The 46529-nt window shown below is 58.5% G+C and carries 49 protein-coding genes and 1 tRNA gene (2 of these 50 cut by a window edge); 22 read left to right on the plus strand and 28 right to left on the minus strand.

Translation table 11 applies throughout. The annotated features are described in order from the left end of the window. The 5 genes in view from purL to purC are tightly spaced (each overlapping or abutting the next) and all read right to left on the minus strand, a layout consistent with a single transcriptional unit that may run on beyond the window. Nucleotides 1-608: the start of a phosphoribosylformylglycinamidine synthase subunit PurL gene (gene purL, locus ACO079_RS01035; protein ID WP_421791144.1), read on the minus strand. It extends 1603 nt beyond the left edge of the window; 608 of the gene's 2211 nt are visible here — the first part of the coding sequence; the start codon lies at nucleotides 606-608; its stop codon lies beyond the left edge, outside the window. Further along, nucleotides 605-1273, minus strand: coding sequence for a phosphoribosylformylglycinamidine synthase subunit PurQ (purQ, locus tag ACO079_RS01040; protein WP_421791146.1), 669 nt, complete (start codon nucleotides 1271-1273; stop codon nucleotides 605-607). Before purQ ends, purL begins: the two co-directional genes overlap by 4 nt. Then, the gene (locus ACO079_RS01045; RefSeq protein WP_421791148.1) at nucleotides 1270-1875 is read right to left on the minus strand and encodes a 2-hydroxychromene-2-carboxylate isomerase; all 606 of its coding nucleotides are present in this window, start codon (nucleotides 1873-1875) and stop codon (nucleotides 1270-1272) included. Before ACO079_RS01045 ends, purQ begins: the two co-directional genes overlap by 4 nt. Continuing rightward, complete coding sequence (gene purS / locus ACO079_RS01050) at nucleotides 1875-2114, minus strand: phosphoribosylformylglycinamidine synthase subunit PurS (protein WP_421791150.1); 240 nt, start codon at nucleotides 2112-2114, stop codon at nucleotides 1875-1877. Before purS ends, ACO079_RS01045 begins: the two co-directional genes overlap by 1 nt. Next, the gene (gene purC / locus ACO079_RS01055; RefSeq protein WP_421791151.1) at nucleotides 2111-2872 is read right to left on the minus strand and encodes a phosphoribosylaminoimidazolesuccinocarboxamide synthase; all 762 of its coding nucleotides are present in this window, start codon (nucleotides 2870-2872) and stop codon (nucleotides 2111-2113) included. Before purC ends, purS begins: the two co-directional genes overlap by 4 nt. Nucleotides 2873-3069: 197 nt before the next feature. On the opposite strand from purC, the gene ACO079_RS01060 reads away from it, so the two are divergent. The 4 genes from ACO079_RS01060 to ACO079_RS01075 all read left to right on the plus strand — a co-directional run bounded on the left by ACO079_RS01060 (nucleotide 3070) and on the right by ACO079_RS01075 (nucleotide 5708). Continuing rightward, nucleotides 3070-4416: a class I SAM-dependent methyltransferase gene (locus tag ACO079_RS01060; protein WP_421791153.1), complete on the plus strand. Its 1347-nt coding sequence runs from the start codon at nucleotides 3070-3072 to the stop codon at nucleotides 4414-4416. A 101-nt stretch (nucleotides 4417-4517) separates the two neighbouring features. After that, nucleotides 4518-4841 (plus strand): DUF1476 domain-containing protein, encoded by a 324-nt coding sequence (locus ACO079_RS01065; RefSeq protein WP_421791155.1) that lies wholly within the window; start codon nucleotides 4518-4520, stop codon nucleotides 4839-4841. Between the two features lie 12 nt (nucleotides 4842-4853). After that, entirely contained in the window at nucleotides 4854-5279 is a 426-nt protein-coding gene (locus tag ACO079_RS01070; RefSeq protein WP_421791156.1) for a YeeE/YedE family protein, read from the plus strand. A 3-nt stretch (nucleotides 5280-5282) separates the two neighbouring features. Next, on the plus strand, nucleotides 5283-5708 hold the full coding sequence (locus ACO079_RS01075; RefSeq protein WP_421791158.1) for a DUF6691 family protein: 426 nt from the start codon (nucleotides 5283-5285) through the stop codon (nucleotides 5706-5708). On the opposite strand, the gene ACO079_RS01080 is transcribed toward ACO079_RS01075, so the two are convergent. The 10 genes from ACO079_RS01080 to ACO079_RS01125 all read right to left on the minus strand — a co-directional run bounded on the left by ACO079_RS01080 (nucleotide 5705) and on the right by ACO079_RS01125 (nucleotide 14632). Then, on the minus strand, nucleotides 5705-6148 hold the full coding sequence (locus ACO079_RS01080) for a hypothetical protein (protein ID WP_421791159.1): 444 nt from the start codon (nucleotides 6146-6148) through the stop codon (nucleotides 5705-5707). The genes ACO079_RS01075 and ACO079_RS01080 overlap by 4 nt on opposite strands. Further along, nucleotides 6145-6693 carry a pyridoxamine 5'-phosphate oxidase family protein gene (locus tag ACO079_RS01085; protein ID WP_421791161.1) on the minus strand — a complete coding sequence of 183 codons (549 nt, stop codon included), beginning with the start codon at nucleotides 6691-6693 and terminating at the stop codon, nucleotides 6145-6147. Before ACO079_RS01085 ends, ACO079_RS01080 begins: the two co-directional genes overlap by 4 nt. Nucleotides 6694-6710: 17 nt before the next feature. Further along, entirely contained in the window at nucleotides 6711-8012 is a 1302-nt protein-coding gene (purB, locus tag ACO079_RS01090) for an adenylosuccinate lyase (RefSeq protein ID WP_421791163.1), read from the minus strand. A gap of 189 nt (nucleotides 8013-8201) precedes the next feature. Further along, on the minus strand, nucleotides 8202-8969 hold the full coding sequence (locus ACO079_RS01095; RefSeq protein WP_421791165.1) for an isocitrate lyase/PEP mutase family protein: 768 nt from the start codon (nucleotides 8967-8969) through the stop codon (nucleotides 8202-8204). Nucleotides 8970-8972: 3 nt separating this feature from the next. Next, nucleotides 8973-9287 carry a DUF1330 domain-containing protein gene (locus ACO079_RS01100; RefSeq protein WP_421791167.1) on the minus strand — a complete coding sequence of 105 codons (315 nt, stop codon included), beginning with the start codon at nucleotides 9285-9287 and terminating at the stop codon, nucleotides 8973-8975. Beyond that, nucleotides 9284-10504: a threonine synthase gene (locus ACO079_RS01105; protein WP_421791168.1), complete on the minus strand. Its 1221-nt coding sequence runs from the start codon at nucleotides 10502-10504 to the stop codon at nucleotides 9284-9286. The genes ACO079_RS01100 and ACO079_RS01105 overlap by 4 nt, the downstream gene beginning before the upstream one ends. Nucleotides 10505-10783: 279 nt before the next feature. Next, entirely contained in the window at nucleotides 10784-11473 is a 690-nt protein-coding gene (radC, locus tag ACO079_RS01110) for a RadC family protein (protein ID WP_421791170.1), read from the minus strand. Between the two features lie 4 nt (nucleotides 11474-11477). After that, nucleotides 11478-12314 (minus strand): type I methionyl aminopeptidase, encoded by an 837-nt coding sequence (gene map / locus ACO079_RS01115; protein ID WP_421791172.1) that lies wholly within the window; start codon nucleotides 12312-12314, stop codon nucleotides 11478-11480. 93 nt (nucleotides 12315-12407) lie between these two features. Then, nucleotides 12408-14081, minus strand: a complete 1674-nt coding sequence (locus tag ACO079_RS01120) for a M28 family peptidase (RefSeq protein WP_421791174.1) — start codon at nucleotides 14079-14081, stop codon at nucleotides 12408-12410. 53 nt (nucleotides 14082-14134) lie between these two features. Next, nucleotides 14135-14632 (minus strand): acyl-CoA thioesterase, encoded by a 498-nt coding sequence (locus tag ACO079_RS01125; RefSeq protein WP_421791176.1) that lies wholly within the window; start codon nucleotides 14630-14632, stop codon nucleotides 14135-14137. Between the two features lie 46 nt (nucleotides 14633-14678). Here ACO079_RS01125 and ACO079_RS01130 point away from each other — a divergent pair, with 46 nt between their 5' ends. From ACO079_RS01130 to ACO079_RS01155, 6 genes are all read left to right on the plus strand, one after another. After that, on the plus strand, nucleotides 14679-15467 hold the full coding sequence (locus ACO079_RS01130; RefSeq protein WP_421791177.1) for a competence/damage-inducible protein A: 789 nt from the start codon (nucleotides 14679-14681) through the stop codon (nucleotides 15465-15467). Between the two features lie 93 nt (nucleotides 15468-15560). Continuing rightward, entirely contained in the window at nucleotides 15561-17399 is a 1839-nt protein-coding gene (locus tag ACO079_RS01135; RefSeq protein WP_421791179.1) for a vWA domain-containing protein, read from the plus strand. A 92-nt stretch (nucleotides 17400-17491) separates the two neighbouring features. After that, nucleotides 17492-17578, plus strand: a tRNA-Leu gene (locus ACO079_RS01140). Nucleotides 17579-17876: 298 nt separating this feature from the next. Further along, nucleotides 17877-18479, plus strand: a complete 603-nt coding sequence (locus ACO079_RS01145; protein ID WP_421791181.1) for a DNA-3-methyladenine glycosylase family protein — start codon at nucleotides 17877-17879, stop codon at nucleotides 18477-18479. Between the two features lie 107 nt (nucleotides 18480-18586). Beyond that, the gene (locus ACO079_RS01150) at nucleotides 18587-19540 is read left to right on the plus strand and encodes an NAD(P)H-dependent flavin oxidoreductase (RefSeq protein WP_421791183.1); all 954 of its coding nucleotides are present in this window, start codon (nucleotides 18587-18589) and stop codon (nucleotides 19538-19540) included. A gap of 1382 nt (nucleotides 19541-20922) precedes the next feature. Next, on the plus strand, nucleotides 20923-22347 hold the full coding sequence (locus ACO079_RS01155; protein WP_421791185.1) for an MFS transporter: 1425 nt from the start codon (nucleotides 20923-20925) through the stop codon (nucleotides 22345-22347). On the opposite strand, the gene ACO079_RS01160 is transcribed toward ACO079_RS01155, so the two are convergent. Then, the gene (locus ACO079_RS01160; RefSeq protein ID WP_421791187.1) at nucleotides 22344-24158 is read right to left on the minus strand and encodes an alpha/beta hydrolase family protein; all 1815 of its coding nucleotides are present in this window, start codon (nucleotides 24156-24158) and stop codon (nucleotides 22344-22346) included. The genes ACO079_RS01155 and ACO079_RS01160 overlap by 4 nt on opposite strands. A gap of 251 nt (nucleotides 24159-24409) precedes the next feature. Then, nucleotides 24410-25528 (minus strand): alanine dehydrogenase, encoded by a 1119-nt coding sequence (gene ald, locus ACO079_RS01165; RefSeq protein WP_421791189.1) that lies wholly within the window; start codon nucleotides 25526-25528, stop codon nucleotides 24410-24412. Nucleotides 25529-25663: 135 nt separating this feature from the next. Between ald and queF the strand changes: the two genes are divergently transcribed. Then, nucleotides 25664-26125, plus strand: a complete 462-nt coding sequence (gene queF / locus ACO079_RS01170) for a preQ(1) synthase (protein WP_421791190.1) — start codon at nucleotides 25664-25666, stop codon at nucleotides 26123-26125. Here the strand turns inward: queF and ACO079_RS01175 are convergent. Then, a complete protein-coding gene (locus ACO079_RS01175) occupies nucleotides 26122-26628 on the minus strand; it encodes a nitroreductase family protein (protein WP_421791192.1) in 507 nt (168 codons plus the stop codon). The genes queF and ACO079_RS01175 overlap by 4 nt on opposite strands. Nucleotides 26629-26861: 233 nt before the next feature. Between ACO079_RS01175 and ACO079_RS01180 the strand changes: the two genes are divergently transcribed. From ACO079_RS01180 to ACO079_RS01215, 8 genes are all read left to right on the plus strand, one after another. Further along, nucleotides 26862-27497, plus strand: a complete 636-nt coding sequence (locus ACO079_RS01180; protein ID WP_421791193.1) for a TetR/AcrR family transcriptional regulator — start codon at nucleotides 26862-26864, stop codon at nucleotides 27495-27497. A 96-nt stretch (nucleotides 27498-27593) separates the two neighbouring features. Beyond that, a complete protein-coding gene (locus ACO079_RS01185; RefSeq protein ID WP_421791194.1) occupies nucleotides 27594-28721 on the plus strand; it encodes an efflux RND transporter periplasmic adaptor subunit in 1128 nt (375 codons plus the stop codon). Between the two features lie 3 nt (nucleotides 28722-28724). Then, entirely contained in the window at nucleotides 28725-31862 is a 3138-nt protein-coding gene (locus ACO079_RS01190; RefSeq protein WP_421791195.1) for an efflux RND transporter permease subunit, read from the plus strand. A gap of 31 nt (nucleotides 31863-31893) precedes the next feature. Continuing rightward, on the plus strand, nucleotides 31894-32487 hold the full coding sequence (locus ACO079_RS01195) for an NUDIX domain-containing protein (RefSeq protein ID WP_421791197.1): 594 nt from the start codon (nucleotides 31894-31896) through the stop codon (nucleotides 32485-32487). Between the two features lie 2 nt (nucleotides 32488-32489). Continuing rightward, nucleotides 32490-33302: a serine O-acetyltransferase gene (gene cysE / locus ACO079_RS01200; protein WP_421791199.1), complete on the plus strand. Its 813-nt coding sequence runs from the start codon at nucleotides 32490-32492 to the stop codon at nucleotides 33300-33302. An 86-nt stretch (nucleotides 33303-33388) separates the two neighbouring features. Continuing rightward, the gene (locus tag ACO079_RS01205; protein WP_421791201.1) at nucleotides 33389-33613 is read left to right on the plus strand and encodes a DUF3126 family protein; all 225 of its coding nucleotides are present in this window, start codon (nucleotides 33389-33391) and stop codon (nucleotides 33611-33613) included. Then, a complete protein-coding gene (locus ACO079_RS01210) occupies nucleotides 33610-34395 on the plus strand; it encodes an ATP-binding cassette domain-containing protein (protein ID WP_421791202.1) in 786 nt (261 codons plus the stop codon). Before ACO079_RS01205 ends, ACO079_RS01210 begins: the two co-directional genes overlap by 4 nt. Beyond that, nucleotides 34392-35933 (plus strand): ABC transporter permease/substrate-binding protein, encoded by a 1542-nt coding sequence (locus ACO079_RS01215; protein ID WP_421791203.1) that lies wholly within the window; start codon nucleotides 34392-34394, stop codon nucleotides 35931-35933. Before ACO079_RS01210 ends, ACO079_RS01215 begins: the two co-directional genes overlap by 4 nt. Nucleotides 35934-35937: 4 nt before the next feature. On the opposite strand, the gene ACO079_RS01220 is transcribed toward ACO079_RS01215, so the two are convergent. Together ACO079_RS01220 and ACO079_RS01225 are read right to left on the minus strand one after the other, a co-directional pair. Then, entirely contained in the window at nucleotides 35938-37482 is a 1545-nt protein-coding gene (locus tag ACO079_RS01220) for a helix-turn-helix domain-containing protein (RefSeq protein WP_421791205.1), read from the minus strand. Nucleotides 37483-37603: 121 nt separating this feature from the next. After that, entirely contained in the window at nucleotides 37604-38368 is a 765-nt protein-coding gene (locus tag ACO079_RS01225) for a PhoH family protein (protein WP_421791206.1), read from the minus strand. 288 nt (nucleotides 38369-38656) lie between these two features. On the opposite strand from ACO079_RS01225, the gene ACO079_RS01230 reads away from it, so the two are divergent. Beyond that, a complete protein-coding gene (locus ACO079_RS01230) occupies nucleotides 38657-39190 on the plus strand; it encodes a gamma carbonic anhydrase family protein (RefSeq protein ID WP_421791208.1) in 534 nt (177 codons plus the stop codon). Here the strand turns inward: ACO079_RS01230 and ACO079_RS01235 are convergent. From ACO079_RS01235 to ACO079_RS01245, 3 genes are all read right to left on the minus strand, one after another. Continuing rightward, a complete protein-coding gene (locus ACO079_RS01235; protein ID WP_421791210.1) occupies nucleotides 39187-39732 on the minus strand; it encodes a DUF4339 domain-containing protein in 546 nt (181 codons plus the stop codon). The two genes, ACO079_RS01230 and ACO079_RS01235, sit on opposite strands and share 4 nt — an antisense overlap. A 73-nt stretch (nucleotides 39733-39805) precedes the next feature. After that, entirely contained in the window at nucleotides 39806-40423 is a 618-nt protein-coding gene (locus ACO079_RS01240) for a PilZ domain-containing protein (protein ID WP_421791212.1), read from the minus strand. 43 nt (nucleotides 40424-40466) lie between these two features. After that, a complete protein-coding gene (locus ACO079_RS01245; RefSeq protein ID WP_421791213.1) occupies nucleotides 40467-41018 on the minus strand; it encodes a PAS domain-containing protein in 552 nt (183 codons plus the stop codon). A 162-nt stretch (nucleotides 41019-41180) separates the two neighbouring features. On the opposite strand from ACO079_RS01245, the gene ACO079_RS01250 reads away from it, so the two are divergent. Continuing rightward, nucleotides 41181-42167, plus strand: a complete 987-nt coding sequence (locus ACO079_RS01250; RefSeq protein WP_421791214.1) for a hypothetical protein — start codon at nucleotides 41181-41183, stop codon at nucleotides 42165-42167. A gap of 40 nt (nucleotides 42168-42207) precedes the next feature. On the opposite strand, the gene hfaD is transcribed toward ACO079_RS01250, so the two are convergent. From hfaD to hfaA, 3 genes are read right to left on the minus strand one after another with little or no spacing between them, the layout of a single operon-like run. Beyond that, nucleotides 42208-43443, minus strand: coding sequence for a holdfast anchor protein HfaD (gene hfaD, locus ACO079_RS01255; protein ID WP_421791216.1), 1236 nt, complete (start codon nucleotides 43441-43443; stop codon nucleotides 42208-42210). Then, the gene (gene hfaB / locus ACO079_RS01260) at nucleotides 43358-44356 is read right to left on the minus strand and encodes a holdfast anchoring protein HfaB (RefSeq protein WP_421791218.1); all 999 of its coding nucleotides are present in this window, start codon (nucleotides 44354-44356) and stop codon (nucleotides 43358-43360) included. Before hfaB ends, hfaD begins: the two co-directional genes overlap by 86 nt. Then, nucleotides 44346-44789 carry a holdfast anchoring protein HfaA gene (gene hfaA, locus ACO079_RS01265; RefSeq protein WP_421791219.1) on the minus strand — a complete coding sequence of 148 codons (444 nt, stop codon included), beginning with the start codon at nucleotides 44787-44789 and terminating at the stop codon, nucleotides 44346-44348. The genes hfaB and hfaA overlap by 11 nt, the downstream gene beginning before the upstream one ends. A 152-nt stretch (nucleotides 44790-44941) precedes the next feature. Here hfaA and ACO079_RS01270 point away from each other — a divergent pair, with 152 nt between their 5' ends. Then, on the plus strand, nucleotides 44942-45571 hold the full coding sequence (locus ACO079_RS01270) for a rhomboid family intramembrane serine protease (protein WP_421791221.1): 630 nt from the start codon (nucleotides 44942-44944) through the stop codon (nucleotides 45569-45571). On the opposite strand, the gene ACO079_RS01275 is transcribed toward ACO079_RS01270, so the two are convergent. Next, nucleotides 45568-46104, minus strand: coding sequence for a GDYXXLXY domain-containing protein (locus tag ACO079_RS01275; RefSeq protein WP_421791222.1), 537 nt, complete (start codon nucleotides 46102-46104; stop codon nucleotides 45568-45570). The two genes, ACO079_RS01270 and ACO079_RS01275, sit on opposite strands and share 4 nt — an antisense overlap. Next, nucleotides 46101-46529, minus strand: the 3' portion of a protein-coding gene (locus ACO079_RS01280; RefSeq protein ID WP_421791223.1) for a DUF2157 domain-containing protein. Its footprint extends 933 nt past the window's final position; only the last 429 of its 1362 coding nucleotides appear in the window; its start codon lies off the right edge, out of view; the stop codon is at nucleotides 46101-46103. Before ACO079_RS01280 ends, ACO079_RS01275 begins: the two co-directional genes overlap by 4 nt.

A 46529-nucleotide genomic window follows, 5' to 3' on the forward strand; every position in this document is an offset into this window, starting at 1 on the left:
TGGCCCGGCTCGGCCCCACGCGCATAGAAAATCTTGTCCGTATCCGCCAGGCCCACGGCCATCGCATTGACAAGGATGTTGCCGTTGTAACCGGCATGGAAATTGGTTTCCCCGCCCACGGTCGGCACGCCCACGCAATTTCCATAACCGCCAATCCCGGCGACGACGCCGGAGACCAGCTGGCGCGTCTTGGGATGATCCGGCGCGCCAAAGCGCAGCGCATTCATCAGCGCCACCGGTCGCGCACCCATGGTGAAGACGTCGCGCAAGATGCCGCCCACGCCCGTCGCTGCGCCCTGATAGGGCTCGATGTAAGACGGGTGGTTGTGGCTCTCCATTTTGAAGATGCACGCCTGCCCATCGCCAATATCGACGACACCGGCATTCTCACCGGGACCCTGAATGACTTTTTCGCCGGAGGTCGGGAATTTCTTCAAATGCACGCGGCTGGATTTATAGGAACAATGCTCGGACCACATGACCGAGAAAATGCCGAGTTCGACCAGGTTCGGCGCCCGGCCCAGAATCTCCACGGCTTTGGCGTATTCATCCTCGGGCAGGTGCTCTGCTGCAATCTCCGGGGTGATGCCGTCAGCGTATTGGGTCATGACGAAGCCCTCCCCAGAAGGCTCTCGAAAAGGGCCAAGCCGTCTGTGCCGCCATGCATCGCATCAATCGCGCGTTCGGGGTGGGGCATCATGCCCATCACATTGCCGCGCTCGTTCGAGATACCGGCAATATCGCGCACAGAGCCATTGGGGTTACTGGCATAGCGGAACAGCACACGTCCATCGCCTTCCAGCGCATCCAGCGTCTCATCATCGGCAAAATAATTGCCATCATGGTGGGCGACCGGAATGGTGATGTCGCGATTGGTGGCATAGCCGCTGGTAAATTGCGTATTGGCGTTTTCCACCCGCAGGGGAGCCTTCTCACAGACAAAATGCAGGCTGGCATTGCGCATCAGCGCACCGGGCAGCAACCCGGTCTCGATCAGGATCTGAAAGCCATTGCATACGCCCAGCACCGGCTTGCCGGCTTTGGCATGGGCCTTCACCGCTGGAATGATGTGAGAGACGCCCGCCATAGCGCCACAGCGCAGATAATCACCATAGGAAAACCCGCCCGGCAGCATCACGAATTCGGTGCCTTCGGGCAGCTCAGTGTCCTGGTGCCAGACCATGGCCGGCGCAGTGCCGGTGACTGTCTCGATTGCCATTGCGGCATCGCGATCACAATTCGATCCGGGAAAAACAATAACGGCAGATTTCATGGCTCGGCGTGCTCCACGGCCCACTCAATGGCATCGTTGAGGCGATCACCGCCCCAGAAAATTTCCGTTCCGACTCTGTAAGTCGGAGCACCGAATATCCCGGCGGACATGGCCTCGTCCACCTGCGCCTTCAGAGCGTTTTTCGTTTCGCGGCTGCGGCTTTCAGAGATCACCCGGTCGGCCTCCGCGACACCTTCCAATGCCGCACGCAATGTTGCTTCCTTGGAAATGTCGAGATTGTCCGCAAATTCAAGCCGGTAGAGGTTTTCCGTAAACGCCCTTATCCAGCCTTCTTTCGCTCCAATCAGGCCAATACGCGCCGCCGCGACGGAAAATTGCGGCCAGTCGCCATCCGTCGAGAGCTGAAACGGCAATCCGGCCTTGGCGCAGATCCGCTCCATATCGCGGATCATATATTGGCCTTTGACGGGATAGAGATTGAAGGGCGAGGTCTTCCAGCCCTGGCTGGCAAAAATCGGCCCGAGCAGAAAGGGTTTCCAGACCAGTTCCACGCCGGCCTCTTCACAAGCATCAGCGACGGCATAGGCCGCAGGATAGGAATAGCTGGACGCGTACTCGAACCAGAATTCGAGCTTCGGCATTACGCCATCTCGATCGAGAAATTCTCGATCACCGGGTTGGCGAGCAGCTTGTTGCACATCTCTTCCACGCGCGCCTTGGCCGCGTCGGCATCCTCACCGGTAAGATCCAGCTCGATCAGCTTGCCCTGACGCGCATTTTCAACCTCATCAAAGCCCAGATTTTTCAGGGCTCCGGCGACAGCCGCGCCCTGTGGATCCAGAACACCGGGCTTCAGATAGACATGGATACGCGCTTTCATGAGCTTCCCTCATCATTGGCGGCCTGCTGACCATTGGGGCGGATAACACCCAGGCGGCGGGCGACTTCGGTGTAGGCTTCGGTGACATTGCCGAGATCGCGGCGGAAGCGGTCCTTGTCCATCTTCTCCTGAGTCTCGATATCCCACAGCCGGCAGCTGTCCGGGCTGATTTCGTCAGCCAGCACAATGCGCATCATATCGCCTTCGAAAAGCCGGCCGAATTCCAGCTTGAAATCGACCAGCTGGATACCGACCGCTGCGAACATTCCGGTGAGATAATCATTGATCCGCACCGTCAGGGTGACAATGTCATCCAGATCCTGCGGAGCTGCCCAGTTGAACGCGGTGATGTGATCTTCCGTCACCAGCGGATCGCCCAGCTCGTCATTCTTATAGCAGAATTCGATGATCGAACGGGGCAGGGCGGTGCCTTCCTCCAGCCCCAGACGCTGGCACATCGAACCGGCCGCGACATTGCGTGCGATGACTTCCAGCGGAATGATCTCGACTTGCCGCACCAGCTGTTCGCGCATATTCAGGCGCCGGATGAAATGCGTGGGAATGCCGGCCCGCATCAGGCCAACCATAATGAACTCGCTGATCCGGTTGTTCAGAACGCCCTTGCCTTCCAGCGTGGCTTTTTTCTGATTGTTGAAGGCGGTCGCATCATCCTTGAAATACTGAACGATGGTGCCCGGCTCAGGTCCTTCGTAAAGGATTTTCGCCTTGCCTTCGTAGATCATCTTGCGGCGTGCCATGGGCCAGCTCCGTTGCCACTTCCCGAGTGGCGGAAAATAGAAACGGCCCCGAATCGGGTGACGGGGCCGTCGGAAGAGCGGCGGAACTTACTTCCAAGCGGGTGAGGCTGCAATGCAATGATGCGGGCCAGGCCGGATCGCAGCCAACGCGCCTGCTTTTGGTTGTCAGGACGGCGTCATATGGCTACGACACCGGCATGAAAAGCCCCGTCTGCCCGGCCTGCGGAGCATCGGAAATTTCCGATGCAGCTCAGAAGTTTACGTTCAATCTGGATGGCGTATCGGTCCATGATTGCCTGGCCTGCAACAGTGCGGTCATGCTGCCGCCGCCTGATAAGGATTACTCCCAGCACACCACCCAGATGACGGGTATCCGCAATTATGTGGAGATGAATTGTTCAATAGACGGACTGGTTGGATATCTTGGACCAGCCTTCGAAATCTGGAAACCCGGCACCTTTATGGATATCGGTTGCGGGTTCGGCTTTTCCCTCGATATTGCCCGCCGTCTGACCGGCGCAGAGGTGCTGGGCATTGAACCCGCTCATTATGGCCGGGTGGGATCAGAAATGCTCGGCGTGCCGATTTTGCCGAAAATCCTGACAGGCACACCGCAAACACAGGACGATCCGCGCCTGCAAAACCCGGTCGACATGATCTTTTCTTCGGAGGTTATCGAACACGTTTCCGATCCCGCCGCGTTGCTTCAGACGATCCGCAGTTATTTGAAACCCGGCGGTGTTGCTGTGATCACGACGCCGCGCGCAGAATCGCTCGCAGAAGAGCGATCGAATAGCGAAAAGCGCGCTGTCATATCGCCCTGGGCTCATGTCTTTCTCTATTCGCATTCAGCCTTTGAAAAGGCGATGCGCGAGGCCGGTTTCGAACATGTTGTGATCCGGACGCTGGGCGTGACGCAGATCGCCTATGCCAGCGATCAGCCCTTCAACTGGACCGACGTGGATATTGCGGACCTGTCGTTGAAATATCTGCGCTCGGCTGCCGGCGATCACGATCCGGAGACAATAGTTGGCGTCGGGGTCGCGCACCGGCTGTTCCGCTTGCGGGTCCAATCGGCCAATTGGGCGGAAGCGGACACGCTGGCGCGGCAACTGACCTTCAAATCCGCGCCTGAGAACTTGCATTTCCCCGACTATCCGGCCTTCCTGGAAGAATACCGGGCGTGTGAGGCTTCGCTCGCCTATCACCTCGCCATGTTGCAGATGAATGCGCACCGCCAATTTGAAAGCGCGAGCGACGAGTTCTTGAATGCCTTCCGGTTTTGCCGTGAGGTTCTGCGGATCGCGGCGGGTTCTTCGGTGGTCGAAGCCGATCTTTATTGGCTCGCGATTTTCCATGCCGCTCTCGCCGCGCAGTATGGCGGCTACAAAGGCAAGGCCCCGCTTATCTGGCAAGCACTCGAAGCCTCGCTCGATGATCCAAATGTTCCGGCCCTGCCCAGTGCGCTCGGTGAGCGCCTGCGCAGTGATTTATCTCCGCTTTTCCAGCCGCAGGGAGAACTCGCCTCGCGTCTCGGCCTTTAGTGCTGCAAGCCGGCGGCGGCATTCACCTGCGAGTGATTGATTTGCGGCTCTGGCCAAGCTAACGGAGAAGGACCACCAACTTCGCCCCGAGGGAGACATTGATGAGCGGAATGGACGATCGCGAAAAAGGACTTGAAGGCCGTTACGCGCACGATCAGGAACTGGAATTCAAGGCGGGCGTTCGCCGCAACAAAATGCTGGGCCTCTGGGTGGCCGAACTGCTGGGTAAATCCGGTGAAGACGCGCAAGCCTATGCCAAGGAAGTCATCAAATCCGACTTTGAGGAAGCCGGCGATGAAGACGTCTACCGCAAGGTGAAAGGCGATCTCGATGCGGCCAAGGTGGATGTCTCCGAACACACCGTGCGCACCAAGATGGAGCAATTCCTTGCGGATGCGCGTGACGAGGTGATGAAGGAAGGCTAGGGCCTTTCTCTGATGGAAAATTTCACACCTGTGTCCGCGCTCATCGGCGGTGTGCTGATCGGCCTGTCCGCCGTCTTGCTGATGGCGCTGAATGGCCGCGTGGCCGGGATCAGCGGCATCTTGGCCAATACGGTGATTGGTGCTCCGGGAGATCGCCTGTGGCGTCTCCTGTTTATTGCCGGACTGATCGCCGGACCTTTGGTGGTGCGCGCGGTGTCAGGCGAGCCGCTGCCGTTTGAAATCACCACGAACCTCTCCCTGCTGATCAGCGGCGGGCTGTTAGTCGGCATCGGCACCCGGCTGGGTTCAGGTTGCACCAGCGGGCATGGCGTGTGCGGCCTGTCGCGCTTTTCCGTCCGGTCGCTTGTGGCCGTGATCACCTTCATGGGTGTGGGCATGCTTACCGTCGCGCTAATCCGCGCCCTGGTAGGGGGTTAGGCGATGGGCAAGAATATCGCAGGTCTTTTCGCCGGGCTGATTTTCGGCATTGGCCTCACCATTGCGCAGATGACCAATCCGGCCAAGGTGTTGGGATTTCTGGACATTCTGAGCAATTGGGACCCGTCCTTGGCGTTCGTGATGGGCGGCGCCATGGCGGTGACCACGCTGGGCTATTTCCTGGTCTGGAAACGCAAGACGCCGGTCTTCGCGGACTCATTTCAGGTGCCCACCAACACAAAGATCGACCGCCCGCTGATCCTTGGTGCGGTGCTGTTCGGAGCAGGGTGGGGGCTGGTCGGCCTGTGTCCGGGACCGGCAATTGCCGGGCTCTTCATTGGAGGCTGGCCGTTGCTGGTCTTCCTCGGCGCCATGCTGTCGGGCATGGTAATTTACGAAGGGGCGAACCGTAAAGGCTGGTTGCCCTAGCCGGTCATGTCCGGCGGCAAGGCGACGCCGTCGCGCTCATTGTCCCAGATCATGGCGATGATCCGCCATTTGCCGCTGGCATCCTTGTATAGCTGGATGGAATTAATGCCGCGGCGTTCCGGTTCCGGATCGGCTAGGTCAGTTTTGGCCTCATAACTTGACCAGGCATGCGCAATGTTCCCGAAGACCCGTACCTCGCAGGCCAGTTCCAGCTCATAGAACCCGCCCACATTAAAGAAGGGCGTCGTATTCTCACGATACTCATCCAGCGACATCATCAGATGCCAGGGCTGGCCATTATCATCGACACCGGTGCGGATCTGCCGGCAATCCGGGTGAAAATAGTCCAGCTGTTTCGACCAGTCGCGAGGGCCGGGCGGACCTGAGATCATCTCGTAGATGGCCTGGACGATGCTGCGGATTTCCGTTTCATCGCTCATGGTTTGATTAGTCCCTTCAGACCGTCGATGGACTTCGCATTGCTGTCATATCGGCGTTTCCGCCACTCTTCATCGCTGCGATGTTCATTATAGCGGACCAGCTGATTCCGCTCGCCTTTGAACTCGTAGAACGGGACGCCCCATCCGCAGGACTCCTGAATGCGGGTAATTTCGGCAGTAATGATCGCGCGGGCCTTCGGGAAATCTGGGAAACACGCGAGCGCGTCCTCAAAACCGGGATCATCAAAACAGATGGCCGATCCCTTGCCATAAAGCCTCAGAATATTGGCTTTGCCCTCGAAGGCGCAGAACATAAAGGTGATGCGGCCATTCTCGCGCAGATGCGCAACGGTTTCGATGCCGGACCCGCCAAGGTCGAGATAGGCGACCTTGTTCGGGCCGAGAATGCGAAAGCTGTCATAGCCCTTCGGTGACATATTTACATGCCCATCAGACCCAGCCGGAGCTGTGGCCACAAAGAACAGTTTTTGGGCTTCGATGAAGTTAGCGATGCGGCCGTCGATTTCGGTATACGTCTTGGCCATCACCCTAGTCCTTGCGGCTATTCGCCAAACACCCGCGCGAAAATCGTATCGACATGTTTGAAATGATAGGCCTCGTCAAAACAGGCCTCGATCTGAGCGTCTGACAGAAAGCCGCGCACGTCTTCATCGGCTTTCAAGTGATCGGACAGCTTGCCGCCTTCATCCCAGGTTTTCAGACCATTGCGCTGGACCAGACGATAGCCGTCCTCGCGGCTGGCCCCGGCCTGGGTCAGGGCGAGCAAAACACGCTGGGAATTATGAATACCGCCATAGGCTTCCAGATTTTCCCGGCAGCGATCCTCATGTACGATCAGCTTTTCTATCATGCCGGCGGTGCGGTGCAGGCCAAAATCCAGATGCACGGTGCTGTCGGGCGCAATGCCGCGCTCCACGGACGAATGTGAAATATCCCGCTCATGCCAGAGCGCGATATTCTCCATAGCTGGCACCACTGCCATGCGCACCAGACGCGCCTGACCGGTCAGGTTTTCCGTCAGGATCGGGTTGCGCTTGTGCGGCATGGCCGATGAACCCTTCTGGCCTTTGGAGAAATACTCCTGTGCCTCGCGCACTTCTGAACGCTGAAGATGGCGCACTTCCACGGCGATGTTTTCAATCGCCGAGGCGATCAGGCCCAGAACCGCGAAGAAATTCGCATGCCGGTCGCGCGGAATAACCTGGGTAGAGATGGGCTCCACAGACAGCCCCATCTTCTCGGCCACATGGGCCTCAACGGACGGGTCGACATTGGCGAAGGTGCCAATCGCGCCGGAAATCGCGCAGGTCGCGACTTCATCGCGCGCACGGACCAGACGATCTCTGTTTCGAGCGAACTCGGCATAGAAACGCGCAAATTTCAGCCCCATCGTGGTGGGTTCGGCGTGAATACCGTGAGAGCGGCCAATACAGGCAGTGTATTTGTGCTCTATCGCGCGCGTTTTCAGCGCTTCCAGCACCCGGTCCATACCCACCAGCAAGAGATCTGCCGCATCGCGCATCTGCACGGCGAGGCAAGTGTCCAGCACGTCCGAAGACGTCAGGCCCTGATGCACAAAGCGCGCATCCTCACCGACCAGCTCGGCGAGATGGGTCAAAAAGGCGATGACATCATGTTTGACCTCGGCCTCGATCTCATCGATCCGGGCGACATCAAACGTCTTGTCCTTGGCCTTCCAGACGGCCTTGGCAGCCTCGGCGGGCACAACGCCCAGCTCGGCCAGGCGGTCGGTGGCATGCGCCTCGATCTCGAACCAGATGCGATACTTGTTTTCCGGCGACCAGATCGCCGCCATCTCCGGCCTCGTATATCGGGGAATCATGCGCGTGCCAGTCCTTTGTGTTTGAGGCCCGCGTGATGCGCTTGAGAGCCGGGAAGGTCAAGTAGCGAACAGATGTCCTCCCCTGTTTACGGGGGAGGTGTCAGCGAAGCTGACGGAGGGGGCTGGCGCAGCATTCGCCCCCCTCGGCCTTTCAGGCCACTCCCCCCGCAAGCAGGGGGAGACATCACATTAGCTCTGATAAACCCCCGCCGCCCGATCTGCCAGCGCGCGCATCGCCTCACGATAGGGTGCAGGGCCGTGACTGATCCGGGAAACGCCCCGCTTGGCCATCTCGGCAATCGAGGGCGCGCCCTCTTTCATATAGGCATTCACCGGCAGGTTTGTGTGCTCACAGAAACGCCCAATCAGATCGGCATCGGACAATCCCGGAATGAATATGCCGCTGGCCCCCGCCTCGGCATAAACATCGGCGCGGTCGGTGGCTTCCTTCATGTGGTTGGCATGGTCGGCGGCATCGGTCTTCAGGAACACATCCGTGCGCGCATTGATGAATAGCGGAATGCCGGTCTCGTCCGCCACGCCGCGAATAGCAGCGATGCGCTTGGCCTGATCCTCGATCGAATAGAGCCCGTCTCCCGACACGATGCGATCCTCGAAATTGATACCCACCGCCCCGGTGGCGATCAGCTTGGCGATATTATCGGCCAGGAATTCCGGCTCGGCGGCATAACCGCCTTCAAAGTCGATGTTGACAGGTAACTCAACCGCTGAACTGATCTGCTTGGCCGTGCGCAATAGGCGGTCCAGCGGCAGCTTCTCGCCATCGTCATAGCCCTGAGCCGCGGCGACCGACCAGCTGCCGGTCGCTATGGCTTTTGCGCCCGCCTCGGCGACTGCCTTCGCGCTGCCGGCATCCCAGATATTGTAAAGCACCAGCGGATTACCCGCTTGATGAAGGCTATGAAAAGTCTGGGCTTTGCCCGCTTGCGTTTGCATGTCTTAGCTCCTTGGCGGCAGGCCGCGTGCCATGGTCAGAAATTCCAGCGTCGTGCCCGCGCGGCGATGTTCGGAAATCGCCTGATAGTCCGGATCGTGATACCACGCTTTGGCGGCGTCTTCGCTGGGGAAGGTGGCAACAATCAACCGGCCCTCGCGTGGCGCCTGACCTTCAAACGTGTGCGGCACATCATCAAACGACAGCAGCTGACCACCATGCTTCTTCAGGATCGGGAAGAAGCCCTTTTCATAAGTCTTGTAGGTCTCGGCGTCGTGGATTTTCAGATTGGCCACGACGTAGACGGGCGTGTTGGTCATAGGCTCCCCCAATCAATCTCGGCGTGGCGGTCCAGCGTTTTCGAGAAATCCGGCATGGCGTATTTCAGGCCCGAGCCGCAATTGAACAAAACCGCCTCCGCGTCGCGCTCGATCAGGCCTTCATCCAGCGCCCGGCCATAGGCGGCCAGCGTCGCCGCGCCTTCCGGGCACAACAATAAACCATCTTCGCGGCCACACACGGCGCGGGCGGTTTCGATCTGGTCTTCTGAGACCGACAGCGCCGCGCCGCCGCTTTCGCGCACGGCGCGCAGGATCAGAAAATCGCCAATGGCTTTGGGCACGCGAATGCCCATGGCAGCGGTTTCCGCCTCAATCCATTCGTCGGCGTGTTCCTTGCCTTCGTCATAGGCTTTCACAATGGGCGCACAGCCTTCGGCCTGGATGGCGAACATTTTCGGGCGCACCGAGCCGATCCAACCCAGGCGCTCCATCTCATCAAACGCCTTCCACATGCCGATCAGGCCCGTGCCGCCGCCGGTGGGATAGAAGATGGCATCGGGTAAGCGCCAGCCCAGCTGGGCGGCCAGCTCGACCCCCATCGTTTTCTTGCCCTCGATGCGATACGGCTCTTTCAGGGTGGAGACATCAAACCAGCCCATCTTGTCCTTGCCCGCGCCAACCAGGGCACCGCATTGATGAATAAAGCCATTGACGCGAAACACTTTTCCGCCGTGCAGGGCGATCTCGCGGATATTAACTTCCGGCGTATCATCCGGGGCAAAACACCAGCTCTCAATTCCCGCGCGCGTGCCATAAGCCGACAGCGCGGCCCCGGCATTGCCATTGGTCGGCATCGCCATTTTGGTGACGCCATAGGACCGCGCCATGGACACCGCGAGAGCAAGGCCCCGCGCCTTGAAACTGCCAGTCGGCAAGCGGCCCTCATCCTTGGTGATGAGACGGCCGGTGCCGCCATAATGCGTCATCGTGTCCGGGCAATCGATCAGCGGGGTGTCGACCTCGCCCAGGGTGGTGACGTGCTCGTCCTTCGCGACGGGTAACAGCTCGCGCCATTTCCAGCAGCCGCCCTCGCGCGCCCAGATTTCATCGCGATCAATCTCGCCCCGCGCTTTTTCAAAGTCATAGCGCGCCAACAGCGGCTTTCCGGCTTCAGACAGATTCCAGGGCTGATCCTTGGCGTAGGTGCCGCCGTTAGCCGAGCATTCCAGATGGGTGAAATAGTTGGGATAGGGCATGGTGGGAGTGTTAGCGGCATTCCATGGAAGCACAACTACCGGGTCCCTCGGGCTCGACCCGAGGGTCCATCTATTCATAATTGATGGATCCCCGGATCAAGTCCGAGGGACCCGGATACATTATCGTCATTCCGGGGCGCCCGCAGGGCGAGCCCGGAACCCATGCCGGAACTTCAGCCTCACAGAATGGGTCCCGGACAAGGCTGACGCCTTTCCGGGATGACGAGTTTGGTGTCTCTGCCGTAATCAGCGGAGGACACCGGCGCAGCGCGCGAACACCTAAATCAACCCCAGAGTCTTAAAGCTTGCCGTCATTTCCCGTCCGATGATCAGATGATCATGGACGACGATGTTGAACGGTTTGCAGGCCTCAACAATCGTCTTGGTGATCTCGATGTCAGACGTTGAGGGCGTCACATCCCCCGAAGGATGATTATGAACCAGGATGATCGCGCTGGCATCATGGGCGAGGGCGCGTTTGACCACCTCACGCGGATAAACGGGCGCCTGATCAACCGTACCTTTTGAAATCACCTCATCGGCTTTCAGCCGGTTTTTTTTATCCAGATACAAGACGCGGAATTGCTCGACATTTTCATGCTGCATGGCCGTGCGGCAATAGTTCACCAGCGTCGACCAGGAAGAAATCACCGGCTTATCCAGCGCGCCTTCGCGGGCCATGCGCGAGGCGACAGACCGCAAAAGCTGGAGATCGACTGCGGTCTTTTCGGAGACGCCCTTTACTTCTGTCAGCGCTTCGATCGAGGCGGCAGCCACACCGCCCAGATCGCCAAATCGCGCGATCAGATCCTTGGCGAGCGGTTTGACGTCCCGGCGTGGGATGGAGCGGAAGAGGAAAAGTTCCAGCAGCTCATAATCTGCCAGCGCATCACCGCCTGCGGTTGCAAAGCGTTGCCTGAGCCGGTCGCGATGGCCCGCATGATGCGGTATCTCCGGCTTATCGGGCATGAAATCAGGCGGCGTAGGGCGGCTTGTCCAGCCCGGCGGGCGACGCGGTGAATATCTCCACCCCGTCCTCGGTCACCCCAATGGAATGCTCAAACTGGGCCGACAAGGACTTATCCCGCGTCACGGCTGTCCAGCCATCGGCGAGGACTTTCGCATCCGGCCGGCCGAGATTGAGCATGGGCTCGATGGTAAAGAACATGCCGGGCTTGAGTTCCAGGCCTTCACCGCGCTGGCCATAGTGAAGCACGTTCGGGCTGTCATGGAAGAGCCGGCCAATGCCATGACCACAGAAATCTTCTACCACCGAACAGCGATTGGCTTCGGCAATCTCCTGAATGGCGGCGCCAATATCGCCCAGCGTGTTGCCGGGTTTGACCTCGGCAATGCCGGCCATCAGCGCTTCATAGGTGACCTCCACCAGACGTTCGGCCTTCCGGCGCGGTTCGCCGACAATGAACATGCGGCTGGTATCGCCATGCCAGCCATCGAGGAAAATGGTGACGTCGATATTGACGATATCGCCATCTTTCAAAGGCTTGGGCCCCGGAATGCCGTGACAGATCACATGATTGATCGAGGTGCAGGAAGATTTCATATAACCGCGATAGCCGAGCGTCGCTGGCACGCCGCCTTGAGCGAACATAAAGTCGCGCACGGCATTGTCGATCTCTTCGGTCGTCACTCCTGGCTTTACCAGGGGCACAATGTGATCGAGCGTTGCCGCTGCTGCCCGGCCTGCCTTGCGCATGCCGGCAAAGCCTTCTTCGCCATGCAGTTTCACGCGGCCATCGCGCGACACATCATCCGCGCCATCGGCCTGGATATCATAAGCCAGATTCATGATTCTTCCTGTGCCCTGTTGGGACCCATATAAACAAAACCCGCAGCGATTTAAACGCTGCGGGCCTGTTTCTGTGGAATTTGGAGGATTTTGCTATTCGCCGCCGCCGAAATATTCGCCGAAGAAATCACCTTCATTCCAGGCCGGAGCCTCGTCATTATTGGCAATCTCGCGAGCGATCAGGAAGTTGATATTGGCGAATTTCGCGCCCTGTTCGTAGAGGATGACGAACTCCTCATCGCTGTCCACCTCGTCGGACTGGCGGTGATAATGGGTATTCAAAAAGCCCATAAAGCCTTCGCCCTGATCCCAACGGGGATCAGGAGAGGAAAAGCCGGTCATCAGGAAGACCGCCGGCACGCCTTCGCGCACAAAGCTGTAATGGTCTGACCGGACAAACAGGTTTTGTTCCGGGATGGGATCCGGGCTGACATCCACGCCCATCCGGGCCGCCGCGCGCCGGGCGATCGGTCCCAGAGAAGACCGTTCCGCGCCAAAAGCGATAACATCGGAAAATTCATAGGCAATGACCGGCATGTCGAGATTGACATTCGCGACCATTTCTCCCTCGTGAGACGGATAGCGGGCGTAATAATCCGAGCCCAGCAAGCCTTGTTCCTCCGCCGCCAGGGCCACAAAAACAAGCGAGCGCCGGGGCGCTCCGGTTTCCAGGAAAGTGCGCGCGGTTTCGATCATGATCGCTGTACCGGAGGCATTATCCAGCGCACCATTACAGATGCGGTCTTCCTCATTGTTGGACCGGCAGCCGGTTGTCGAAACCCCGTTCGCATCGGTGATGCCGATATGATCGAGGTGCGCCGTCAGGACGATCACCTCGTCCGCAAGCTGTGGGTCAGACCCCCGGATCATGCCGACCACATTATGATCGGTGAACAATTCGCGCGTCGTCTCCTGCCGCATGGTCACAGTTGCGTTTAGGGGCATGGAGGCGGTCTCACCGGCTTCCAGCTGGGCGATCGCCTCTTCCAGCGTGATACCGGCATTGGCAAAAAGCGCATCACCGCCTTCGCGCGACACACCGGCGGTGACCATCACCGCACTTTCAGCTTCTGACGTGCCATCCGGCCCGAGCGCAATGCGCGTCTGGGATGTCAGACGAGACGCAAAGCGCTGATAGTTTTCGGTTTCGGCCATGGAAATAGAAATCGTACCGACCGCGCCGCGCGCGATCGCATATTCCCGCTTGGTGGAGGTGCGTTGCTGGTGCGAGCGCTCGTCTGACGGCATGAAGTCCGGGGCCCCGCCGATAAAGGCGACAATACGGCCCTCGACATCGACACCGGTATAATCATCATAATCATGGTGCGGCAGGCTCAACCCATAACCCACAAAAACGACCTCAGCCGAAATGTCGCTGGCGTCGCGCGCAGGGTGACCGCCAATTATAAGGTTTTCCCCGTTGGTGAGTTCAACCGCATCGTCGCCCTCTCCAATAATCAAAGCACCTGAGTCCCCCAGGGGGGTCATGTATTGCAGCGGCACCGCGGCAAAAAAGCCGCCATCATCGCCCGCAGGTTCCAAGCCAAGCAGCCGATATTGCGTTGCCACATAATTAGCAGAAATCTGATAGCCGCTTGTGCCGGCCGCACGTCCTTGCATAGCGTCATGTGCAAGGAAACGAATGTGCGATTCAATACGTTCCGTCGGAATGTCCGGCAGGAAATCTTCATCCATGTCCTGGGCGATGGCCATGGCCGGAAGAAGCGAAAACAGGCTGGCCGCAGCCAGGCGGGAGAATTGGTTCACGAAACAACCCCTTTTTGGATTTGGCGCGCACTATAAGCACAGAAAAAGCCGCATCAATCGGCTGGGTCTAAACTTTCCGTCATCAAGGCATCCGCAATCTCGGGTAGAACGCGATAGTGTTTCACGAGAGCAGGTGACATCCGGGTCGGCCGCCCGCTGCGCAGCTTGAAACACACCAGATCCATCCGCGCCCGAAAGATCGTCTGGCCATTATCCGCCCGGCGGAATTGATATCGGCGCTCGGCGCGCAAGCGTCCATCGGATTTGGTGATCCACACCGCGCAATCCAGCACGTCCCCGGCATGGGCATGGCCCAGATAATCGCATTCAGAACGGATGATCGCCATGCCGTGCTCATACTTCACGAACTCGGTGCGCGGGTGCTCCGGCACGTCAAAATCCCAATGTGCCCAAGCGGTTTCATCCCCCCAAGTTAGATACCGCGCATTGTTTACATGGCCGAACTCATCCTCATCTGCCGATGTGGCGATGATCTGGTGGATAAAAGGCGAGGGCAGGTCCCAGCCGTCAAATGTCTTGGCCTTGCTCATGGGCTTTGCCTATATCCGCGCCTGCAGCACGATGAAAGGGCAGGCGATGAGCACAAACAGGAATGTCACAGCAGGTGTGCTATTGATTGGCGACGAGCTTCTGTCCGGCCGCACGCGCGATATCAACCTGTCCGAGATCGCGAAATTCCTCGCCCCGCTGGGCGTATCGGTCGTGGAATGCCGCGTCGTGCCGGACGAGCAGGACGAGATCGTGGCCGCTGTCAATCATTTGCGCGCTAAATGCGATTATGTCTTTACCACGGGCGGTATAGGCCCGACGCATGACGACATCACGGCTGACGCGATTGGCGCCGCCTTTGGCCAGGCGGTCGATGTCCGCGCCGATGCGCTGGAGATTATCGAACACTGGTATGCCAAGACCAAAACGCCCCTGACCGAAAGCCGAAAGCGCATGGCGCGCGTCCCGGCAGAGGCCATCCTGATCAACAATCCGGTCACGGGTGCGCCCGGCTTCCAGACCGGTAATGTATTTACCCTGGCCGGCGTGCCCAAGATTGCGCGCGGCATGCTCGAAGATATTGCCGACCGGATCGACGGTGGCGCGGTGACGCTCTCGCGCACCGTGGCGACCGGCGGCTTGCGTGAAGGCGATCTGGCCGAAGGTCTGGGCGTACTGGCGAAGGCCTATCCGGATATCTCCATCGGCTCATACCCCTATTTTTATGAGAACGAGGCCGGTGAGATTGTCCGTGGCACCAATCTGGTGGCGCGTTCGACCGATGAGCCTGCGCTCGCCGAAGTCATTGAGAAACTTGCCGAGCTTTCCCGCTCGGTCGGTGGCAAGCCGGTCATCGATCCGCCGGATGCCAAGTAGTCCGATCGCCCCGTAATTGCCCTATTCACGCCCGAGAATGGTTCCCAAGCGAGGGAAATGTGTATCCATCAGGGCAGGGGAATAGGACATCACATGACCAGAAAACTGCTACTTACTTCCGCTGCAGGGGCGATTGCCTTTGCGGCCCTACAAACCACACCGGTGACGGCCACCAGTCTTCAGGATGCAGCCGATGACCGGCCGGATATTTTCGTCCAATGCCCGACGCTGGTGGCCAACCAGTTCAACCGGGACAATCGCGGCCGGGTCACATATGTGCAGCAACCCCGTAATGGGTCGGGGGCGGGCACGCCGCCTCCGCCTCCGCCTCCGCCGCCACCTCCGCCGCCGCCTTCACCAGCCGTCGTCGATCAGGCAGCTCCGGCGGCCGAGGAAGCCGAACGCGTGATTGTGACAGGCACGCGTTTGACAAATGCCCAGACCCAACCCCAGCCCGCACCCGGCGACATTGACCGCGAGCGTTATGAGGATGTCGAAACCAATGATGTGGTCGTCACAGCGGAAAACCCGGTCTCGACCTTCTCAGTGGACGTCGATACGGCCAGCTATTCGGTCGTACGTGATTATCTGACCGGCGGAAATCTGCCACCGCGCGATGCCGTGCGCATCGAGGAGCTGGTCAATTATTTCGACTATGCCTACCCGTTGCCAGAAACCCGGGATGCACCCTTTGAAGCCAGCGTCACCGTGGTGCCTAATCCGTGGAATGCCGACACCCAGCTGATGCATATCGGCGTGCAGGGCTATGACATTCCGCGCGAAGAACGCCCGCGCGCCAATCTGGTATTTCTGATTGATGTGTCCGGGTCCATGGGCTCTCCCGACAAGTTGCCGCTGGCCATTTCCGGTCTGCAAATGCTGGTCGAAAACCTCGATGATGACGACACCGTCTCCATCGTCGTTTATGCGGGGGCCGCAGGTGCCATTCTGGAGCCTACTCCAGGCTCTCAACGCCATTGCATCAATGCCGCGCTGGGCATGCTCGAAGCGGGCGGTTCCACCGCAGGCGGGCAGGGGCTCAGCCTCGCTTATAATTACGCGCGAGAGCATTTCGATGAAGACGCGGTCAATCGCGTCATGCTGCTCACCGATGGCGATTTCAATGTCGGCGTCACGGATGATGAGCGCCTGGAAGACTTCGTCACGCGCCAGCGCGAAACCGGCGTTTATCTCTCCGTCATGGGCTTTGGCCGCGGTAACTATAATGACGCGCTGATGCAGACCCTGGCCCAGAACGGCAATGGCCTGGCTGCCTATATCGATACCGAGGCCGAGGCGCGGCGCTTCTTCGTCGAAGAGGCTTCATCCGCGCTCTTTCCCATCGCCAATGATGTGAAGCTGCAGATCGAGTTCAATCCGGCGCGCGTAGCCGAATACCGCCTGATTGGCTATGAAACGCGTCTGCTCAATCGCGAAGACTTCAACAATGACCAGGTGGACGCCGGCGAGATCGGCTCCGGCCATTCCGTCACCGCCATCTATGAAATCACCCCACCGGGCAGTGACGCGCTGTTAAACGAGCCGCTGCGCTATGGCGGCGGCGAGGAAACCGAAACCGGATTTTCCAACGAATACGGCTTCTTCCGCGTGCGCTATAAAAGGCCCGGCGAAGACGAGAGCCGCCTGATCGAATTTCCGGTCACCACCGCCAACGAAGCCGACAGTCTCGAAACCGCAGGCGATGATGTGGCGTTCTCGGTCGCAGTGGCAGGCTTTGCCCAGCTCTTGCGGGGTGAGGATTACATCGACCCGGACGTGTTTGGTTATGGCGAGGTGGTCGATCTGGCCAGCGCACACATCGGAGCGGATGCGTTCGGCTATCGAGCAGAGTTTCTGCGCCTTGCGTCGCTGGCCGCACGTGAAGCCGGCGATGAAAACGTCAAGCCTCGCCTGAACGGGCAGGGGCGCTAACCCGTATTGAATGGCGATAGGCGAAAAAGCGGGTGCGGTGTCTGCCGCGCCCGCTTTTCTCGCACCACAAACGCGTTACAACAGAGCCGGATGCGGACGTGGCGGAATTGGTATACGCAACAGACTTAAAATCTGTCGCCCGTAAGGGATTGAGGGTTCAAGTCCCTCCGTCCGCACCATTCTTCGCTGACGAAGTCTGCGGAGAATGCCGCGCCGAAGCCCAAAGGGCGAAGGCGGGCAGCCAGCTTCTGTCAGCTTGAATGTTTTTTTTGCCTCGCGCCAGTTCGCTGCGCTCACGGCTCCGGCAGGGCGGGCGAAAGCCCGGGCCGCGGTCGCGACCTTGGGCAGATTTGTTGTTTCCGTTGCACCCGGTCGAAGTGCCAAGCAAGAGCATTGATTCCACGGGCCGTGCTCACATGAAACGCGCTCAAGGACAGAGCGATTGATGCGCCCTGCGAATTCCGTCAATCTTCTTCCATGTCGACACGCCATACCCGATTCATCGAAACCGCCACCGAGCTGAGCCCGGAGCTGGCCGCTGCGATCAAAGGCGTGGGCCCTGTGGAGATGCATTCGCGCGCAGATATTCCCTTTGCGGTCGCGCTCAGCCGGTCGATCACCGGCCAGCAATTGTCTGTCAAAGCCGCCTCAACCATATGGGGCCGTGTGGAGGCCAGCGCGGGCGATACCCCTCTGGCCGATCATTTTTATCACGCCAATACGGACATTTTGCGTAGCTGCGGCCTCTCCGGGGCCAAGACCAAAGCAATCTGCGAGATTGGGGCTCTGGCGCGCGAAGGCGGGCTGGATGATGAAATGCTGCGCGGACTATCCGCGGAAAAACGCGCCGAACACATCACCGCCATCTGGGGTGTCGGCCAGTGGACGGCGGACATGATGAACATGTTCTATTTCGGCGAGGAAGACATCTGGCCGGATGGCGATGTCGCCGCCCGCAAAACCCTGGAACGCCTCACCTCAAAACGGCGCAAGACGGTGCGCACGGCGGCCCGCTTTGCCCCCCACCGTTCTTATCTGGCGCTCTACATGTGGCGGCATGTCGATGCGAAACCGGTTTAGTCGCACAAGTTGACGCCTACGCGAACTAGACCCGTCCGCGCTTCCAACCTAGCTTCGCCGCCAACCTAAAAATCACGCCGGACCAAGGGCCGGGCAGGGGAGCCAGCATGTCGAACCAGGAAAAGATCGCGCCAAACCTTCGTATTCCGGTCATTGGTGCGCCGCTCTTCATTATCTCCAACCCCAAGCTGGTCATCGCCCAGTGCAAGGCGGGCATAGTCGGATCCTTCCCGGCGCTGAATGCGCGCCCGCAAAGCCAGCTGGATGAATGGCTGGATGAAATCACGTCCGAACTCGAAAGCTATAACAAGGCCAATCCGGACAATCCGGCCGCGCCTTTTGCCGTGAACCAGATCGTCCACCGCTCCAATGACCGGCTGGAGGCCGATCTTGCCACCTGTGAAAAATACAAGGTGCCGCTGGTCATCACCTCGCTGGGGGCGCGCATTGAGCTCAATGATGCCGTTCATGCCTGGGGTGGCCAGACGCTGCACGACATCATCAATGTGATGTTTGCGCGCAAGGCGCTGGAAAAAGGCGCTGACGGGCTGATCGCCGTGTGTGCAGGCGCAGGCGGCCATGCCGGCGTCAAATCCCCCTTCGCGTTGATCCAGGAAATTCGTGAGTTTTTCGATGGCCCGCTGGCCCTGTCCGGTTCCATCGGTCATGGCGGCGCGGTATTGGCGGCTGAGGCGATGGGCGCGGATTTCGCCTATATCGGCTCCACCTTTATCGCCACGCATGAAGCGCGCGCGACCGATGATTACAAGCAGGGCATTGTCGAAGGCACGTCTGACGACATCGTCTATTCCAGCCTGTTTACCGGCGTGCATGGCAATTATCTCAAAGGCTCCATCCGCAATGCCGGGCTGGACCCGGACAATCTGCCGGAAAGCGACCCGTCGGCGATGAATTTCGGCTCGTCCTCGTCCAAGGCCTGGAAAGACATCTGGGGTTCAGGCCAGGGCATTGGGGCCATGAAGGAAGTCATGGGCGCGGGCGAATATGTCGCCAAGCTGACGGCGGAATATGACGCGGCCAAAGCGCGTATTTGCGGGTAATCTCTCAGCTGCTACGGAAGCTAGGTTGTGCTACATCTCCAGGATGCAGCGCCTATTCGCGATTCTCGTTAACCTATTTATTTGCGGTGAAGCCTTAGCCTGCTCGCGCATTCTCATGCCCGATTACTTCGCCTCCATCATCGATCCAGAGGACGCAATTGCGCTTGCAACGGCTCAACAGAGCCACACAATCCTATCATTGGACGGCGAAACGCAATGGTGGTCGGAATGTCCGCTATTGGAAGACACTTATTGCCGTATTCGTTCCCGACAACAGACCGACTAAGATGTGATTGGATTTACTTCGGTGTGGACCGTCGATTCGGTCGTTCAAGGCGAAGTTGATCCTTTGATTGTCAGTTCAATACAGGCCGTCCCGTTGCATCGTATATGCCCGCCAGATATCCCGCTCAGGAGGGAAAGAAATCTGGTAATCATCGATGCCGAAACCAGTCAGGTCCTGTATTTGCCAGAGGCGCTAGGACTGGAAGTGCTGGCTTTGTTGCAGGACGAACGCCCGGTGTTGCCAAGAAAGTAATCCAACCCCTCACCCTCGAAAGCCGCCCATTATATGGCCGCCTTCCTTTTCCCTTCGTCAGTCGAAAGCTCCACCGGAGCTTTCTTTGTGCCTTAGCCCCTTTGAAAGGGGAGAGGGTGGGATGCGAATTTGCGCAGCAATGAGCATTCGGGTGAGGGGTTGTGATAAAGCGCGGCTTTTTCGTCTTCCCGGAAAGGCGTCAGCCTTGTCCGGGACCCATGCCGTGTTGATGTTCCAGCATGGGTTCCGGGCTCACGCTCCGCGTGCCCCGGAATGACGCGTGTGTTCGCTGATAAACCAAACTTATCCCCACGCTCTCATTCCCACCTACAATGCCTCCCACCTCACACCTTATGGAGCAGCGGGCTGCAGGCCGTCTGTAGGTCGGGTGAGAGGGGGATGCCTCGAGTGGGGGTGACTTAACGGATCACTTTCATGAAAGAGCGCCTGGGCGCGCGTCGTCTCCGGATGAACGGAGGCGTACGGGACACCCTTGCAGGACATGAGGATGGAATGAGGTCTTCAGACGAGTCCGGGAAGAAAACAGCGGACAGCGACTCTGGAGAAACCGGCCATCGGTTGGGCGCAAAGTATCGCGGCCCATGCGGTTCGGCGGGCTGGTTGAAGCCATACCCTAAGCGGTCCCGGACAGGCGAAAAGACATCCCGCGCGGGAGGCCTCATAAGCCACCCACACACAAAGTTTTCGGCTTGCGAGATACCTCCCGCGCGCTGCTTCTACCCTCGTACCTCGCGGTGAAAGCCGGCGGGGGTGTTCTGCATGCTTCGAAGGCAAAATCGAGAATTTGCGTGCAACCGGACGCCTCTCTGCCTAGGTTGCGCTCATGGCTCAACCCCTTCGACCGCCCTGTGAATCGGCCCGCCTGGCGGAGTTAGGCAGTGGCGAGTGTCCAAAAGCCCACCGTCCCTTCGTTCTGGCAGCGGCGATATTGGGCTCGTCCATGGTCTTTATCGACAGCTCGGCCCTGTCCGTGGCGATCCCGGCCTTGCGCAATGATCTGGACGCCAGCCCGTCGGATCTCAACTGGATTTTCAACGCCTATACGCTGCTTCTTGCCGCTTTCACCCTCATTGGCGGTGCCGCTGCGGACCGGTCAGGGCCCAAGAGGATTTTCCTGTGGGGCGGGGCGGGGTTTGCTCTGGCTTCGCTGGCTTGCGGGCTGGCTAACACAGCCGAAACGCTGATCGCGGCGCGCGCTGTGCAAGGCTTTTTCGGCGCGTTGTTAACGCCAGCGTCTCTGGCGATGATAGCTGCGGCTTATCCAGAGGAAGAGCGTGCAGCTGCGATCGGCACCTGGGCGGGCGCATCAGCGCTAACCACCGCTGGCGGCCCTGTCTTGGGGGGATGGCTGGTGGAAACGCTCAGCTGGCACTGGATCTTTTTTATCAATCTGCCGGTTGGGGCGCTGGCCTTGGGAGCGGCGCTGACTGCAAATCTGAAGCACATCCGCCCAACCACAAAACAATCCATGGACCTGCCCGGTGCCATTATGATCGCTTTGTCACTTGCGCTCATGGCGTTCGGTCTGGTCGCCCTGGGAGAGGGGGGTGCGTCGCGAATGGAGGCCGGGATCAGTCTGATCGCGTCGCTAATTATGCTGGCGGGCTTTGTTTTGCGCGAACGCAGTGCCGATGCGCCCATGTTGCCCTTGTCGATTTTTAAGTCGCGCGCTTTTTCCGGCATCAATCTGGCGACACTGGTGCTCTATGCCGCGCTCTCTACTGCGTTTTTCGGATTGCCGATTTTCCTCGCAGATGTGCGCGGATGGAGTGCGACGCAAATCGGCCTCGCCTTCTTGCCCTTCACCTTGAGTGTCGGATTCCTTTCCGGCCTGTTCGGCAAGTATTCAAAAACCTATGGCGTTCGCCTGACCATGGTGGCGGGATGTGGTCTGGTGATCGTGGCCTTTATCATGCTCGCGGCGTTTGGCGGGCTGCCGGGATGGTGGCCAATCTACCTGCCCATGTTGCTGGCGGGGCTGGGCTTTGCCCTGATCATCCCGCCTTTGACAGCCACTGCACTCTCTTCGGCACCGCAAGCATTCTCCGGCCGGGCATCGGGCGTGAATAATGCCGCCTCACGCGTCGCGTCCATGCTAGGCGTGGCGCTTGCAGCCGCACTACTGGCCGCTCAAGTTGACTGGATCTGGATGTTCGCCAGTGCAGCCGTGCTGACGGCGCTCGCCGCGCTGATAATCTTGGCGTCGATCAGATCGACGTCAGCCAATGACGCGCCGGGCACTTTCTAGTTTTCAGCGTGCCGGTAGGCCTCAAGCAATTCCTGGCTTGGCATATTGTCATGAAGGAAGACCTCGATGTTCGCGAGAACGACCATTCTGTTCCGGAATCGCTGAATACTATGCCCATCTGCCGCGATACGTCGAAATACCGTTCCCGGAGGAGGCGTGCGGAGGCGTCGCTGAAAGTGTTCAAATTGGTCGATTGGAACCACTTCGTCCCACTCCGAATGCAGAACCAGAACAGGTATCGATATGTTTTGCGTGTTGTTGGCGGGGCTGGCCCGGCGCAAATTCACACCTTCGAGCATTCGTCTTATGCGTCGCTCTAGCCCAACAAAATTTTCAGAATAGCGCAACATACCATGCAGATCGGTAACGCCATTGATGCTAATGGCTCCCGCATAGAGGCCATTGTCACGCGTTGCTGCTAATAGGGCTGAGTAACCGCCATAGCTCGTGCCCATTGCCGCAATTCGCGAAGGATCGGCCAGTCCTTCGGCAACCAGCCAACGGGCGGCATCGTCGATATCATTTTGCATGCCACGGCCCCATTCACCCTCACCAGCGGACTCAAAACTCCGCCCGAATCCGGTCGACCCACGGAAATTCACCTGAAGCACGCCATAGCCACGACTGGCGAGAAATTGGACCTGATAATCGAACCGCTTGAAGTCGCGCGCGGCAGGGCCGCCGTGAATAAGCAAAATGAACGGAAGTTGCTGTGCTTGATCAAGCGACGTGTAGCCGTGTGGAAGAGTGATGACACCCGGCAAGGTCAATCCATCTCGCGCAGGAATGGTGATCGCAAAGGGCGAACCCATCGCCGCATTGGCAAGCCCCGGAAGGCGATAGCCTATTCGCTGAGGCTGGCGGCCATCGAGATTGGCAACATACAAACTGCCCGGGTCGCTATGGGAAGATGCGGATATCAGGAAACGCCCGCTTTCAGTTGCGGTTCCAACTATGCCGATATCGTTTGCACCTGTCTGACGTGCAAGGCGGTCGGTAACACCTTCATAACGAGGGTCGAAGAAGACGCGCTCACGTTCATCAGCGATATAGGTCACCCCCACGACTTCGTCGGTCGTGCTGTCGCGGATCAGACCCTCGATATCAAATTCGGGATGCCTGAAGACGAGTTCTCTGATCGCTCCGGCGTTAATGTCAAAGGTGAATAGCCCCAAGGTGTCAGCGTCATGATTGGACGCCACGTATAGTGTGCTGGGGTTAGTCCCGAAGCCCAGAGGGAAGAAATCGTGATCTGCAGCGAAAAACGTTGAGATATCCGTCCAATCCGCATCAGCGTCTGTTCGGACCTCAACGAACCTGTCCCGATCAGCGTTGCCGTTCGGATAGCCCCAGATCAACCGCACGATTGCCTGACGGTCGGTTATAAAATCGCGAGTGCCATTTCGATCCTGCAGGATGATTTCTGAATCGGCTGTTCTGATATTCGTGCGGATCAAATCGAAAGTGTCTGACCGGCGCCAATTCTGAGCAAGGAGAATATGGTCAGGGTCTTCAGGTAAAAAATCGACGACTTGCGCCATGAATTGCGGGCGACGATGGGCCCTGCGGCCTCGATTGGAAGGTTCGCGGTCCAGTCGCATTATAGCCGACATATCGGCACGCAACGCATAAAGATGGGTACGAAGATATATGGTGTCGTCGATGAATGGGTCTTGGTTCGGCTCGGACGTGGCAAAAAGCACAGTGTCGTTATTTGCCCAGCGGACCCATTCGACTTGCTCGACAATTTCTATTGGGATGGCAGATAGCGGCGTATCAGGAGAAAAATCCGTAGGCATGACCGCCAACATGTTCCGGTCATCTCGTTCAAACACAAACGCGATCCGCTCTCCGTCTGGCGACAGGTCGACTGACGAAAACATTGGAGGTTGGGCAAACGCAGAAATGGGAGGCAATGCGGCCTGAGCCGCAACCAAAGCGGTGCTAAGCCACCAAAATACAAACAGCCAGCTAGTTCGGAAAAAAACCAAGGTTTCAGCACGCGCCCTAATTGCAGTTCGAATTGAAACGCAATCGAGACGCTTTTCAAGTTCAGTTTCCGCTAAATGCTCGTCAGCCAGTTCGGCTTGACATACGGCAGTTTCAGATCGTCCGCGACCGGTTTGTAGGTCACTTCGCCATGGGCCACATTCAATCCGCGCGCCAGGTGCGGGTTGTCGTTCAGGGCCTGTTTCGCGCCCTTGTTGGCCAGCGCCAGCATGAAGGGCAGGGTGGCATTGGTCAGTCCAAGCGTGGACGTCCTGGCGACCGCGCCGGGCATGTTGGCGACACAATAATGCACCAGACCATCTACCATGTAAGTCGGGTCATCGTGCGTCGTGGCTTTGGACGTTTCAAAACATCCGCCCTGATCAATGGCGATATCTACCAGAACCGCACCATCCTTCATGTGAGACAGCATTTCGCGCGTCACCAGCTTGGGCGCCGCGGCACCGGGGATCAGCACAGCGCCAATCACCAGGTCGGCATCGATACAGGCCGCGGCCACCCCAGAGCGCGTCGAAAACGCTGTCTTGGCCATGCCGCCGAATTGCGTATCCAGTTCGGCCAGACGGTTCATCGAGCGGTCAAAGATTGTGACGTCCGCGCGAGCGCCAACGGCCATCTCGGCGGCATGCGTGCCGGCCACGCCGCCACCCAGGATCACAACCTTAGCTGGGGGCACGCCGGGAATGCCGCCGAGCAGCATGCCACGTCCGCCCTGACGCATTTCCATGCAATGCGCACCGACCTGAACCGACATGCGCCCCGCCACTTCCGACATCGGCTTCAACAGGGGCAGGCGGTTGTCATCATCTGTGACGGTTTCATAGGCAATCGCGATACATCCGGATTTGCGTAATCCTTCTGTCTGGACCGGGTCCGGAGCCAGGTGCAGATAGGTGAAGAGGACATGGTTTTCCGTCAGCATCGCTGTTTCCGATGGCTGCGGTTCTTTCACCTTCACGATCATATCGGATTCGCCGAACACCGAAGCTGCATCCGGCAGGATTTTTGCGCCCACAAATTCGTAGAGTTCGTCGGTAAAGCCGATATTGGCCCCGGCATTCGTTTCTACGAACACCTCATGGCCAGCACGAACCAGTTCGGCGGCGCCGTCAGGCGTCAATCCGACCCGGTTTTCACGAACCTTGATTTCCTTGGGGGCACCTACACGCATCAGCCAACTCCCGCTTTATCCCCGCCTCGCAATACGGGTTTAAATTCCCCGACCTCATACATTGCAAATCCGATGCTGACCATGCCCCGTATGCGCTCCTTGCAATAATAGGACGTCACCACTAGGGAAACGCTTATGAGCGATACGCGATATGAAAAACTCGACCTGCTGGGCGGCGATGGCCCGGTTGCGGCGTCTCCGGAGGAGGCAACGCTCGAACGCGTCGAAAATCCGTGTAAAGCCGATTATCTCATCCGCTTTACCTGTCCGGAATTTACGTCCATCTGCCCGGTCACCGGTCAGCCGGACTTTGCGCATCTTGTGATCGACTATGTGCCGGAAAAATGGATTGTCGAATCAAAGTCGCTGAAGCTCTATCTCACCAGCTTCCGCAATCATGGCGCCTTTCATGAAGCCTGCACGATGATGATAGCCCAACGCCTCATTGATGAGCTTTCGCCCAAATGGCTGCGCGTTGGCGGCTATTGGTATCCGCGCGGCGGAATCCCGATCGATATCTTTTTCCAGACTGGCGAGGCACCAAAGGGCGTCTGGGTGCCCGATCAGGGCGTCGCGCCCTATCGCGGTCGTGGTTAACCGTTCCAGCGATCAACTTGCGGAACAGGCCGGACGCGTTCGACAGGTTCATCTTCAGATGATCCGATATGAATGAAGCCGGCAACCCGCTCATGTTCAGAAAGACCCAGCTTTTTTTGGGCTTTGGGGTGATAGCAATACCATTCGGTCAGCCAGTTGCTGGCATAGCCCATCGCCTGAGCGCCCAGAACGAGGTTTTGGCAGGCCGCTCCAGCAGACAGCACTTGTTCCCATACAGGAATTTTATGATCTGGCGTCACGGTCGAGACCACGGCAATCACCAGAGGCGCGCGGGTAAAGCGGGTTCGCTCAATTTTTTGGCGGGCGTCATCACTGTCGTTTTCGCTGGCCCAGAGATCGGCGAGAAACATGCTGATTTCCTGACGGACCTCACCTTCAAAAACAAGGAACCGCCAGGGGCCCAACTTTCCATGATCGGGAACACGTGACGCTATACCGATCAGCGTGTCGATCTCTTCGCGCGTGGGACCGGGTTCGGTCATGGCTTTCGCCGCCGTCGAGCGTCGTTGAGTCAACAGATGAAGCGTTTCTGCGCTCTTATGTGTTGGCTTGAGGCGGTCGCCCTGAGTTGGAAAATTGGCAGAAAAAACGGCGGCTTGTGAAGATGACATTCGCGGCGTCCTGACGCAGGTTTTTGACGTTTTAAGAATTGGGACCTTATATGGGGTGGGGAAGCGGCACCAGAACCGCTTTGGGAAAAGAGCCTGGAAAACACATGAGTGCAGACGTAACGATTGAGACACCGACACCGGCTGAACGCCGCCGGCTGAAAGTGCGCGATGCCATCATCGAGGCCGCCGAATCGCTCTTCACCAAGGAGGGCGAGCAAGGCATATCCATGCGCCGTCTGGCTGAGGCGATCGATTATTCTCCTGCTGCGATTTACAAGTACTTTGATTCCAAGGAAGCGCTCTTTTCCGAAATGCGCGAGCTTTTCTTCGAGCGCCTGATTGGTCGCATCACCGAAGCAGCTGCTGAAGGCGGCGACGAGAATGTCCTTTGCGCGCGCTGTGGCCGTGTCTACGTCGAAACGGCGCTGGAAGAGCCCAATCACTACCTCATGGCCTTCTCCTTCTGGAACAAGGATGAGACGCCGGACGAGAATTCTTTTGCCTTCCATGCAGAAAAACAGCTGTGCGATATGATCCGGGGCGGCATCGAGAAACGTATCTTCAGGCAGATGGACCCGATGGTCGCCTCAAAAAGCGTCTGGGCCAGCGTACATGGCCTCGCAACTTTGATGGCGTCGATTGACGACTTCCCGCAGGGGATGCCCGGGTCTGAACATGTCACGCGGGAAACGGTGATCGACTTCCACACTGACATGATCATCCGCGGTCTCAACGCATAAATCTCAGCTAATTGCAAAAAAGTGAACACTGTTCACTTTTCAAACGTCATTAAATGACCTATATCCGGCCTCAGCACAAACAGCGAGGGCGGGACCATGTCCGCATTCAAGCAAAGACTGGAATCCATTGGATCGGGACTGGCAGTGTTAGTCGCCGCTTTAGGCGTGGCGGCCATTGTCATTCTGGTTTCGACGATGCGGGCGGCTGATGCCGAGGTTACCCAGGTTGAGCCCGGCGCGCTGCCGGTGTCCGTCATGACGGTGGAATATGCGGAAAATGCCGAAACGGCCGAAGCCTATCCCGGCCTGATTTCCGCCCGGCGCGAAAGCGATCTGGGGTTTGAGCGCGGAGGCCGGATTGCGGAAGTGCGCGTCGATATTGGCGATCAGGTCAGCGCTGGCGACACGCTGGCCCGGTTGGATACCAGCACGCTGCGGGCGCAAATCGCGGCCGCTGATGCGCAAACCGCCGAAGCCGATGCGCAGGTGGCCATCGCCCGCGCCACGGAAGAACGGCAGCAGACCCTTCTGGACCGTGGCCATATTTCCCAGCAACGCCTCGATGAAGTGGCCACCAACACGACCGCTGCAGAAGCGCGCCGGGCGGCCGCTGCCGCTCAAGCCAACTCGCTGCGCGCCCAGCTGGTTCTGTCGGAAATTGTTGCGCCCTTCGATGGCGTCGTGACTGCGCGAAATTCCGATGAAGGCGCGATTGCCGGACCGGGCATTCCGGTGCTGCGCCTGGTTGAAAACACTGCCCTGGAAGTTCGCCTCGGCCTTCCGGTCAGCGCCGCTGCCGCGCTGGAACAGGGAGAAACCTATCAATTCCAGACGAGCTCTGGCGTCATTCCCGCTCACTTCCGTTCCACAACAGGCGTGGTCGATGTCCGTACCCGGTCGGTTACGGCCGTGTTCGATATCACCAATAGCGATGTGCGGGCTGGGGAAGTCGCCCGCCTTATGCTGGAAACGCAAATCAATGAGCGCGGCTTCTGGGTGCCGGTTACAGCCCTGACGGAAGGCCGCCGCGGCCTGTGGTCGGTCCAGGCCCTGATCCGCGATGAGGCTGGCAACTGGTCGCTTGAACCGCGCGTGGTTGAAACCCTCCGCGTTGAAGTCGATCGCGCTTTTGTTCGCGGCGCCGTCAGTGATGGCGAACAGATCGTGGCTTCCGGCCTGCAGCGGGTCACGCCCGGACAGCGCGTCACGCCGGTGGAGGACTAAGGCATGTCCACGCTCTTCTACCGCTATGGCCGCCTGACCATCCTGGCGGTCTTCCTGCTGACGATTGCAGGAGTTGGTGCTCTGTTCACGCTCGGCCGTCAGGAAGACCCAAGCCTCACCGAACGCTTTGGCGTAGTGGTTACGCTCTTCCCCGGCGCGTCGGCAGAACGGGTTGAAGCCCTGATCACCGATCCGATTGAGGATTCGATCCGCGAATTACCGGAAATTGATAGCCTAATCTCAACTTCGCGGTCCGGCGTCTCTTTGATCAACATCAATATCCGCGAAGACATCAGCCCAGCCGAGGTGGAACAAACCTGGACGCAGATTCGCGAGCAGGTCGACGCAGTTCGGCCCTTCCTGCCTGCAGAATCCGGTGCACCGGATGTACAGCGGCAATACATCGGCGCGGCGACCATGATCGTCTCGCTCAGCTGGAGCGCCGAGGGCGAGCCCAACCTGGCAATTCTGGCCCGGATGGCACGCGATCTTGAAGACCGGTTGCGCAATATCAACGGCACAGAAGAAACCGATGTCTACGGTCTGACCGATGAAGAAATTCGTGTTCTCGCCGATCCAGATGCGCTTGCAGCATTGGGACTGACTGTTGGCGATTTGGCCGGCCTGGTGGCCAGCGCGGATGCTAAGACCCCGGCGGGAGAATTGCGCGCTGCGGATGTCAGCCTGAATGTCGAGATCGGCGGAGAGTTTGAAACGCTCGATCGGATCCGGTCCGTGCCTGTTGTTGAGACTGTCGATGGTGAATTCGTTCGCCTCGGCGATATTGCCGAGATTGAACGGGGTGTGCGCAATCCGGAATCGGCCATGGCCTATTTTAACGGCGACCGGACCGTGTTCGTCGCCGGGTTCCTGCAGCCGGAATTGCGCGTGGATGTCTGGTCAGACCGGGCGCGTGATGTCATCGCCGGTTTTGCCGCTGAGAACCCGTCAATCGGCGTCGATATCGTCTTTGCCCAATCTGATTATGTGGAATCACGCCTGAACGGGCTGTCGGTCAATCTGGGCTATTCCGCGCTGATCGTGTTCGGCGTTCTCTTCCTGCTGATGGGCTGGCGTGCGGCGATCATTGTCGGCTCGGCCTTGCCGCTCACGGTCCTGTTCGTGCTCCTCCTGATGCGGGTTTATGATGAACCCTTGCACCAGATGTCGGTCACTGGTCTGGTTGTCGCACTGGGGCTGTTGATCGATAACGCCATTGTTGTGGTCGATGACTATCAGCTTGAGCGATCTAAAGGCCTGCCACCGCTCGATGCCATTGATAAAACGCTCAAGCACCTGTTTGGCCCCCTTCTGGCCTCTACACTGACCACGATTTTCGCTTTCGCACCGATTGCGTTGATGCCGGGTGCCGCCGGTGAATTCATCGGCATGATCGGCGTGTCGGTGATCTTCGCTGTGGCCTCCTCTTTCATTCTGGCGATGACTGTAGTTCCGGCATTTGCTGGCCGTTTTGATCACAACAGCTATGCCGAAGGTCGGCATTCCATTCTGCGGGATGGATTGCGCTTCAAGCCGTTGGAATACCTGTATCGCGGTATACTCAAAGCGATCTCGAAAAGCCCCTGGATTGGCTTGGTCGCTGGGGTAATCCTTCCGGTTGCGGGGTTCGCAGCGGCAACCACGCTGCCCATGCAGTTCTTTCCCCCCACCGATCGCGACATGTTCCAGGTGGAGATGGTCTTGCCGACCAACACCTCCATCATGGAGACCGAGCGCCAGGTCTTGCGTGCTACGGAATTGATCGAAGCCTATGACGGCGTGATTGATATAGGCTGGACCATCGGGGAGAGCCCACCGCGTACCTATTACAATGTGATCGGCAATGAAAGCTCGGCCCCTTATCTGGCAGCCGGCTGGGTGCGCACGGCGTCACCGCAAGTGACCGCCGAGCTCTTGCCGCAATTGCAGGCCGACATGATCGCGGCCTTCCCGCAAGCGCGCTTCCTGACCTTGCCCTTTGAGCAAGGCCCGCCCACAGCTGCACCCATTGAGTTGAAAATTTTTGGTCCGGACCTCGCCACTCTAGATGATCTGGGAGATCAGATCCGTCAGGTGCTGGCGCGCACGCCCGGTATTACCACCACGGTCGCCGGCATGCGCATGGGTGAACCGGTGGCGCGGGTGAATATCGATGAAGCCGCAGCTGAGCTGGCCGGTATTCGCCTGGATGATCTGGCCGGTCGGCTTCGCGCAGATTTCGACGGCGTACCCGGTGGCAGCATTCTCGAAGGCGTGGAAGAAATGCCGGTGCGTGTTGTGGCCGCAGGTAATCGCCGTGAGAGCGTCAGCGATCTGGCGTCCGCACCGCTACGGGCGACACCGGAAAGCGGCATTCTGTCGGCGCCGGTTGCGGCCTTCGGCGATGTGGGTCTGTCCCCGGAAGTCGCTTCTATCCGCCGACAGGATGGCGACCGGATGAATCCGATTTATGCCTTCGTGGAGCCTTTCGTGCTGCCCGCGCCGGTATTGGAAGACTTCATGAGCCAGTTGGAAGCGGAAGGTATTGAACTCCCCGCTGGCTACCGGATCGAAATCGGCGGCGAAGCCGAAGCGCGCGGCGATGCGATGGGCAATCTGTTTGCCACAGCGGTCCCGCTCTTAATCCTGATGATCGGGTCCGTCGTGCTGGCCTTCAATTCCTTCCGGTTTGCCGGCGTTGTGTTCGTTGTCGGCTTCCTGTCGGTGGGTCTCGCCATGTTCGGTGTCTGGATGTTCGGAACACCGCTGGGCTTTAACGCCATTGTCGGCGCGATGGGTCTGGTCGGACTGTCGATCAATGGCACGATCGTGGTGCTCTCGGCGCTGAAGGCAGAGCCCGCTGCGCGAGCGCTCGACATGGCGGTGATCGAAGACACGGTCGTGGACGCCACTCGCCACATCATCTCCACCACGCTCACCACGATTGGCGGATTTACGCCGCTGATCCTGGCAGGTGACAGCTTCTGGTTGCCCTTTGCGGCGGCGGTCGCAGGCGGGGTGGCCGGATCGGCCATTCTTGCGCTGTTCTTTGCACCTGCGGCCTTCATCATCCTGACAAAGGCCCGCCAGAAACGCCGTGACTTTCAGGACCGCCTGAAACGCCGGGCCAAACGCGGTGCCTTGATGCAGCCTGCCGAATAGGGCCAAGTCCTGCTGTTGCAGGAGGCAATACATGATCAAGCGCGCCGGATGGCAGGTCGATGACCCGGAAACGGTGTTTGAAAACCCGTGGATGACGGTACGCCGCTGGGTGGGAAGCCGACCGGATGGTAATCCCGGTGAATATGGTGTGATGTCGCCCAAGGCTTTTGCGATTGGCGTTATCCCAGTCTTCACCGATGGCACTATCATGTTGGTGGGGCAGCCGCGTTTTGCATTGGATAATTACAGCTGGGAGATTCCCGAAGGCGGCAGTCCGAAATCGGCTCCCCCCATTGAAGGCGCCAAGCGAGAGTTGAAAGAAGAAACCGGTCTGACGGCCAAAAACTGGAACGAAATCATGCAGGCGGAAGTCTCCAACTCGCTGACAGATGAAGAAGCGTTCGGGTATCTTGCCTGGGATCTGACGCAAGGAATACAGGAACTGGACGGCACCGAAGAGATCGAGTTACGCCGCGAACCTTTTCTGAAAGCGGTGGAAATGGCGGTCTCCGGAGAGATCCGCGACCTCTTCTCGGTAGCGATGATCCTAAAGGCGCACTACATGGCGCTTAACGGTGCATTGGACGCTAACCTGTCCGCTGCACTTTTAGACAGAAAGAGCTAGCCATGGCCGCTGATCAGCCGACCCCCATAAGGTCCGAAATGGAGGCGGTCTGGTCGCGCTTGCGCGTGGATGCGGCTCAGGCTGCGGCGGAGGAACCGATCCTCGGGAGTTTCCTGAACGCCGCGATTTTGCGTCACGAGAGTTTTGCTGACGCGCTTGCCTATCGGCTGGCGTCGAAACTGGCCGACGCACAGCTGGACGCCATGCTGGCGCGGGATGTGGTCGAAGAAGCCATTGCCGCTGAACCATCCATCGCAACCAAAGCGGCCGCCGACATCATTGCCGTTGAGGAGCGCGATCCGGCCTGCCAGACCTATCTCCAGCCCTTTCTTTATTACAAAGGCTATCTGGCACTGCAGGGTTATCGCATTGCCCATTGGTTATGGAGTGAAGGGCGAGAGACATTTGCCTTCCATCTACAGAGCCGGATCTCCGAACGCTTTGGCGTAGATATCCACCCCGCCGCCCGGATGGGGCAGGGGATCATGATGGATCACGCCACCTCTATCGTTATCGGGGAGACGGCCGTGGTCGGGGATAATGTCTCCATGCTGCACTCGGTCACGCTGGGCGGAACTGGGAAGGCGGATACGGATCGCCACCCCAAGATTGGTTCTGGCGTGTTGATCGGCGCAGGCGCGAAAGTGCTGGGTAATATCAAGGTCGGCGAAGAAGCACGCATCGCCGCTGGCTCTGTCGTGCTTGAAGATGTGCCGGCGCATTGCACGGTTGCCGGCATCCCGGCCAAAGCGGTCGGCGGGCCGTGCGCGGAACCCGCCAAGAGCATGGACCAGACCTTTGGCGGAGATGACTGAGGCAAGGCTTGCCTTGCAAGCCGCTCTGGCTATGGTCCGCACCAGATTCATCCCCCCGAATGAGAACGCATTAGAGGAATAAACACGTGGCAGATGTCGTAACCGCAGAAGAAGCCCAGAAGCTCCAATCCTTCCTGCAAGGCAAGCTGAACCCTGGCCTGGTGGTCCAGCGTCGCCAGCGCGCCGATGAGTGCGCCGAGATCTATCTCGATCAGGAGTGTCTGGGCGTGGTCCAGAAGATAGTGGATGAGGGCGAAACCAGCTTTTCTTTCGAGATCACCATTCTCGATATCGATCTGGAAGAAGTTTGAGCGAAACCTCCCCGCTCGTCCTTCAGATTGAAGGACTGACCAAGCGCTATCCCGGCGGCGTTATTGCCGCTGACGCTGTGAATTTAAGCGTTTCCGCCGGAGAACTCGTCGCCATTGTCGGCGAGTCCGGTTCCGGCAAAACCACCACGCTGAAAGCCATCAACCGGCTGATAGACCCCAGCGACGGCATTGTCCGATTTCAGGGCCGCGATGTTATGGCCTTGCAAGCCCATGATCTGCGCCGGGAGATTGGCTGGGTCATGCAGGGTGATGGCCTGTTTCCGCATCTCAGTGCGGCCCAGAATATTGCCATCACGCCAAGACTTCTGGGGTGGGACGCCACCCGGATCGCGTCGCGCGTTGATGAGTTGCTGACCCTTGTCCGGCTGGACCCGGCAGACTTCCGTGATCGCTTGCCGCATCAAATGTCTGGCGGGCAGAGACAGCGTATTGCGATTGCGCGCGCGCTCGCCGCTGAACCCCCGCTGATGTTGCTGGATGAAGCCTTCTCGGCGCTGGACCCGGTGACGCGCGCTGGCCTGCAGGAAGATTTCATCGCGCTCCAGAAAGACCTGAACTTCGCTGCCGTGATGGTCACCCATGATATGGCCGAAGCTCTGCTTCTGGCAGATCGAATACTGGTGATGAAGGACGGAAAGGTGTTGCAGACCGGAACAGCGTCCGATCTCGTTAATCGGCCCGCGGAGCCGTATGTCACGGAATTACTGGCGGCGCCCGCCAAACAGGCGAAAGCCGTTGCGGCGTTGGAGGCAGGCGCATGAGCGAGCAACTCGCCGAAGCCTTCGCGGTCCTGCCGCAATTTTTAAGCGGCCATATGCGCCTTTCGATGGCCGCGATTATCTGTGCCGTGTTGATCAGCCTGCCGCTGGGCGTGCTGGCGGCGAAACGCGAATGGCTGGCCGGGCCGGCGCTAGGCTTTGCCGGGCTGATGCAGACCATTCCAGGCCTGGCGCTGTTGGCGCTGATGGTGCCGCTTCTGGGCGGAACGATTGGCTTTGCCCCGGCCTTTGTGGCGCTCACGCTCTATGGCGTGCTGCCGGTCTTGCGAAACACGATTGTTGGCCTGCAAGGCGTTGATCCGGTCGTGCGTGAAGCCGCGCGCGGCGTGGGCATGACGCCCCGCCAGAGCCTGATGGAAGTCGAGTTGCCACTGGCCCTTCCGATGATCGTCGCGGGTATCCGCACAGCGGTTGTCTGGGTAGTCGGGGCCGCGGTGCTCGCCACGCCCGTCGGCGCGTCCAGCCTGGGCAATTATATCTTTGCTGGCCTTCAAACCCGCAACTGGACGGCGGTGCTGTTTGGCTGTGTCGTCTCAGCGCTGTTGGCCATTGCGCTGGACCAGATTGTGCGCGGCTATGAGATCGCGGCGCGTAGACGCAAGCGCGGCATGGCGCTGGTCTCCACATTGGCAGCGGTCGTCTTGATCGGCGGAGCTTTGGTGCCTGGCCTGATGGCGCGGTCCAGCTTTGCAGGCGGCGAAGGATCGCTGGCTGAAGCGCAAAGCATTGAGGGCCAACGTCTGGTCATCGCATCCAAACCCTTCACCGAGCAATACATCCTTGCCGCCCTGATCCAGCGTGTGCTGGAAGAGGAAGGTGCGGTTGTCGAACACCGAGAAGGGCTGGGCACGGCGGTCATTTTCGATGCGCTGATCAATGATGAGATCAATGTCTCAGTCGATTATTCCGGCACGCTTTGGACCAATACGCTGCGCCGGGAAGACATGATTGGCCGCTATCGCATGATGGCCGAGATCAACGCCTTCCTGCTGGCGGAATACGACATCTATTCGCCCGGCTCGCTTGGCTTTGAAAACGCCTATGGCTTTGCCATGAGCCGGAATGGCGCCACCAATATGGGCGTGACCTCGATTACCGATCTGGCCGGGCAGGGGGCGACGATTGGCGCGGACACCGTCTTCTTCACGCGGCCCGAATGGACTGGGACACGCGAAGCCTATGGCTTACAGGATGCCGACCCGCGCCCCATGGATTCCACTTTCATGTATGGCGCGGTGCGCGATGGAGAGGTGGATGTGATCACCGCCTACACCACGGATGGCCGCATTGCCGCCTATGATCTGGTGATCCTCGAAGACCCGCAGGGCGTTCTACCGCCCTATGACGCGATGCTGCTCCTCTCACCGGAAGCCGCGAGGAATGATGCGGTGGCTGCCGCGCTGGCGCCTCTGGTGAACGCGATCACGCCGGAGCTGATGCGCGAAGCCAATCGCCGCGTCGATCTGGAGGGACAGACGCCGGAACAGGCCGCGGAGTGGTTATGGGGGGAGGTTAGGTAGCCGACTAATTCGGAGAAAAGAACAACTCGTCTACTCTGCATACTGCCAGCCGTACATTCGACGCTTCGCTGCCTTCGCAGGCCAGTTTATAGCAACGCCCAAGCACATCCAAAATGAAAGAGCGCTCGACATTTTCAGACGCCTCTATCGAGGCAATAAGCAACGAAATTCGACTGGCGTCTTTGGAATCAGCAATTTCAGGAAGCACTCCGGAGCTTATCCGGGTCATGTCCGACTCCGATTTTTTGCTCCGGATTCTGAATGCAGAGTTCTTCTTCAGCCAAGATTTATATTTGCTCTTTCTCCATGAAGGGCCGTTAAGTTCGTCTATCAGCTTGTTGGCTTGTGCAGCAGAAAGACCTGCGGCTGAAATGAAGTAATGAAGCGGTAGACGCTCACCCTGGCTGGATTCGATTGCGTATCTGATTGCCAGCCTAGGATCGAACGGGGTTGTTTGAGTTAAGAATGCCTCGATCACGTCGTTTCTGTTGATAAGGCCGAGTTCGGTCGCCGACGGTGATGCCGTCTTTATGGCCTTCACATCTCCGACAAGCCTCAATGCAGCTGCACCGGAATTCTGCTCAAAGTCTCCCTCCCGCAAAAACTTGATCCGTTTTAATAGCTCTTCGTCAATAACAATCTGGCGCCGTGCATCTTCAAGTGATCCATTCTCGAGGTTGGCGATCATGGTGTTCTCTGGTCCAAGCTCGAGCACCTTTTCTATCATCGGGAGAATTTCGCTACGCGCAGTTTTATCGCGCGCGTCAAGAATTGCCCTTAAATCACTGTACTTTATTCGAGTTGTTTCTCCGGGGTAACGGTAGAAAATATCACCTTCTTTGATCTGGTCGCCGTCGTTTTTGACCGCGATAACTGGAGGGCTGGGATGCGGTTCAACGCCAATTACGCCGATCATTTTCTGTTCAATATCTAACTTAATCACCGTGAAGCTTGGGGTGGGGTCAAATGTGGACCGCAGCCGCATTGAGATCTCGGCTGGGTCCGTTTTTTCAAATGTATCGTTGTCCAAGCCAGCAACGACGTGACTATAGTCTTCACCGTTTGGGCCTTTGGTCCCTTTATCGTGGACGCCAAAAAAAATGTAACCGCCGCGATTGTTTGCGAGCCCCGCGACCGCGCGAAGCCATTTTGCAGCATGCTTCTTGTGGAAACTGAGTTTGCACTCATGCTCCGACGACTCGCCGACGCTTAGGGTAAGCAAACCTGATTTCCCTGTCCTGAATAAATCACGAAGCTTTTGCTCCTCGGTGATGGCTTCGCTTGCAGTTGAATCTCTGGGGACAACAATGGCTTTAGGGCCTTCGGCGGACCCAAAGGTTGCGACAAACTCGAACAACACCTCGTCGCTTGCAGGTTCGATACTATCGGAGTTTGCGTAAGAACCGTTGCGAATCCCGGTAATTCGTCCGCTGTTGACGGCGCGATCTGGGCGATTGAAAAAAAACTGTATGTCCTTGTTTCGCATGCCGCGGGACAGCATGGTTTTGATGAGTGCTATTTCCTCATCTGTGATACTTTTTCTTGGCATGTGAACTTCACAACGGCAGCATTTCAAGCCTAGGTTTACAGAGATACTTCGAATTCGCCTAACAAAAAACCGGCGGGGTTATCCCCGCCGGTTTCATTGCGTTTAGAGTGCCGCTGAAGTCCTAGAGCACATCCAGCATGGAGGCGACGAGCGGGTGGCGGACAATGTCTTCCGCTTTCAGGCGGATAACGCCGATGTCCGGCACATTTTCCAGCTTCTCCGAGATGTCCTGCAGGCCGGACATTTCCGGCAGGAGGTCGGTCTGGGCCGGGTCTCCGGTGACCACCATGGTCGAGTGCCAGCCCAGCCGCGTCAGCAGCATTTTCAGCTGACCATAGGTGCAGTTCTGGGCCTCATCGACGACGACAAAGGCATTGTTCAGCGTGCGCCCGCGCATATAGCCGATGGGCGCAATCTCGATCAGGCCTTCCGCCATCAGCGCTTTCAGGCGCTTCGGCGAGAGACGATCCGATAGCGCGTCGTAGAGGGGACGCAGATAAGGGGCGAGTTTTTCTTCCATCGCGCCGGGCAGGAAGCCGATGCTTTCCCCGGCTTCAACGGCGGGGCGGGAGAGGACGATGCGCGAGACATCGCCTTTTTCAAGCTGTTCAACGGCCTTGGCGACGGCGAGATAGGTCTTGCCGGTACCGGCCGGCCCGAGCGCCATGACCATGGAATTCTGGTCGATGGCTTTCATAAGATTGGCTTGCCCTTCCGAGCGGGGTTTGACGTTCTTTACATAACGCTGATCGCGCATTGGCTCCTTTTCATCGGGTGACCAATTTGTGCCCGGAAAAAGCGCCCGCACCTTGGCTTGTTCGTCCTGGTAGTGACCGGAATTGAACTCGCCAGAGGATTGACGGCGCTTAGCGGAACGTTTCGCCATGGAAGGGCTCTCCTGAAACTAAAAAACCCTCACCGAAGGGCGAGGGCTGTTGACTGACACAAGATGAGAGGTGCGCGAAGGAAGGGGCGGAGTCACTCCGGCTGTGTGCCGGGATGTCAGGCCTGTGAGTGCGTCCATTTCGCACGAGGGCCACTCGCCTCCTCTTCGAAGCGCCTGCAATCCAACGGAAGTGTCGAATCGCAAACGCAGTATCAGTCTAGTATGGTGAACAAACCTTAATCGCCCCCGTCGCATATCTTTCATCCAGCCCCGTGTCCGGAGAGCCACATGCCGATTTATTCCCTTGACGACCACACGCCGAATCTACCCGAGAACGGCAATTATTGGGTGGCCCCCGGCGCGCATGTCATTGGGCGGGTCACGATGCTGGAGAATGCAAGCGTCTGGTATAATGCGGTGGTGCGCGGCGATGTGGATGACATCACCATTGGTGAGGATACCAACATTCAGGATAATTCCGTTCTGCACACCGACCATGGCTATCCCATGGTGATCGGGAAAGGCGTGACCGTTGGCCACCGTGTTATGCTGCATGGCTGTACGATTGGCGATTATTCCCTGATCGGGATTGGCGCGACGCTGCTGAACGGTGTGAAGATTGGCAGCAATTGCATTATCGGGGCGCACACCCTTTTGCCCGAGGGCAAGGAAATTCCGGATAACTCACTGGTGGTTGGATCTCCGGGCAAGGTGATGCGCACGCTTGAGCCGGACATGTTCGAGATCTTGAAGGCCTCAGCCGATCATTATGTCGGAAACTGGAAGCGCCACCAAAAAGGGCTCAAGCCCGTCTCGCTTTAGGACGCGTTGTCGTCTTGCGTTTCTGCTGGCGTTTCACCGCGCCAGAGCTCACGCACCTTGGCGTCGGTTTCTGTGGCAAAGTTGAACCAGGCCGACCGGTCGCGGCTGGCATCGACCACCATCAGCTTGTCATCGCGATCGAGCAGGTGTGACAGATCATTGCGCAACACGGACGCAGTCGTTCGCGCCCGCACCATCCAGACGCCCGGGACAATATCTACCGTCTCGCCATAGCGGGCCAGGACTGACCCGACGGCCTCGCTAGCGTCTTCATTTACCTGAGTGATAACAAGAAGATTGGCCGGATTTTCAGTCGCGGTTTCAGCAATGCGGGACTCACGGTTTTCCGTGATCCAGCTGGCGAGGATTTCAACGTCGGACGCCGGCTTCCAGTCGCCATCGCCCTGAACGCTGACCTGCGTGTAATCCGCGACCCGGCCTTCGCTGATATAGCCGCGCATTTGTGGAGAGGTGTACGGGCCATAAATCCGCCCATCCACTTTCACAAACCACGTTCTTGCCTGACCGGCATCCACACTCATCACACGCGCCATTCTGATACGTTACACCTAGCTTCTTGCGTCTATCCGGCAAGATTGAGGCCAAGCGTGTTACTTAGGCTGCATTAGCACTTTCGCCTGAAGGCGGCATGAATGCGACGGCAAATCCACCTTCCCAAATCCGGGCGACATGGCCTTTCATCTCGCCCACGCGGACTTCTTCTCCAATCCGAGGGCGCTCAAGGCAAGAAAAGGCTGCACCCGAGATCGAGACATCAACCACATCGGCTTCGATCGACAGCCCATCTGCGAAATGTAATCTGGCACGGCCCTTACCTTGTTTACGCGGGGCGGCGCGGTCTTCTTCAAGACCTAGGCGTTCCATATTGAACCGCCAGGTGATGGCATCGGCCAGCCGGTCGCGTTTTCGCTGGCGGGCAGAGAATTGCAAAGAAAACCAGTTGCTTCCTTTTCGCAAAACGCGGCCTTCCAGCCGGCCAAGCCCGTCAATTTGCAGAACGATCTGATCTTCCGGCATGGGCGGTGTTTTGGACATCACTTTTGCTCCGCCCGGAGAGACGTCGATTAGGCGGCATTTATGTTCGGTGCCTAAGGAATCCAGAAAGCGGCCATAGAGCTGCAATTCCACGCGCTTGTGTTTGCGCCGGTCCTCTGCGCCGCGGGCAGCAACCCGGATCTTCCTCCGGTCCAGACGAGTGAACGTATCAGCCATCGCACCAAGATTGACGCGGATCGGTTAAAAAGAATTTGCCGGATTAGCGGTCATTTGCAGCTTTGTTGAAACCAAAGACCGGAGCCGGCGGTTGCACCCAGCTTAGGTTTTTCGGCAGATGAAGCCGAATCAGGTCGTGCCGGACGATCGGACGCTGGGCAAAACGATCCGGTTTTTGCAAGGGCTGATAGAGACCTAGAAGCCGATCGACCTTGCCAGAGGCCGAAGCAATGGGCGTAACAACCAATTCCACTTCAAGCTTGTCGCCATTAAGCGAATGGGCGGTCAAATGAGCGCCGCCGGGTGCAGCGTTGGCCAGCACGGATTCCAATAAAAGACGGACCTGTTCGCGATCATAACCGCGCCAGAAACTGAGAAAATTCTGATCGCGCAATTCGCGTTGATGAAGTTCGCACAGCTTGGTACCCGCCAGGCGGAAAACATGATGGGACGCATCATGGCGTTGCAGCATGAACAGGTTGCCCAGCAAGTCCCGCAAATCGCTGGCAGCGATGTCTGCGCGGGCGGGCACGGCGTCGTCTCGGCGCCGGGAGTCCCAATAGGACATCAGGGTTCGGGCATGTGCATGCATCATGATAAGAGCTACGCCTTTTTCACTCGCTGTGCCGGGATTGGCCATTTTGGCAACCGAATTTCAATCCTTGGGCCATACGCTTCAAAAGAGAGTGGACGTTCGCCTGCGCGGAGAAATGCGTAAGCGATCGAATTCGCTCAGGAATTGAACCGGAGAACCGCCATGCGCGTGTCGCCTGTAAAAGCCTTGTTTCAAGCCGCAGTGTTGGCCCTTTTCGCTTCGTCAGCTGCAATTGCCGGCGCTCAGGTGAGCGGGGGATATGGCGGCGGCGGTCATGGCGGGGGCGGCGGTCATGGTGGCGGAGGTCACGGTCACGGCGGTGGTGGCCATGGAGGCTGCGGTGGCCATGGAGGTTATGGCGGCGGTGGTTGTGGCGGCGGAGGCGGGCACCGGATCCGGACACCGGACATTCGTATTTTTGGCCCCCGCATCAATATAGGCGTCAACGTCAATACCAATGTGAACGTCACGACAAATATCGACGCAAGCTCCACAGCGACCGCTACGGCAACGTCCGGCGCGACCGGAACTGGCGGCGGTGGCGGCAGTGGTGCAGGCGGCGGCGGAGGTGGTGGCGGTGCTACGATTATATCCCTCGGTGGTGGCGGGGGCAGTTTTTCTGCACCTCCTCCAGCAACGGCGATCAATGGATTGAACATCGCCGGTCTTGTTGAAGTCGAGATGGTGGAAGAAGAGCGCGTGCGTATTCTGGAAGAATGGCGTGTGATCCGCGCGGTCTGCATAGATGACCGCGGCACGCCTCATCCCGCTTCGCGCCCGGATCCTGGAGAGCGGGTGGAGGAGATTTTCGACGGAGAGCTATTCCGCTGCATGTCCGGCACCTTCATGCAGGTCACCATTGGCTGGCGGGTCGACGGACGGGATGTCTTTGATGACGCCTTCACGCTGGTCTGCAGCCAGGGAGAGGCCTTGCGCCATGAAAGCGGGGGGCGTGTCTTCTGTGCGACGCAGGAACCCCGGCGCAACTGTAATGAACGCTCGTTGCTTCGCCTACACGGGCCGGGCATCAAGCTGGTCTATATCCGCCGCGAAGAACGCTATACCGAAATGGTCGAGCGCCGCCGCGAGATCGTCTCAACCGCAGGCATGACGCTCATGCTGGATGGTGGCGTCGGCGGATACCGCTAGCCGAAAGCCAGCATTCTGCTCTGGAAAGAGGTAACGGGCTTTATTGCCCGCTGTTTTCATCGCGTGTCACGAAGGTAGCCGAGTTGCCTACCGCTGTTGCAGTCCCGGTTGTGCCCCAGCCCGTCAGATATTGAGACTGGAAGGTCGCGTTCACCTGACCGGAATTGGTCTGGTTGATCACGCCCTGATTGGTCGTATCCGGACAGAACTGACAGCCCCAGCTGGTCGTGGCATTGCCGAACGCAGCGGCCGAACCGATGACTTCGCCGCCAAACCCTCCATCAAAGCGGACAATTGCGCGGGAGTTGCCGGTATTGGTCTGGTCCAGCCCCAGGAAAGTATCAGTGCCCAGATTGGTCAGATGGGCAGAATTGCCAAGGCTTTCTGAGGACACCATGACCGTATCGACATCGAAATTACCGATATTGACGTTCGATTCGGCATCCGTATCGCCGCTGTTGTCCTGGCTTCCACGCGCTTCGCCATAGGCCCATTCGGTTGCGATATCGAGGCCATTGCCCTGCGCCTGAGTGGCGACGGTCGTAAACACACCGCCGCCGCCGGCATTCACACGCGAAGAGGCGCGGACGGTCCCGCGATTGGCCTGGTCGGTGGCAAGGATAACGGCGGATTCCCGCCCGTGTGAGCGGATCGCGTTGCCGGATGCCGATGCGGCTGTAGCCGAGAACTCGCCGAGCCCGGCTGTTCGGGCCTCAACCAGTGCCCTGGCTTCAACGCTTGCACCTGAGTCCTGGCTGATACCGCCAACAATCGAGCCATAATAGCCATTGGTATCGACCGCATTCGCGGCCGCCGAGGCGGCAGTAATATTGCCGACCGCATAGGAATCCAGCCTCAGCGTGGCACCCGAAAAGACGCTGGATCCATCAGCCGTGCTTTGAGAGAGCGACACATCGACATCACCATAGTGATCGAGCACGGCTGAATTGCCATAAGCAGTAGAGGCCGTCGTGGCCGTTCCATCTATGGCCACGCCATTGGTTTCTGCTGTTGCGGATACAAACCCGCCAAGCTCTTGCGTGCTCGTCACATCATGAGGCGAGGCGGTTTCAACATCGAGCTGATTGCCGACACCAGCTGCCGTCATATTTACATTACCGGTATGACCGACCACGACCTGACCATGCGCATTGACCTGCGCATTCAGATTGATCTGGCCATTCAGAACCTCAGTCGTATCTTCCGCGTAACCCGTTGCGCACAGCAGGGTCGCGGCGCTGGTGCCCGCGGTCAACGCTTTGGCGAATCTGGACATTGGAAGCTCCTGATCGGGAGGCATAGGACGTGCCGGGGTTGATGCCGCCGGCCGCGTTGGTCAGACCCAGAGGATCGTTAAAGGCGCACACGCTGCGCGCTTCGATGCCATAAAGGGTCGACGAAAATTCGAGGACGGCGCGTTCGATCAGGGACCGAACCGCCAATTGAATGGGCTCCAGCGAGCGCCCTCCGGTGGAAATGTCGATGACGGCATCACCCCAGAAAGAAAACACGCCGGCGCTAACTTCGCGGCCTATGATTTGTTTCTGATAGGAAATGACATCGACCACTTGCAGTGTCTCTGTATTTACGAGACGCAAGTCGATGGCGACATTCATCACATAAAGGCGGCCATTGAATACGCCGGTGGGATCGGAATCGATCCGATCACCCCCGAGGAAATCAATGCCTTGGGAGCGGATATTGTAATTGAGCTCCGTGACCCCACCGACAAGATGATAGTCTGACCCCGGAATGCTGCCAGCATAAATCAGACGGTGACCATCCTCTTCCGCGCTATCGCCAATCAGCCGATTGTTGGAGTAACGCATTTCAAGTTCAGCAACGGAGGTATCAAATCGCTCAACTAGATTGACGCCCGCTTTTGCAAACGCAGACATTGCCATCAATGAAGCGCCCTGCGTGATCGCGGGCCCGCCGCCTTCCGGATTGGCGGCTCCGGTGTAGTCCGAAATCCGGCCCACCGCGATAACTGGGGAATGCCGACCTTGTGAGCGCGCGGTACTGCCGAGGCAAACCAGAGCTTCAGAATAGGGTGTTGGATTCGGTGTGACCGGAGCATTGCCAATCGGATTGGCATAACGCCCGTCAAACCCGGAATTGGGCGTGACGGCGCACCCGGCAACCGCCAAGGCAGATGTTGCAGCAATAAGGAGCTGCTTAATTGCCATTCTCATCGTCCTCGCCACCCCCGGCATTGGACACTGCGGTCACATTGCCGTTGTTGGTCTGTGTCGAATTCACGATCACGGTGTTGTAGTTGCCGCTGACCACGACGTTCAGCTGGTTGCCGACCGCCAGAGCGCTGGAATTATGCCCGCTGGACGCCATGCCGGTCTGGCCGGTATTGGTCGAATTCGTCGGCGCATTCCCGACCGCGCCAACTCCGTTCATTTGCGCTTGAACGCCAACACCGGTTTGCAGAACGCCGTTGACCACCACGCGGTTGCCATTGGCATCGCGGGTTCCCGCCCGGTAGGGCTGATTCGTCTGGGCCGGGCTGGTGCCCCAGGGGCGCTGGAAATCTCCGGCATTTTGAGCCAGTGCGGGGGTCGTGCAGAATGCAGCAATCGCGCTAGCAACCAGGATGGCAGGGCGGCGCATGGTCTGTCCTTTCCTGCGCAACTGTGCGGCAGCTGCGCCTTGCGATGAACCAGATGAACCGCCACTTTCATCGCAATGCGACGGTATCATCTGTTAACTCTGCTCGAAAAATTAGAACCGACCGGCAAACAAGAGATTAAGGATAATGAGAAATGCGGCCTGCCCGCCAGCCCATCTTCAATAATGTCCCGCCGGTGCCGTTGGCGCTTGCCGTCAGCTTTGTAGCGGTCTTCGCGATTGGTGCTTTGGTTCCAGATTTGAACCGGCAATTTTTCCAGATCGGCGCAGTTGTCCCTGCTCTTGGTCTGCAGCACCCCAGCCCGCTTGGGCCCTGGTCGCCTTACATCTTCCACGTCTTCCTGCATGGTGGGATCATGCATCTGGTCTTCAATTCGATGGCCATGCTGACATTCGGGGCAGGGGCCTTTCGTCCATTTGGTGGCCGTCTGCCCGGAATTTCAGGTTTTCTCTTGTTCTTCCTTGTCTGCTCCATCGCGGGTGCCGGCTTTCAAGTGCTGGTCGCCCCGGACTCGATGACGCCCATGATCGGGGCCTCGACCGGAGTTTCTGGATTGTTGGCGGCTGCGGGTTGGGCCGAAGGCGGCTATCGCGGCATGTTGCGCTATGCGGTGCCTTGGGCAGGCTTCAATATCCTGCTCTTCTTGCTGGGCCCGCTCTTCCCGATTCCCATCTCGTGGGCCGGACATCTGGGCGGGTTGATTGCCGGCGCATTGCTGTTCCCGGTCTTCGTCGTGCTGTTCGGAGCAAGACGGCGAGCTTAAAGAAGTGTCTCGAGATGGCGTTCGCCCTCGATTTCGATTCCCCGGATCAGAGCCCGTCCGCCGCGATCAATTGAAACGATCAAGCGCAAGCTGTCGCGGTCATCGCGCTGGCGTTGCTCAAGCGCTTGTGCGGTTTCTTCATCGGCATAATAGCGCTCCAGATTATAGCGGACGCGAACGCTTTCATTCCAGCCGCGTTCGACCTTGCCATTTATATAGAGGCCGTTTTCCGGGCGTTCGCGATGGATGGAGACTGCGGTCCAGCCGTCTTCCGGGCTGCCGTCGACGACCACATAAATGTCATCGCCGGCATCAAATTCATCCTCGCCTTCCAATGCCTGCGGATCCAGCAGATGCAGAGGCGTGCTGATGATCACGTAATAGCCCGCGAGAATATCTCTTGGGTCCACAGGTTCGAGATCCAGAATGATCTCGGTACCAGAGAAGCGGCGGGCATGATGATTGACGACCATCGCCACCAGAAAGACCGACATCGCAGCGGCTACCAGAATAAGCCTGAGCATGAGACTCATGAGGCCTCTCCTGTCTTGTTTGAAAGGCGCGATTGCATTCGGATCACCACAGTAGACAAGCCGAACAGCAAAAGCCCGCCAATCAGGAAGAAGAGCGAAGTGTCGAGCAAATCGCCAAACGTCTCCGCATAGACGTAAAGTGTCTGCGCGATAAAGAGCGCGATCCCGACCCCGCCGGTAAAGCGACGGCCTTCGCGCGAACCATAGAGAATCAGCGCCACGGCCAGCGCAAACAGGCAGGCCCCCACAAAGACTCGTAACAACAACACCGCTTCACCGCCCAATAATCCGGCCAGAGACGGCAAGAGCAGGGCGAGCCCGCCCGCTGCGGCTGCGGGGATGGCAAGCGTCCGGCTTTCCGGCCGGGACAGGAAGCGCCAGATGATCGCGGCTGCCAAAAGTCCACCAAAAACAAGCGCGAGTAA

The organism is Hyphobacterium sp. (assembly GCF_965228115.1).
Taxonomy (GTDB): Bacteria; Pseudomonadota; Alphaproteobacteria; order Caulobacterales; family Maricaulaceae; genus Hyphobacterium.

Coding starts and splice junctions, on each gene's coding strand:
- ACO079_RS01080 (WP_421791159.1), bottom strand. CDS start 6,148: ATGAGCGATGAAACGGAAATCCGCAGCATCGTCCAGGCCATCTACGAG.
- purQ (WP_421791146.1), bottom strand. CDS start 1,273: ATGAAATCTGCCGTTATTGTTTTTCCCGGATCGAATTGTGATCGCGAT.
- ACO079_RS01160 (WP_421791187.1), bottom strand. CDS start 24,158: ATGTTGGCGGTCATGCCTACGGATTTTTCTCCTGATACGCCGCTATCT.
- ACO079_RS01215 (WP_421791203.1), top strand. CDS start 34,392: ATGAGCGAGCAACTCGCCGAAGCCTTCGCGGTCCTGCCGCAATTTTTA.
- ACO079_RS01275 (WP_421791222.1), bottom strand. CDS start 46,104: ATGAGTCTCATGCTCAGGCTTATTCTGGTAGCCGCTGCGATGTCGGTC.
- hfaB (WP_421791218.1), bottom strand. CDS start 44,356: ATGGCAATTAAGCAGCTCCTTATTGCTGCAACATCTGCCTTGGCGGTT.
- ACO079_RS01250 (WP_421791214.1), top strand. CDS start 41,181: ATGCGCGTGTCGCCTGTAAAAGCCTTGTTTCAAGCCGCAGTGTTGGCC.
- ACO079_RS01155 (WP_421791185.1), top strand. CDS start 20,923: ATGGCTCAACCCCTTCGACCGCCCTGTGAATCGGCCCGCCTGGCGGAG.
- ACO079_RS01240 (WP_421791212.1), bottom strand. CDS start 40,423: ATGGCTGATACGTTCACTCGTCTGGACCGGAGGAAGATCCGGGTTGCT.
- ACO079_RS01125 (WP_421791176.1), bottom strand. CDS start 14,632: ATGAGCAAGGCCAAGACATTTGACGGCTGGGACCTGCCCTCGCCTTTT.
- ACO079_RS01130 (WP_421791177.1), top strand. CDS start 14,679: ATGAGCACAAACAGGAATGTCACAGCAGGTGTGCTATTGATTGGCGAC.
- ACO079_RS01070 (WP_421791156.1), top strand. CDS start 4,854: ATGGAAAATTTCACACCTGTGTCCGCGCTCATCGGCGGTGTGCTGATC.
- ACO079_RS01150 (WP_421791183.1), top strand. CDS start 18,587: ATGTCGAACCAGGAAAAGATCGCGCCAAACCTTCGTATTCCGGTCATT.
- hfaA (WP_421791219.1), bottom strand. CDS start 44,789: ATGCGCCGCCCTGCCATCCTGGTTGCTAGCGCGATTGCTGCATTCTGC.
- ACO079_RS01045 (WP_421791148.1), bottom strand. CDS start 1,875: ATGCCGAAGCTCGAATTCTGGTTCGAGTACGCGTCCAGCTATTCCTAT.
- radC (WP_421791170.1), bottom strand. CDS start 11,473: ATGCCCGATAAGCCGGAGATACCGCATCATGCGGGCCATCGCGACCGG.
- hfaD (WP_421791216.1), bottom strand. CDS start 43,443: ATGTCCAGATTCGCCAAAGCGTTGACCGCGGGCACCAGCGCCGCGACC.
- ACO079_RS01180 (WP_421791193.1), top strand. CDS start 26,862: ATGAGTGCAGACGTAACGATTGAGACACCGACACCGGCTGAACGCCGC.
- ACO079_RS01100 (WP_421791167.1), bottom strand. CDS start 9,287: ATGACCAACACGCCCGTCTACGTCGTGGCCAATCTGAAAATCCACGAC.
- ACO079_RS01225 (WP_421791206.1), bottom strand. CDS start 38,368: ATGGCGAAACGTTCCGCTAAGCGCCGTCAATCCTCTGGCGAGTTCAAT.
- ACO079_RS01135 (WP_421791179.1), top strand. CDS start 15,561: ATGACCAGAAAACTGCTACTTACTTCCGCTGCAGGGGCGATTGCCTTT.
- ACO079_RS01185 (WP_421791194.1), top strand. CDS start 27,594: ATGTCCGCATTCAAGCAAAGACTGGAATCCATTGGATCGGGACTGGCA.
- ald (WP_421791189.1), bottom strand. CDS start 25,528: ATGCGTGTAGGTGCCCCCAAGGAAATCAAGGTTCGTGAAAACCGGGTC.
- ACO079_RS01270 (WP_421791221.1), top strand. CDS start 44,942: ATGCGGCCTGCCCGCCAGCCCATCTTCAATAATGTCCCGCCGGTGCCG.
- ACO079_RS01075 (WP_421791158.1), top strand. CDS start 5,283: ATGGGCAAGAATATCGCAGGTCTTTTCGCCGGGCTGATTTTCGGCATT.
- ACO079_RS01105 (WP_421791168.1), bottom strand. CDS start 10,504: ATGCCCTATCCCAACTATTTCACCCATCTGGAATGCTCGGCTAACGGC.
- ACO079_RS01220 (WP_421791205.1), bottom strand. CDS start 37,482: ATGCCAAGAAAAAGTATCACAGATGAGGAAATAGCACTCATCAAAACC.
- purS (WP_421791150.1), bottom strand. CDS start 2,114: ATGAAAGCGCGTATCCATGTCTATCTGAAGCCCGGTGTTCTGGATCCA.
- purB (WP_421791163.1), bottom strand. CDS start 8,012: ATGATTCCCCGATATACGAGGCCGGAGATGGCGGCGATCTGGTCGCCG.
- ACO079_RS01085 (WP_421791161.1), bottom strand. CDS start 6,693: ATGGCCAAGACGTATACCGAAATCGACGGCCGCATCGCTAACTTCATC.
- ACO079_RS01095 (WP_421791165.1), bottom strand. CDS start 8,969: ATGCAAACGCAAGCGGGCAAAGCCCAGACTTTTCATAGCCTTCATCAA.
- cysE (WP_421791199.1), top strand. CDS start 32,490: ATGGCCGCTGATCAGCCGACCCCCATAAGGTCCGAAATGGAGGCGGTC.
- ACO079_RS01145 (WP_421791181.1), top strand. CDS start 17,877: ATGTCGACACGCCATACCCGATTCATCGAAACCGCCACCGAGCTGAGC.
- ACO079_RS01245 (WP_421791213.1), bottom strand. CDS start 41,018: ATGATGCATGCACATGCCCGAACCCTGATGTCCTATTGGGACTCCCGG.
- ACO079_RS01230 (WP_421791208.1), top strand. CDS start 38,657: ATGCCGATTTATTCCCTTGACGACCACACGCCGAATCTACCCGAGAAC.
- ACO079_RS01190 (WP_421791195.1), top strand. CDS start 28,725: ATGTCCACGCTCTTCTACCGCTATGGCCGCCTGACCATCCTGGCGGTC.
- ACO079_RS01235 (WP_421791210.1), bottom strand. CDS start 39,732: ATGAGTGTGGATGCCGGTCAGGCAAGAACGTGGTTTGTGAAAGTGGAT.
- queF (WP_421791190.1), top strand. CDS start 25,664: ATGAGCGATACGCGATATGAAAAACTCGACCTGCTGGGCGGCGATGGC.
- purC (WP_421791151.1), bottom strand. CDS start 2,872: ATGGCACGCCGCAAGATGATCTACGAAGGCAAGGCGAAAATCCTTTAC.
- ACO079_RS01060 (WP_421791153.1), top strand. CDS start 3,070: ATGAAAAGCCCCGTCTGCCCGGCCTGCGGAGCATCGGAAATTTCCGAT.
- map (WP_421791172.1), bottom strand. CDS start 12,314: ATGAATCTGGCTTATGATATCCAGGCCGATGGCGCGGATGATGTGTCG.
- ACO079_RS01065 (WP_421791155.1), top strand. CDS start 4,518: ATGAGCGGAATGGACGATCGCGAAAAAGGACTTGAAGGCCGTTACGCG.
- ACO079_RS01175 (WP_421791192.1), bottom strand. CDS start 26,628: ATGACCGAACCCGGTCCCACGCGCGAAGAGATCGACACGCTGATCGGT.
- ACO079_RS01195 (WP_421791197.1), top strand. CDS start 31,894: ATGATCAAGCGCGCCGGATGGCAGGTCGATGACCCGGAAACGGTGTTT.